This window comes from Saccharothrix longispora (assembly GCF_030852425.1).
Taxonomy (GTDB): Bacteria; Actinomycetota; Actinomycetes; order Mycobacteriales; family Pseudonocardiaceae; genus Actinosynnema; species Actinosynnema longispora.
This window is the reverse complement of the sequence record NZ_NSDM01000009.1, coordinates 230685-288355: the sequence shown is the minus strand read 5'-3', so window position 1 is coordinate 288355 and position 57671 is coordinate 230685. Positions and strand designations below refer to the sequence as shown.

General features: G+C 73.4%; 43 protein-coding genes and 3 pseudogenes (2 of these 46 cut by a window edge). 17 read left to right on the top strand and 29 right to left on the bottom strand.

The annotated features are described in order from the left end of the window. The 3 genes from CKY47_RS21990 to CKY47_RS21980 all read right to left on the bottom strand — a co-directional run. A protein-coding gene (locus CKY47_RS21990) for a hypothetical protein (RefSeq protein WP_306747826.1) crosses the window boundary here: on the bottom strand, positions 1-1071 show its 5' portion. The gene continues 6 nt to the left of window position 1, outside the view; only the first 1071 of its 1077 coding nucleotides appear in the window; its start codon is at positions 1069-1071; its stop codon lies beyond the left edge, outside the window. A gap of 305 nt (positions 1072-1376) precedes the next feature. After that, the gene (locus tag CKY47_RS21985; protein WP_306747896.1) at positions 1377-2699 is read right to left on the bottom strand and encodes a M20/M25/M40 family metallo-hydrolase; all 1323 of its coding nucleotides are present in this window, start codon (positions 2697-2699) and stop codon (positions 1377-1379) included. Between the two features lie 105 nt (positions 2700-2804). Then, complete coding sequence (locus CKY47_RS21980) at positions 2805-4325, bottom strand: glycoside hydrolase family 76 protein (RefSeq protein WP_306747825.1); 1521 nt, start codon at positions 4323-4325, stop codon at positions 2805-2807. A 348-nt stretch (positions 4326-4673) separates the two neighbouring features. Between CKY47_RS21980 and CKY47_RS21975 the strand changes: the two genes are divergently transcribed. The 8 genes from CKY47_RS21975 (at position 4674) to CKY47_RS21940 (ending at position 16544) form a co-directional block, all read left to right on the top strand. Then, positions 4674-6029 carry a GntP family permease gene (locus CKY47_RS21975; RefSeq protein WP_306747824.1) on the top strand — a complete coding sequence of 452 codons (1356 nt, stop codon included), beginning with the start codon at positions 4674-4676 and terminating at the stop codon, positions 6027-6029. A gap of 300 nt (positions 6030-6329) precedes the next feature. Further along, a complete protein-coding gene (locus CKY47_RS21970; protein WP_371320721.1) occupies positions 6330-7805 on the top strand; it encodes an MFS transporter in 1476 nt (491 codons plus the stop codon). A gap of 4 nt (positions 7806-7809) precedes the next feature. Beyond that, on the top strand, positions 7810-8409 hold the full coding sequence (locus CKY47_RS21965; RefSeq protein WP_306747822.1) for a TetR/AcrR family transcriptional regulator: 600 nt from the start codon (positions 7810-7812) through the stop codon (positions 8407-8409). Positions 8410-8917: 508 nt separating this feature from the next. Beyond that, positions 8918-10549, top strand: coding sequence for a S1 family peptidase (locus CKY47_RS21960; RefSeq protein WP_306747821.1), 1632 nt, complete (start codon positions 8918-8920; stop codon positions 10547-10549). Beyond that, positions 10546-12723 carry a serine/threonine-protein kinase gene (locus CKY47_RS21955; protein WP_306747820.1) on the top strand — a complete coding sequence of 726 codons (2178 nt, stop codon included), beginning with the start codon at positions 10546-10548 and terminating at the stop codon, positions 12721-12723. The genes CKY47_RS21960 and CKY47_RS21955 overlap by 4 nt, the downstream gene beginning before the upstream one ends. Positions 12724-12763: 40 nt before the next feature. Continuing rightward, the gene (locus tag CKY47_RS21950) at positions 12764-14191 is read left to right on the top strand and encodes a vWA domain-containing protein (RefSeq protein ID WP_306747818.1); all 1428 of its coding nucleotides are present in this window, start codon (positions 12764-12766) and stop codon (positions 14189-14191) included. After that, entirely contained in the window at positions 14188-15297 is a 1110-nt protein-coding gene (locus CKY47_RS21945) for a GlnX family signal transduction membrane protein (RefSeq protein ID WP_306747817.1), read from the top strand. The genes CKY47_RS21950 and CKY47_RS21945 overlap by 4 nt, the downstream gene beginning before the upstream one ends. Further along, positions 15294-16544 carry an ABC transporter substrate-binding protein gene (locus CKY47_RS21940; RefSeq protein ID WP_306747815.1) on the top strand — a complete coding sequence of 417 codons (1251 nt, stop codon included), beginning with the start codon at positions 15294-15296 and terminating at the stop codon, positions 16542-16544. Before CKY47_RS21945 ends, CKY47_RS21940 begins: the two co-directional genes overlap by 4 nt. Positions 16545-16576: 32 nt before the next feature. Here the strand turns inward: CKY47_RS21940 and CKY47_RS21935 are convergent, their stop codons facing one another. The 4 genes from CKY47_RS21935 to CKY47_RS21920 all read right to left on the bottom strand — a co-directional run bounded on the left by CKY47_RS21935 (position 16577) and on the right by CKY47_RS21920 (position 18354). Further along, positions 16577-16753: a hypothetical protein gene (locus tag CKY47_RS21935; RefSeq protein ID WP_306747814.1), complete on the bottom strand. Its 177-nt coding sequence runs from the start codon at positions 16751-16753 to the stop codon at positions 16577-16579. Between the two features lie 10 nt (positions 16754-16763). Next, the gene (locus CKY47_RS21930) at positions 16764-17270 is read right to left on the bottom strand and encodes an MOSC domain-containing protein (RefSeq protein ID WP_306747813.1); all 507 of its coding nucleotides are present in this window, start codon (positions 17268-17270) and stop codon (positions 16764-16766) included. After that, positions 17267-17770 (bottom strand): peptide-methionine (S)-S-oxide reductase MsrA, encoded by a 504-nt coding sequence (gene msrA, locus CKY47_RS21925; protein ID WP_306747812.1) that lies wholly within the window; start codon positions 17768-17770, stop codon positions 17267-17269. The genes CKY47_RS21930 and msrA overlap by 4 nt, the downstream gene beginning before the upstream one ends. 215 nt (positions 17771-17985) lie before the next feature. After that, positions 17986-18354, bottom strand: a complete 369-nt coding sequence (locus CKY47_RS21920) for an STAS domain-containing protein (RefSeq protein WP_306747811.1) — start codon at positions 18352-18354, stop codon at positions 17986-17988. Positions 18355-18568: 214 nt separating this feature from the next. Between CKY47_RS21920 and CKY47_RS21915 the strand changes: the two genes are divergently transcribed. Beyond that, on the top strand, positions 18569-21232 hold the full coding sequence (locus tag CKY47_RS21915) for a WD40 repeat domain-containing protein (protein WP_306747810.1): 2664 nt from the start codon (positions 18569-18571) through the stop codon (positions 21230-21232). Positions 21233-21278: 46 nt separating this feature from the next. On the opposite strand, the gene lepB is transcribed toward CKY47_RS21915, so the two are convergent. The 3 genes from lepB to CKY47_RS21900 form a co-directional block, all read right to left on the bottom strand. Then, positions 21279-21836, bottom strand: coding sequence for a signal peptidase I (gene lepB, locus CKY47_RS21910; protein ID WP_306747809.1), 558 nt, complete (start codon positions 21834-21836; stop codon positions 21279-21281). Positions 21837-22165: 329 nt separating this feature from the next. Further along, complete coding sequence (locus CKY47_RS21905) at positions 22166-24247, bottom strand: glycosyl hydrolase (RefSeq protein WP_306747808.1); 2082 nt, start codon at positions 24245-24247, stop codon at positions 22166-22168. Positions 24248-24428: 181 nt separating this feature from the next. Beyond that, entirely contained in the window at positions 24429-24755 is a 327-nt protein-coding gene (locus CKY47_RS21900; RefSeq protein WP_306747807.1) for a hypothetical protein, read from the bottom strand. On the opposite strand from CKY47_RS21900, the gene CKY47_RS21895 reads away from it, so the two are divergent. Beyond that, positions 24754-27696 carry an ATP-binding protein gene (locus tag CKY47_RS21895; protein WP_306747805.1) on the top strand — a complete coding sequence of 981 codons (2943 nt, stop codon included), beginning with the start codon at positions 24754-24756 and terminating at the stop codon, positions 27694-27696. The two genes, CKY47_RS21900 and CKY47_RS21895, sit on opposite strands and share 2 nt — an antisense overlap. A gap of 15 nt (positions 27697-27711) precedes the next feature. Here CKY47_RS21895 and CKY47_RS21890 read toward each other — a convergent pair whose 3' ends face one another. From CKY47_RS21890 to CKY47_RS21855, 8 genes are all read right to left on the bottom strand, one after another. Next, positions 27712-28125, bottom strand: coding sequence for a PASTA domain-containing protein (locus tag CKY47_RS21890; RefSeq protein ID WP_306747803.1), 414 nt, complete (start codon positions 28123-28125; stop codon positions 27712-27714). Between the two features lie 147 nt (positions 28126-28272). Next, positions 28273-29115 (bottom strand): ABC transporter permease, encoded by an 843-nt coding sequence (locus CKY47_RS21885; RefSeq protein WP_371320719.1) that lies wholly within the window; start codon positions 29113-29115, stop codon positions 28273-28275. Further along, complete coding sequence (locus CKY47_RS21880) at positions 29112-30068, bottom strand: ATP-binding cassette domain-containing protein (RefSeq protein WP_306747802.1); 957 nt, start codon at positions 30066-30068, stop codon at positions 29112-29114. Before CKY47_RS21880 ends, CKY47_RS21885 begins: the two co-directional genes overlap by 4 nt. Before the next feature lie 13 nt (positions 30069-30081). After that, complete coding sequence (locus tag CKY47_RS21875) at positions 30082-30630, bottom strand: NADPH-dependent FMN reductase (RefSeq protein WP_306747801.1); 549 nt, start codon at positions 30628-30630, stop codon at positions 30082-30084. An 83-nt stretch (positions 30631-30713) separates the two neighbouring features. Beyond that, the gene (gene hisG, locus CKY47_RS21870; RefSeq protein WP_306747800.1) at positions 30714-31577 is read right to left on the bottom strand and encodes an ATP phosphoribosyltransferase; all 864 of its coding nucleotides are present in this window, start codon (positions 31575-31577) and stop codon (positions 30714-30716) included. A gap of 370 nt (positions 31578-31947) precedes the next feature. Then, the gene (locus CKY47_RS21865) at positions 31948-32646 is read right to left on the bottom strand and encodes a GNAT family N-acetyltransferase (protein ID WP_306747799.1); all 699 of its coding nucleotides are present in this window, start codon (positions 32644-32646) and stop codon (positions 31948-31950) included. Positions 32647-32737: 91 nt separating this feature from the next. Continuing rightward, the gene (locus CKY47_RS21860; protein WP_306747798.1) at positions 32738-33319 is read right to left on the bottom strand and encodes an FMN reductase; all 582 of its coding nucleotides are present in this window, start codon (positions 33317-33319) and stop codon (positions 32738-32740) included. After that, positions 33316-34395, bottom strand: a complete 1080-nt coding sequence (locus CKY47_RS21855; protein WP_306747797.1) for an LLM class flavin-dependent oxidoreductase — start codon at positions 34393-34395, stop codon at positions 33316-33318. The genes CKY47_RS21860 and CKY47_RS21855 overlap by 4 nt, the downstream gene beginning before the upstream one ends. A gap of 146 nt (positions 34396-34541) precedes the next feature. On the opposite strand from CKY47_RS21855, the gene CKY47_RS21850 reads away from it, so the two are divergent. Continuing rightward, entirely contained in the window at positions 34542-35570 is a 1029-nt protein-coding gene (locus CKY47_RS21850) for an acyl-CoA dehydrogenase family protein (RefSeq protein ID WP_306747796.1), read from the top strand. Between the two features lie 49 nt (positions 35571-35619). On the opposite strand, the gene CKY47_RS21845 is transcribed toward CKY47_RS21850, so the two are convergent. From CKY47_RS21845 to CKY47_RS36940, 6 genes and pseudogenes are all read right to left on the bottom strand, one after another. Then, positions 35620-35856: a hypothetical protein gene (locus CKY47_RS21845; RefSeq protein ID WP_306747794.1), complete on the bottom strand. Its 237-nt coding sequence runs from the start codon at positions 35854-35856 to the stop codon at positions 35620-35622. Positions 35857-35964: 108 nt separating this feature from the next. Then, a complete protein-coding gene (locus CKY47_RS21840; RefSeq protein ID WP_306747792.1) occupies positions 35965-36633 on the bottom strand; it encodes a hypothetical protein in 669 nt (222 codons plus the stop codon). Positions 36634-36733: 100 nt separating this feature from the next. Next, complete coding sequence (locus CKY47_RS21835) at positions 36734-40501, bottom strand: DNA gyrase subunit A (protein WP_371320718.1); 3768 nt, start codon at positions 40499-40501, stop codon at positions 36734-36736. 20 nt (positions 40502-40521) lie between these two features. Beyond that, positions 40522-41163, bottom strand: a pseudogene (locus CKY47_RS21830) (toprim domain-containing protein); the annotation flags it as partial. Positions 41164-41166: 3 nt separating this feature from the next. Further along, positions 41167-42636 (bottom strand): annotated as a pseudogene (locus CKY47_RS36945) (Hint domain-containing protein); the annotation flags it as partial. Then, positions 42613-44016, bottom strand: a pseudogene (locus tag CKY47_RS36940) (ATP-binding protein); the annotation flags it as partial. The pseudogenes CKY47_RS36945 and CKY47_RS36940, both read right to left, overlap by 24 nt. A 296-nt stretch (positions 44017-44312) precedes the next feature. On the opposite strand from CKY47_RS36940, the gene CKY47_RS21820 reads away from it, so the two are divergent. Further along, positions 44313-46379 (top strand): hypothetical protein, encoded by a 2067-nt coding sequence (locus tag CKY47_RS21820; RefSeq protein ID WP_306747791.1) that lies wholly within the window; start codon positions 44313-44315, stop codon positions 46377-46379. Between the two features lie 71 nt (positions 46380-46450). On the opposite strand, the gene CKY47_RS21815 is transcribed toward CKY47_RS21820, so the two are convergent. Then, positions 46451-47482, bottom strand: coding sequence for a polysaccharide deacetylase family protein (locus tag CKY47_RS21815; protein WP_306747790.1), 1032 nt, complete (start codon positions 47480-47482; stop codon positions 46451-46453). Positions 47483-47611: 129 nt separating this feature from the next. Between CKY47_RS21815 and CKY47_RS21810 the strand changes: the two genes are divergently transcribed. Together CKY47_RS21810 and CKY47_RS21805 are read left to right on the top strand one after the other, a co-directional pair. Continuing rightward, entirely contained in the window at positions 47612-49189 is a 1578-nt protein-coding gene (locus CKY47_RS21810; RefSeq protein WP_306747789.1) for a putative glycoside hydrolase, read from the top strand. Continuing rightward, positions 49186-49977 carry a DUF3152 domain-containing protein gene (locus tag CKY47_RS21805; RefSeq protein WP_306747788.1) on the top strand — a complete coding sequence of 264 codons (792 nt, stop codon included), beginning with the start codon at positions 49186-49188 and terminating at the stop codon, positions 49975-49977. Before CKY47_RS21810 ends, CKY47_RS21805 begins: the two co-directional genes overlap by 4 nt. Positions 49978-50046: 69 nt before the next feature. On the opposite strand, the gene CKY47_RS21800 is transcribed toward CKY47_RS21805, so the two are convergent. From CKY47_RS21800 to CKY47_RS21785, 4 genes are read right to left on the bottom strand one after another with little or no spacing between them, the layout of a single operon-like run. Beyond that, positions 50047-51420 carry a GH1 family beta-glucosidase gene (locus tag CKY47_RS21800; RefSeq protein WP_306747787.1) on the bottom strand — a complete coding sequence of 458 codons (1374 nt, stop codon included), beginning with the start codon at positions 51418-51420 and terminating at the stop codon, positions 50047-50049. Continuing rightward, positions 51420-52298, bottom strand: coding sequence for a carbohydrate ABC transporter permease (locus CKY47_RS21795; RefSeq protein ID WP_306747786.1), 879 nt, complete (start codon positions 52296-52298; stop codon positions 51420-51422). The genes CKY47_RS21800 and CKY47_RS21795 overlap by 1 nt, the downstream gene beginning before the upstream one ends. A 10-nt stretch (positions 52299-52308) precedes the next feature. Then, positions 52309-53232, bottom strand: coding sequence for a carbohydrate ABC transporter permease (locus tag CKY47_RS21790; protein WP_306747785.1), 924 nt, complete (start codon positions 53230-53232; stop codon positions 52309-52311). Next, entirely contained in the window at positions 53232-54476 is a 1245-nt protein-coding gene (locus CKY47_RS21785; protein WP_306747784.1) for an ABC transporter substrate-binding protein, read from the bottom strand. Before CKY47_RS21785 ends, CKY47_RS21790 begins: the two co-directional genes overlap by 1 nt. Positions 54477-54731: 255 nt before the next feature. Between CKY47_RS21785 and CKY47_RS21780 the strand changes: the two genes are divergently transcribed. From CKY47_RS21780 to CKY47_RS21770, 3 genes are all read left to right on the top strand, one after another. Continuing rightward, the gene (locus CKY47_RS21780) at positions 54732-55766 is read left to right on the top strand and encodes a LacI family DNA-binding transcriptional regulator (RefSeq protein ID WP_306747782.1); all 1035 of its coding nucleotides are present in this window, start codon (positions 54732-54734) and stop codon (positions 55764-55766) included. Positions 55767-55959: 193 nt separating this feature from the next. Continuing rightward, the gene (locus tag CKY47_RS21775) at positions 55960-56985 is read left to right on the top strand and encodes a pectate lyase family protein (RefSeq protein WP_306747781.1); all 1026 of its coding nucleotides are present in this window, start codon (positions 55960-55962) and stop codon (positions 56983-56985) included. After that, a protein-coding gene (locus CKY47_RS21770; protein ID WP_306747780.1) for a pectate lyase family protein crosses the window boundary here: on the top strand, positions 56982-57671 show its 5' portion. The gene runs 291 nt beyond the window's last position; 690 of the gene's 981 nt are visible here — the first part of the coding sequence; the start codon lies at positions 56982-56984; its stop codon lies beyond the right edge, outside the window. Before CKY47_RS21775 ends, CKY47_RS21770 begins: the two co-directional genes overlap by 4 nt.

Genomic DNA, 57671 nt, shown 5'->3' with positions numbered 1-57671 from the left:
CCGCTCGGGGACGGGGCTCCACTCGCGCGCCAGTTCGACGGCCAGCTCCACGTTGGCCGCCGCCGCGTCCACGGTGCGCCGGCCGTACCCGCAGGCGGCGGCGACACCGGCGATCGGCCCGCCCAGGGCGTCCGCGGCCAGTTCGAGCGCCTGGCGGGTCGCCCCGGGGTGCGCCTCGGCGACCACGCCGACGATGACGTCCACCCCCCGGCGCAGGTGCCTGAGCGGCGCGAAGAACACCGGGTCGACCGACGGCGGGCCGTCACCGGAGGTGACCGGCAGGTGCACGGTCGGCATCGGCAGCCGCCGCTCGGCCAGCACGTCGGCGAGCCCGTTGAGGAACTCCACCGGCGCCTCCAGGTCCTCCGGCTCGAACACCGGGACGTGCTCCAGGTCGCCATAGCACAGGTGCAGCACCCAGCGGGCGTCCGGCGCGGCGCCGAGCACCCCGGCGACCTGCCGGGTGAGCTCGGCGGTCAGCTCCGGCCAGTGCGACCGCGGCGTGCGGTGGTAGGACACCAGCACGGCAGGGCTCTCCAGCTGGAACTGCACGCGGTCGCCCCAGCGCGCGGCGACCCGGGCGACCTCGCCCACGACGGCCGCCTGCACGACCGGCATCCACTCGCGGGCGGCCTCCGGGCCGAACGCGAACATCGCCAGGTCCAGGGCGTTCGGGATGCCGATCTGCAACCGCAGCGGCCGGTCGGCCTCGACCGCCTCCAGCGCGGCGAACGCGGCGTCGGCCTGCTCCAGCCTGCCGAAGGCCACGTCGTCGGGGTCGAGTCGGCACCCCGGGCGGACCCGGTAGTACGGCATGTCGTGGTAGCCCTTGCTCTCACCGCCGCGCACCTGGTCGAGGGCGGGCACGGCGGCGAGGTCGTGGGTGAGCCAGTCGATGATCCAGCGCGGGTCGCGGTCGCAGGGCAGGGCGGTCAGCGGCACGCCGTCGACGTGCCTCAGGACCCAGCCCAGCGCGGTGGCGGGATCGTCGCACAGCGGGTGCGGCAGCGAGCCGACGAGGTGCACGGGCAGCGGTCGGGCCGTCCAGCGGGCGTGCGCGAGGGGTTGCATGACGGTTCTCTCCAGGCGTGTCGGGCAGCCGCCGGTGGCGGCGAAGTCGGGGCCACCGACCGGTGCGCGGCGCGTCACCGGCGGGCGGCGCGCGGGATCGCCGCGTCCGGCCGCCCCGTGGCCTCCACGGATTCTGACGGCACACGCACCTGCTCGTCCACTTTGGATGATCAAAACGGCGAACCGCCACGCGAACGTGTGAACGGAGTGACCAGTCCGAACAGGACAGTCCACAGCGGACGTGGTCGGCCACCCCCGTCCCCCGCGCGCCGGGCCCGGAGCCGGCGCGCGGGGGACGGCGCGGGTCAGGAGTTGCGCAGGAAGCGGTCCAGGACGCGGACGCCGAACTGGAGCGCGTCGACCGGGACGCGCTCGTCCACACCGTGGAACAGGGCCGAGAAGTCCAGGTCGGCGGGCAGGCGCAGCGGCGCGAAACCGAAGTTGCGGATGCCCAGCTTCTGGAACGACTTGGCGTCCGTGCCGCCGGACAGCATGTAGGGCAGCACCCTGGCGCCGGGGTCCTCGGCGGTGATCGACGCGGTCATCGCGTCCACCAGCGCTCCGTCGAAGGTCGTCTCCACGGCCGGCAGGCCCAGCCACTCCCGCTCGACGTCCGGACCGAGCAGCTCCGCCAGCTCGCGGTCGAACGCCTCCTCCCGGCCGGGCAGGATGCGGCAGTCCACGGTGGCCTCGGCGCTCGACGGGATGACGTTCGTCTTGTACCCGGCCGACAGCATGGTCGGGTTGGCGGTGTCGCGCAGCGTCGCCCCGATCATCCGCGACAGCGCGCCGAGCTTGCCGACCGCGCCCTCGATGTCGTCGTCCGGGAAGTCGAGGCCGGTGATCTCGGACACCCCGTCGAGGAACTCGCGCACCGACGGCCGGATGACGATCGGGAACCGGTGCCGCCCCAGCTTCGTCACGGCCTCGGCGAGCTTCGTCACGGCGTTGTCGCGGTGGAGCATCGAGCCGTGGCCCGCGGTGCCCTTCACCCGCAGCTTGAGCCAGTGGACGCCCTTCTCGGCGGTCTCCACCAGGTAGGCGCGGACGTCGTCCTTCAGCGTGATGGAGAAGCCGCCGACCTCGCTGATGGCCTCGGTCACGCCCTCGAACAGCTCGGGCCGGTTCTCGACGAGCCACTTGGCGCCGAACAGGCCGCCGGCCTCCTCGTCGGCCAGGAAGGCGAACACGATGTCGCGCGGCGGCACGATGCCGTCCCGCTTGAGCCGGCGGGCGACCGCGAGGGTCATGCCCACCATGTCCTTCATGTCGACCGCGCCGCGGCCCCACACGTACCCGTCCTGCACGGCGCCCGAGAACGGGTGCACCGACCACTCGGAGGCGTCGGCGGGCACCACGTCCAGGTGACCGTGCACCAGCAGCGCGCCCCGCGAGCGGTCGGCGCCCTCCAGCCGGGCGAAGACGTTGCCCCGCCCCTTGGCCCCGGACTCCACGTAGGTCGTCTCGTAGCCGACCTCGGCCAGCTTCCCGGCGACCCACTCGGCGGCGGCCCGCTCCCCCACCAGGGTCGAGGCGTCGCCGGTGTTGGTCGTGTCGATCCTGATCAGCTCACTGGTGAGGGACACGACCTCGTCCTGCGCCAGCCGCAACCCCGCCACGTCATCCACATTGCTCACGCGCCCTTCCTACCACCTGGTAGGCCGGTGGGCGGGAATCGCTCGGGCTGTTCACCGATGTGGGCTCCGGGCCGCTCGGCGGCCCGGAGCGGTCGGTCACCCGGCGGCGTTCATCAGGTCCACCGCGCTGTGCTGGCGGGCGGCGTCGCTGCGCTGGAACGGTCCGGCCCACGGCTGGTCGTACGAGTCGCTGCTGGACCGGTCCCGCGCGTGGGCGGTGTCGGCCTGGCGCTTCAGGTAGGCGAGGTAGGGCCGGCCGGGCAGGGCGCGGTCCAGGGCGGCGAGCCCGCGCACGTAGGCGCCCTTGAAGGACGGCACGTCACCGCCGCCGCCGTCGTCGAACAGGATGCCGCCGGGGTTGAGCGCGCCGCTGGTGGTCGAGGCGTCGGCCAGGGCGCGGGCCCGGGCGAGGTACGCCTGGTCGCCGGTGGCGCGGTGCAGCTCGGTCAGCGCGGCCAGCGGCACGCCCTGGTTGTAGCTCCACGGCGTCTGTCCGTTGTTCCGGCACGTGGCCGTGACGAGCCCGTCGTTGACCAGGTTCGAGCCGTTGACCATCCCGCTGCCCTCGAACCACCGCCAGCCGTCCCGGGCGCGCCGCAGGTACGTGGAGTCGCCGGGCAGGCGGTTGTGCAGGGCGGCGTTGACCTGCACGTACAACGAGTTGGCGATGGCGTTCTTGTAGGTCCGGCTCGACGTCCACCAGATGCCGCCGCCACAGGTCGCGTCCCAGTACCGGTGGATGTGGTCGGCGCCCGCGCGGGCGGTGTCGAGGTAGCGGCGCTCGCCGGTCAGGTCGTAGGCGGCGATCCACGCCAGGCCCCACCACGCGACGTCGTCGTTGTACTCGTTGACGAAGTTCCCCTGCCACGCGGTGCGGTTGAGGTCGTAGGTGCGGGCGATGGCGTAGCGGTAGCTGCCCATGCCGCTCACCCGGGCGTTGTCGATGATCGCGGTGAGGGCGTTGGCGGAGTTCCACCAGCCGGTGGTGGCGAACAGCCCCGTGTTCCGGTCGTAGCGCTGCATGAGGGCCGTGGCGGCGGCGGTGCGGCGGTCGCCGGCGTTCCAGGTGGTCCGGTACCAGGAGGTGCAGGCGATGGTCGACGCCCCGGACGGTCGGCCGCAGGCGCGCAGCAGGCCCACGCCCAGGTTGCTCCAGTCGTCCACGTTGTGCATGAGCGTGCGCCAGCCGCCGTTGCCGGCCGGGACGGTCGTCGCGCCGAGCTTGGGCTCCCAGGTCACCCCGGCGTCGAAGGAGCGGTCCAGCCAGACCTCGTCGCCCTGGCCGCCGGCGGCGATCACCGCCCACCCCATCGTCTCGCCACCGTCGAAGTGCAGCTCGACGCGGCGGGTGCCCGCGGGCACGGTCTGGGCGATCCGCCCGCCGGTCGAGAGGGCGGGGTCGCGCGCGTCGCAGTGCAGGTTGCAGACGACAGCCGAGGCGGACGGCCCCGTGACATGGGGCCGGGTTGCGGACCGCTGCGCGCTCAGCGGCAGGGCGGGGTCGCGGGTGTCGCAGTAGGCGTCGCAGACCTCGGCCGGCGGCGGAACCGGTCCGGGGGGCGCGGGGACGGGGACGAGGGACAGGAGGAGGGATGCGAGAACGACGGTGTTCAGCACGGGCACCTCACCGCAGGGAGTGTGAGAGCGTTCTCACACCGACGGTAGGAGCGGTCCCGACGGGCCGTCAACACCGGTCGCCCTGACAAGCAGGACAGAACGCGTGCTCGTGGACGGCCTGCGCCACGTCCGCGCGCGAGCGGACCGCCGCCGGGCAGGGGCGGGCGCCCCCGGGGTGGTGCGCCCGCGTCGCCGCACGGTCCGATCACCCCGTACCTGTCACCCTGGTGGCACCGCAGTCCGCCGCCCTGGAACCGCCCGGACCCGACGCCCCCGTCATCGTGCTCGACCTCAACCGCCCCGTCGACGCCATCGACGCGTGCCCCACCGGCGAGGAAGAAACCTGACATGACGATCGCCACGGAAACCCTGTCCGCCGGCCGACTCCTGCCCGCCGCCGTCCTCGGCATCGCCCTGCTCGTGCTGCTGATCAGCCGGTTCAAGCTGAACCCGTTCCTGGGCCTCACCCTGTCGTCCCTCGTCGTGGCCGCCATCGCGGGCCTGCCCATGGACGCGGCCGTCGCGAGCTTCGCGAAGGGGTTCGGCGACACCGCGGCCGGCGTCGGCACGCTGATCGCGCTGGGCGCGATGATCGGCAAGCTGCTCGCCGACTCGGGCGGCGCCGACGCCCTGGTCGACACCATCATCGGCCGCTCCAGCACCCGCTCGCTGCCGTGGGCGATGGCCGTGGTGGGCGCGCTCATCGGTTTGCCGATGTTCTTCGAGATCGGCCTCGTGCTGATCATGCCGGTGATCCTGCTGGTGTCCCGGCGGTCCGGCACCTCGTTGATCCGCCTGGGCATCCCCGCGCTGGCCGGCCTGTCCGCGATGCACGGCCTCGTGCCGCCGCACCCCGGCCCGCTGGTCGCGGTGAACGCCCTGGACGCCGACCTGGGCATCACGCTCGGCTTCGGCGTCCTGATCGCCGTCCCGACCATCGCCATCGCCGGCCCGCTGTTCGCCCGCTACGCCGCGCGCTGGGTGGACGTGCCCGCGCCCGACCTGTTCGAGGGCTCGGACCGCGACCCCGCGAAGCCCCGGCCGTCGTTCGGCGTCACCCTGGCCACCGTGCTGCTGCCCGTGGTGCTGATGATGGGCAAGGCGCTGGCGGACATCGTGGCGGACGAGGGCAACCCGGTCCGGGCCGTGCTGGGCTTCCTCGGCACGCCGGTCATCGCGCTGCTGATCGCGGTGATCGTCTCCATGGTCACGCTGGGCGGCGGTGCGCGCATGTCGGGCCGCGAGGTCGCCCGGACCGTCGAGGCGGGCCTGCCCCCGATCGCCGGCATCCTGCTGATCGTGTCCGCCGGCGGCGGGTTCAAGCAGACCCTCATCGACACCGGCATCGGCGAGCTGATCGCCGACTGGGTCGCGGGCAGCGGCCTGTCGGTCCTGCTGCTGGCGTGGCTCGTGGCCGTCCTGATCCGCCTGGCGACCGGCTCGGCGACCGTCGCGACGGTGACCGCGTCCGGCATCCTCGCGCCGCTCGTGACGACGTTGAGCACCGGCGAGACGTCCCTGCTGGTGCTCGCCATCGGCGCCGGGTCGCTGTTCTTCTCCCACGTCAACGACGCGGGCTTCTGGCTGGTGAAGGGCTACTTCGGCCTGACCGTCGGGCAGAACCTGAAGACGTGGTCGATCATGGAGACGCTGATCTCGGTGGTGGGCCTGGTGCTCGTGCTGCTGCTCGACCTGGTGGTCTAGCCGCAATGCCGGTGATTTAAGCGGTTTCCACAGCTCAGGACGATTCCGACCCCAGTCGCGCGCTGTCCATTGGCGTCGTGATCGCGTCCCTCCGGCGTTGCCTTCAGTACCGGGTTCATCGCGCAAGTGAGGTTGCTCATGTGACCGACCTCGCCGGTACCGGGATGCAGCCACTCACAGGTAACTGAACCGGCTGGACGGTACAATAACTGGGTGGCTCATGATGACGCCCACGTGGCGGTGAAGGTGACAATCCCGTATCCACGCAGGTGGGCGGCGTTGACGGTGCTGGTCGGCTCGATGCTGCTGCTGGCCATCGACGGCACGGTGCTGTATCTGGCGGTGCCGTCGTTGACCGCGGACCTGGCGCCGGGTTCGACGCAGATCCTGTGGATCGGGGACATCTACGCGCTGGCGCTGGCCGGGCTGCTGGTCACGACGGGGACGTTGGCCGACCGGGTCGGGCGCAAGCGGGTGCTGCTGGCGGGCACGGCCGCGTTCGGCGTGGCGTCCGCGTTGGCGGCGTTCGCACCGAGTGCGGAGATGTTGATCGTGGCCCGGTTGCTGCTGGGGGTGGCGGGCGCGACGATCATGCCCTCCACGCTGTCGATCATCCGGAACATGTTCCCCGATCAGGCGGAGCGAACTCGGGCGATCGCGATCTGGTCGGCGGCGTCGGCGGGCGGGATGGCGCTGGGACCGCTGGTCGGTGGGGCGCTGCTGGAGAACTTCTGGTGGGGTTCGGTGTTCCTGATCAACGTGCCCGTGGTGCTGGTGTTCCTGGTGGCGGGCGCGTTCCTGCTGCCGGAGTCGCGCAACCCGCGGCCGGGCCGGTTCGATCTGCTGTCCGCGGCGTTGTCGATGCTCGCGATCGTTCCGCTGGTCTACGCGGTCAAGCACGCCATCGGCACAGGCGTGGATCTTCGGACGACGCTGGCTGTGCTGGTCGGTGTGGTCGCGGGTGTGCTGTTCGTGCGCCGTCAGCGCCGGCTGAAGACGCCGTTGATCGATGTGGAGTTGTTCGCCAACAAGGCGTTCAGCGGTGCGGTGCTGGCCAACGTCGTCGCGATCTTCGCGTTGATGGGTGTGCTGTTCTTCTTCTCCCAGTACCTGCAACTCGTGCGTGGCCTGGGTCCGCTGGCCGCCGGGCTGGTCGAGCTGCCCACCACGATCGCGTCCATCCTGGCCGTCGCCGTGGTCGGTGTGCTCGTCACGCGCCTGGGCGTCGGGCGTGCCGTGGCCGCGGGACTGCTGGTCGCCGCGCTGGGCCTGATGTTCATCGCCGTCGCCGAAGGGGCCGATCACTACCTCTGGCTGGCCTTGGCCCTGCTTCCGCTCGGCCTGGGCGTCGGGGTGGCGATGACCCTGACCACCGACGCGGTGATCTCTGCGGTGCCGCCCCAGCGCGCGGGCGCCGCGTCCGCCATCGCCGAGACCGCCTACGAACTCGGCGCAGCCCTCGGCATCGCCCTGCTCGGCTCCGGCGTCACCCTCGTCTACCGGGCGTCGCTGGACCTGCCCGCCGACGTGCCCGGCCCCGTCCGTGCCACCGTCGAGGACTCGCTGGCCTCCGCGGTCAACAGCGTCGGCACCGACTCCGGCCTGGCCGAGGCGGCCCGCGCGGCGTTCACGACCGCCATGCAGACCACCTCCCTGGTGGCTGCCGCGATCACCGTGGTTGCCGCCCTGATTGCCTGGCGCGCCATTCCCTCCGGTAGGAAGGTCGAGACCGCCCAGAGGACCGAGACCGCCCAGACCGTCGAGACCGAGGAGTGATTCCATGCCGCGTGTAGCCGGGCGCACCCGCGAGGACACCCGCCGCGCGCTGCTGGACGCCGCGGGCGCGTGCATTCGCGCCCGCGGCACCTCCGCCACCCTGGACCACATCGCCAAGCAGGCAGGCGTGTCCAAAGGCGGCCTCCTGCACCACTTCGCCACCAAGGACGACCTGGTCCGCGCGCTCGCCCAGGACCTGTTCGACCGGTTCCGCGCCGACGTCCTCGCCGCCGTGGATCCCGACGACACCGCACCAGGTCGCCTCACCCGCGCCTACATCCGTGTCAGCGCCGCCTTCTCCCACGACCAGCGCACCTTCCACGACCTGGTCCCCCTCATCGGCCACCTCGCCGCCACCCCCGAGATCACCGACCTCGCCGCCGCCGACACCCGCCGCTGGCACGACGACCTCGCCGACGACGGCCTCCCACCGCACATCACCGATCTCGTCATCGCCGCCGCCGACGGCATCAGCACCATCCCCTTCTGGAACAACCACTCCAACCCCGAGGCCCTGCGCAACCTCGAAGCCCTGCTGCTCGCCCTCACCACCAACGTCGCCGCGTGGGACCACCTCGCCCCACCGCCGAGCGAACAGCCTTGACACCGGCAAGACAGCGCTTCCTGCCAGCCCCGCAGGACCGCGCCGCTCGCGCAGGACGTCCATGGCCGAATCGCGGCAAGGGCTCGGGTACGCGGGGTACGCGGGGTACGCGTGCCTGCCGGAAGCGTCCGAGCGCCGGGCCGCTACGCCTTGGGCAGGGCTTCCCGGCTGGGGGATGTCCAGCGCCTCGACCAGGTCGCGGTACAGCGGGTCGGTGGCGAGCAGCTCCTGGTGGGTGCCCGCCGCACGGACCCGGCCTGCCTCGATGAGGTAGATCCGGTCGGCGTCGACCACGGTCGAGAGCCGGTCAGTCCGGATCGCACCGCAGTACCGCACCGTCTCCGCCAACAAGCAGCGCAAACCCCTCTAAGTCACCGGTATTGGGTCTAGCCGCGACACCCGCCCGGCGCCGTTCTCCGCACAAGTGCAGTCGGGGCCTGGGCCGTTCGAGTCACGTGCCGCCGATCCCCGCCGACCCGGGACGAGCACCGCATATCGTCCACTCGTGGTGACGGGGCGAACACGGCCGCTGGAGTCGTGGCGTGCGCGCGTCCGGAGCCCGGGGGGCGAGGTGCTCGGCGCGGGGGTCCTGCTGGGCGATCGGCACGTGCTCACCTGCGCCCACGTCCTGGCGGGCGCGGACGGGCGACCGGAGGTCGACCTCGTCGGCCGGCGCGGGTGGCTGGTGCGCCGGGCGCGGCCCGTGCCGGGGTGCGTCGTGCCGCCGCTGGCCGACCAGCGCGGCGACGTCGCCCTCCTCGAACTCGACGAACCGGCACCGCCCGGTTCGGGCACCGCGCTGCGCCGGGCCGCCGTGAGCTGGAACCGGCCGGTGCGCGCCTTCGGGTTCCCCGGCGCGCTCGCGGACGGCGTGTGGACGCAGCTCACCCTGGCCGGCGAGGCCGGACCGGGCCGGGAGTGGATCCAGCTCAACCTCGAACCGGGCTGGCCACCGGTGCGCACGGGGTTCAGCGGCGCGGGGGTGGCCGCCGTCGACACCGGCGACGTGCTGGGCGTGGTGGTGAGCACCCTGGGGCCGACCACCGGCGTGTCGTGGATGCTGCCGGTGGAGACGATCCTCGCCCACGTGCGGCGCATCGAGGAGTGGACGGTCGGCGACGTCGGGGTGGACTCGCGCTTCGGCGAGTCCACGGCCGAGCACGTGGACGTGCCGACCACCCGGCGGGTCGTCGCGTGGCTGGCCGACACCCGGCGCGCCATCCCGCTGCTCCTCGCCGGCGCGGAGGTCACCGCGCTGAACCGGGTGGTCCTGCTGGCCAGCCGCGAACTGGGACCGTCCGCGGCGGGGGCGACCACCGCCCCGCACGACACCGTGCCGCCGCTGGGCAGCGTGGACCTGGCCGTGGACGCGTCCGGGCGCACGGCCGACGAGGTGACCAGGCGGGTGGTCGAACGCGCCGCCGTGCGCGCCGACGCCGGCTCGCGGGTGCCGCCGATGACCGTGGTCATCGGCGCCGTGGACGACGCGGCCGAACCCGAGGCGGTGATCAAGGAGGTCGCCGAGCCGCTGGTGCGCGACGGCACGCGCGTGGTCCTGGCCTTCACCCGCGACGACTCGCCCGCGCTGGACGCGGCCCGGCGGTGGCGGTCCGGGCTGCACCGGGAACGGCTGGGCGCGCTCGCCGAGCGCATCGCCGCGCTGGACGCCGCCGAGCGGGACAACGCCGCGCTGTGCGCCCGGGTCGCGCCGCCCGGCCCCGCGGTCACCCGCCGGGCGTCCCGACTGCGGTTCGCGCTGTCCGCGCTGCGCCGCGGGCCGGTGGACGAGGTCGCGCTGATGCAGTTGGAGCGGCGGGCGGAGCGGGCCGCCCGGGTGGCGGGCGAGACCAGGGCGCGGCTCGACACCGGCCTGACCGCGCTGCGCGAACTGGGCGGCGGCAACGGGCGGGGCGGGTGGCTGTCGGCGCACAAGGCCCGCGCGGTGCGCTCCGGGTTCGCCGAGGACCTGGCGCTGAGCCGGTTGTACCAGGAGGCCTTCGCGCTGCTCACCACCCCGCCGGTCGACCCGGTGGCCGCGGCCGGGGTGGTCGGGGCCTACGGGCGCGCGGTGCAGGACAAGCTCGACGGGCGTGCCCCGGCCGGCGAACCCGCGGGACGGGCCGAGGAGGGGGACCGGTGACGGCGTGCCGCCGCGCGGGGTGCGCGGGCGAGGTGGAGGACAGCGGGTTCTGCGACACCTGCGGCCGCAAGGCCCTGCCGTCGTCCCCGCGGACGCGGCCGAGCGGACCGGGGAGCTACCTGTCGCTGCCGGTCTTCCCGCGCACCGAGCCGTCGAGCCGGTTGCAGCGCGACCCGGACGTCCCCACCAGCGGCCGCACCTGCGGCAAGAACGGCTGCACGGCCGAGATCGGCGTCGGCTACGCCGGCCAGCCCGCACAGGCCGAGGGGTACTGCCCGATGTGCGGCGAGCCCTACTCGTTCCGGCCCAGCCTGCACGAGGGCGACCTGGTCGGCGACCAGTACCTGGTGCTCGGTCCGCTGGCGCACGGCGGCCTCGGCTGGGTGTACCTGGCGCAGGACACCCGCCTGGACGACAACCTGGTGGTCCTCAAGGGCGTGATCAACGAGGGCGACAGCGCGCTGGCCGAGGCGGAGCGCCGGGCGTTGACCGCGATGGACCACCCGAACGTCGTGCGCATCTTCAACTTCGTCACCCACCCGGACCGGTCCACCGGGCGACCGCGCGAGTACATCGTGATGGAGTTCGTCGACGGCCGGGTGCTCGACGAGGTCAAGCGGGGCGCCCACGCCGGTGAGCAGCCCCTGGGCGAGCAGCTGCGGGTCGAGCACGTGATCACGATGGGGCGGCAGGTCCTGGAGGCGCTCGACCACCTGCACCGGCGCGGGCTCGTGTACTGCGACATGAAACCGAACAACGTGATCCTGTCGCCCGGCAGCACCGCCGACGGCAGCGAGAGCCGGATCAAGGTGATCGACCTGGGCGCGGTGCGCCGCACCGGCGACAAGGGCCCCGGGATCATCGGCACGTGGCCGTACCAGGTCACCCGCGAGGAGATCGCGCGGCGCGGCGTGACGGTGCAGTCGGACCTGCACGCGCTGGGCGTCACGCTGCGGCAGCTCCACCAGGCCACCGTCGACCACGTGGAGCTGCTCGGCGCGCCCGGGTCCCCGATCGCGGCGGGGGTCGAGTCGTTCCAGCGGGTGCTGGCCCGCGCCACGCGCGCCGACGCCGAGCGCCGGTTCGCCTCCGCCCGCGAGATGTCCGAGCAGCTGGGCGGCGTGCTGCTGGAGGTCGCCTCGCTGCGCGACGGCAAGGACCGCGCGGTCCTCTCGCCCCTGTTCGCGCCGACGGCCGCGCTGCTGGACGCCGACCTGGGGGCGGTGCCGCCGCTGGCGCGCTGGACCGGCGCGGTGACCGACCCGGACCTGCCCGACCCGGACCTGCCCACGCCGAAGGACGTCGCGGTCGGGCTGCCGCCGGTGCGCCCGGTGTCCGCCGATCCCGCCATGGAACTGGTCGCCGACACCCCGGACCCGGCCCGGGTGCTGGACCTGCTGCGCGACCACGACGCGCCGTCGCCCGACGTCCTGCTGCTGCGCTGCCGCGCGCACCTGGAGCTGGACCGCCACGGGGAGGCCGCGCGCTGCCTGGCCGCCCTCCGGTCGCCGGGCGACGAGGACGACTGGCGGGTGGTGTGGCACTGCGGGCTGCTGCACCTGGTCCGCGGGCACGTCCGGGCGGCGCGCCGGCACTTCGAGGCGGTGCGCGCCGACCTGCCCGGCGAGGTCGCGCCGAAGCTGGCGGTGGCGCTGTGCGCGGAGCGGGAGGGCGACGCGGCCGAGGCGCGCCGCTGGTACACGGCGGTGTGGCGGCGGGACCGGTCGCAGGCGCCGGCGGCGTTCGGCCTGGCGCGGCTGCTGCTGCGCGACGGCGACCGGGCGGGCGCGGTGGCCGTGCTCGACGGGATGCCCACCGTGTCGCGGCACCACGACGCCGCGCGGATCGCGGCGGTCAACGTCCTGTGCGGGCCGGGCGCCTCGGCGCGCGACCTGGAGCAGGCGGTCGAGCGGCTGGGGCGGCTGCGCCTGGACCGCGACGCGGGCGACCGGCTGACCGCCGTGGTCCTCGACGCGGCGCTGCGCTGGCGGCGCTCCACCGCCGACCCCGGGATCGACGGCGGCGCGGTGTTCGGCCGGTCCCCGTCGGAGCGGGCGCTGCGGGCGGCGCTGGCCGACGGCTACCGCCGCCTGGCCCGGCAGGCGCGGTCGGCCGACGAGCACGGCGTGCTCGTGGACCTCGCCAACGGCACCCGCCCTCGGACGAGGCTGTGACGGGAGGCACCTGGATGGGAGGCACGTGGAAAGGAGGCCCATGGACACCCCGGCCGGTTTCGGCGTCGTCGTGAACCAGAACGAGTACATGTCCCGCGGCGACACCGACATGCACGCGATCGTCACCGTCACCGCCTCCGGCCTGCGGCCGGCGGGCCTGCCCAGGCCCGCCGCGGAGGTGATCATGATCGACTGCTCGGGCTCGATGGACGCACCGCCCACCAAGATCGCCGCCGCCCGGCAGGCGACCTGCGCGGCGCTGGGCGTGCTGCGCGACGGCACGCTGTTCGCCGTGGTCAAGGGCACGCACCGCGCCGAGGTGGTCTACCCAGCGGACGGGCGGTTGGCGGTCGCCGACGAACGCACCCGCAGCGAGGCCGTGGCGGCGGTCAACCGGCTGATCAGCGACGGCGGCACCGCGATGAGCACCTGGCTGGCCCTGGCGGCGCGCCTGTTCGCACCGCACCCGGACCTGATCAGGCACGCGATCCTGCTCACCGACGGCTACAACGGCGAGCCGCGCCAGGTGCTCGACGCGGCGCTCCGGCACTGCGCGGACGCGTTCGTGTGCGACGTGCGCGGCATCGGCGCCGACTGGTCGCCGCAGGAGGTGCGGCGGATCGGGGAGGTGCTGCACGGCGACGTGGACGCCGTGCGCAGGCCCGCCGACCTGCCCGCCGACTTCACCGGGTTGGTGGAGTCGGCGATGGGCAAGGCCGTCGCCGACCTCCAGCTGCGGGTCAAGCCCATGCCCTTCGCGCGGCTGCGCCAGGTCAAGCAGGTGCTGCCCGCCGAGGTCGACCTGACCGACCGGGGCACGCGGCTCGACGACGGCACGGTGCGGTTCCCCACCGGCAACTGGGGCGACGAGGCGCGCGCGTTCGGCGTGTGGCTGGAGGTGGACACCGACGCGCTGTCCGTGGGCGAGCCGGCGCAGGCGGCCCGGGTGAGCCTCGCCGTGGACGACGCCGAGGTGCCCGCCGGTTCGGCGGCGATCCGGGCGACCCTCACCGAGGACTTCCGCCTGTCGATCCGGCTGGACCCGGTCGTCCGCCACTACGACGGCGAGACGGAGCTGGGCGAGCACATCGAGGCGGGGTGCGGCGCGTACGACGCGGACGACCTGCCGCGGGCGGCCGAGCGGTGGGGACGGGCCGTGGCGCTCGCGACGCGGTTGGGCAACGAGGACTCGCTGCGGCGGTTGCTGCGGCTGGTCGAGGTCGTCGGCGACCCGGCCGACGGGCGGGTGGTGGTGCGGCCGGGCCTCACCGCGGAGGACATCCGCTGGGCCGGGATGAGCTCCACCAGGTCCAGCATCGCGCCGGGCGTCGCGGACGGGGTGCGACGGGTCGAGGCGGAGGCCGCGGGACCCGACCGGCAGTGCCCGCGGTGCTCGTACGTGTCGCCGCCGACCGCGCGGTTCTGCGGCCGGTGCCGCCACGAGCTGGCGGGCGGGGCGGGGCCGTGACCCGGCGCAGCACCACCCGCCGGACCCTGCGCGGCCTGCTGGCGGGCACGGTGGTCGCCGCGCTGGTGGCGACCGGGGCCACGTGGGCGGTGTGCGCGGCGGTGCAGGCCACCGCCGACTCGGTGCGCACCCGCAACGCCCCCGCGGTGCTGGAGGCGGCCACCGCCAGGGCCGCGCTCGCCGAGGCGGACCGGCTGGCGGTGGAGAGCTTCACCAACCCCGAGCACGTGCTGACGGGGCCGGGCGACCGGTACCGCGGCCGGATCGCGCTGGCCGGCCAGTACCTCGCCCAGATCGCCGAGGACAACACCGCGGGCGAGGTCGTCAGCAGGCAGTTGCAGCTGGTGGAAGGACTGCTGGTCTCCTACAACGCCGCCGTCGGCCAGGCGGACGCGCAGCTGCGGCAGCCCGGTGGCGCGGCGCTGGGCACCGCCGACCTCTGGCACGCCTCGCAGCTGCTGCACGCGCCGGACCACGGCATCCTCGCCCAGCTCGACCGGCTGCTGGAGGCGCAGCGGGACGCGCTGGACGACCGGCTGGCCGAGTCCGGCACGACGCCGTGGCGGACCGCGTCGTGGCTGGTGCCCTCCCTCGTCCTGCTGGGGCTGCTGGTCGCCACCCAGGTGTTCCTGGTCCGGCGGTTCCGGCGCCTGGTCAACCCGCTGCTCGCGCTGGCCACCGCCGTCGCGCTCGGCGTCGTGGTCGTGCCCCTGGTCGCCCAGGAGACCCGGGCGCAGGTGGCGGAGTCGGCGCGGGCGCTGGACCTGCTCGTCGACCGGTGGCGGGCGCACACGACCGAGACCGGGGCGACCGCCCGGCGGGAGCTGCTGGTGCTGCTGGACCGGCACTGCGGCGGCGAGCGGGACGGGTGCGGCGACACCGTGGCCCGGGTCCGGCGGGACCTGGGCCCGGCCGCCGCCGGCGCTCCGCCGACCGACGAGCGCGAGCTGACCCGCGAGGCGGAGCGGATCAACGCCGACCTGGAGGACGCCGCCGACGAGCGCGGCCTGATCCCCCTCGTGCCGATCGGCGGGTCGGCGGTCGTCCTGCTGGTGCTGCTCGGCCTCCTGGGCCGGCTGGAGGAGTACAGGTACCGGGTCCGATGAGAATCCTGATGGCGATCCTGCTGCTGAGCGCGTCCCTGGCCGGGTGCGCGGTGTCCACCGCGCCCGCGCGGGTGATCGTCCTGGGCCCGTGGACCGGGCCGCAGGAGGAGAGGTTCGAGCAGGTGCTGGCGCTGTTCGAGGACACCCGCCGCATCGACGTCGAGTACATCGGCACCACCGCGCCGGACCAGGTGCTGCGGGCGGACGTGCAGAAGGGCACGCCGCCGCACGTGGCGGTGCTGCCCAGCCCCGGCGACCTCGCCGCCTACGTCGGGGACGGCTACGTGACGCCGCTGGGCGGCGTCGTCGCGGCCCGCTCGGACGAGTACCCGCGGCGGTGGGCGGACCTGGAGGAGCTGGCGTCGGGCGAGCGGTACGCGGTGGTGGTGAAGGCCGACCTCAAGAGCATGGTGTGGCACCCCGCCGACGTCCCGGTCACCCCGCCGACCACGAAGGCCGAGCTGCTCGCCCTCACGGCCGCCGAGGTGGCCGCCGGGCGGACCCCGTGGTGCCTGCGGGTGGCCGCGCAGACCAACGCCGGGTGGCCCGGCACCGACTGGGTCGAGGACGTCGTGCTGCACGAGGCGGGTCCCGACGTCTACCGCCGGTGGGCGGCGGCGGAGCAGCCGTGGAACGAGGGCCCCGTGCGGCAGGCGTGGCGGACGTGGGGCGAGCTGATCGGCGGCGGGGCGGTGCGCGGTGGCCTGCGCGCGACGCTGCTGACGAACTACGACGACCCGTCGCAGCCGATGTTCGACACCCCGCGCGGGTGCCTCCTCGACCACCAGGCGTCCTACGTGACCGGGGTGTACCCGGCGGGGGAAGCGGACTTCTTCCCGTTCCCGTCGCTGGGCGCGCCGGAACCGGCGGCGGAGGTCTCGGCGGACCTCGCGGCCCTGTTCCGCGACACCCCCGAGGCCCGTGCGCTGATGGACTTCCTGGCCTCGACGGAGGGGCAGCGCGCCTGGCCGGCGGCCGGCGGGGCCTACTCGGTGAACCGGTTGGTCGGCCCGGAGGTGTACGGCAGCGACGTGGAGCGGCGCGTCGCCGCCGAACTGGTCTCGGAGGGCCGGTTGTGCTTCGACGCCTCCGACCTGATGCCCGCGCCGCTGCGCACCGCGTTCCACCGGGCCGTGCTGCGCTACCTCGACGACCCGGACGACCTCCAGGCGGTGCTGGACACCCTGGAGGGCGTCCGGCGGCAGGTGTCCGCGGAGAAGGCGGGCCTGCTCGACCTGCCCTGCTAGCGGTCACCGGCACGGTGGTCGCCGGGGCCGGCTCAGCCCTGGAACGAGTCCTGCACCAGCTGCACGAGGGGTGCGATCAGGTCCGCGAAGAACTCCCGCACCGGTGGCACGAAGATGATCACCGCCACCAGCAGTGCCACGTACGGCGCCACGCCGCTCCCGCGCTTCTTCGCCATGCCCACCCCCGGTGCGTCGCCCTCCCCCAGCATCGCACGCCGCTCAGGTGAGCAGGACCGCCGGCCCTCGCCCGAGCACCCCGTCGTCGAGCGGCACGCACCGCACCCCGCCGCGCCGCCGGAGCGCGGCGAACGCGCCGGGCGCGATCACCGCGTCCATCCACGCGCACGGGTTCGCCGGGCGGCCGACCTCGAACCGCACGGGGCCGTCACCGGAGTCGAGGGCGAACACGTCGTGCCGGGCGAGGGCGTCCACGTCGAACCCGCGCAGCACGACGTTGCGCCGGACCAGCAGCGGGTCCGGCGCGGCGGCCAGGCCGAGGGCCTCCGCGACGTGGTCGAGCGACTCGGCGGCGAAGAACGTGACGGCGGCCCGGCGGTGCGCTGGCCGGTTGAAGTAGCGGTCGCCGACCAGGCCGAGGCCCGCCCGGACCACGACGCGATCACGGGAGACGGGCTCCGGATCGGGTCGCGGGCCGTCGGCGGGCCTGCCCTCGTAGGCGTGCACGGGCGACACGTGCAGCGCCACCACCTCGACGGTCGTGCTCAACGCTCGCCGAGCTGCCACTCCGGCCGCACGTAGTGGCACGTGTAGCCGTTCGGGTAGCGCTCCAGGTAGTCCTGGTGCTCCGGCTCGGCTTCCCAGAAGTCACCGGCCTGGGTCACCTCCGTCACGACCCGGCCGGGCCACTTGCCGGAGGCGTCCACGTCGGCGATGGTCGCCTCCGCGATCCGCTTCTGCTCGTCGCCGTCGTAGAAGATCGCCGAGCGGTAGCTCGCGCCGATGTCGTTGCCCTGGCGGTCACGCGTCGTCGGGTCGTGGATCTGGAAGAAGAACTCCAGGATCTGCCGGTAGCCCAGCCGCGCGGGGTCGAAGACGATCTCGACGGCCTCCGCGTGGGTGCCGTGGTTGCGGTAGGTGGCGTTGGGCACGTCACCACCCGTGTAGCCCACCCTGGTGGAGATGACGCCGGGGTGCCGGCGGAACAGGTCTTGCATGCCCCAGAAACACCCGCCCGCGAGGACGGCCTTCTCGGTAGCAGTGGCCATGTGGTCGCTCCGCTCCTCACTGTCGTCCGGTACCCGTCGTCGTTCGGTACCCATCGAGGTGAACGCTCGCGCGTCCCCGGGTCATCCCCGGCGCGGGTGTGATCCACAACCGGGCGGCGGTGACGCGTGCGCGGGCCGGCGGCGAGGTCCACCGGATCACGCCCGTGGCCCCGGGGAGAGCGGGGGCGCCGCGGTCCCGCCACCGGGCGGCCGGCTCAGGACGCGGCGAGCGCGTGGTCCAGCGTCGGGTGCACGACGAGCAGCTCGTCGAGGCCGGTGAGGCGCACCGAGCGCATCGACGGAGTCGTGTCGCCCGCCACCACCCGCAGCGCCGTGTCCGGCAGCGCCTGGTCGTGGGCGGCGATCAGGGCGGCCAACCCCGCCGAGGCGAGCAGGTCCACCCCGCGCAGGTCGACGACGACCACGCCCGGCCGGTCGCGCAGCGCCGCGTCGAGCGCCTCGCGCAGCCGCGGCGCGGTGGACTGGTCCAGCTCACCGGCCACGGTGACGAGGACGGCGTCGGCGAGGCGCTCCACGTCGAGCCTGAACGGCGGTGGGGCGGGGTCCTGCGTCGAGGCGTGCACGTCGTGGTCGCCTTTCGTCCGGGGTCGCGGTCCGCGGCCCGCCCAGCCGGTGGCCCACGAGCCGCGAGGTCCATGGTCACCCCGCGGGGCGGGTCCCGCCATTCAGCGGCACGAATGCCACTGCTGGTCACCGAGCGTGTTCGCACGGTAGGCCGGATGGGTCATGCCGATGCTCCGCAGGACGCAGTGGTGGTGCACCGGGCAGGATTGGACCGTGCATGATCGCGACCCGGGCGGCTACGACGCGTTCCTCTCCCCCGGCCACGCGGCCGGCGATCGGATCGCCCCGGCGCTCCAGCGCGCGCTCCGGCGCATAGCCAGGCCCTGGTACCGGCCGCGGGCGCTGCGCGTGTTCCTCGACCGCGCCGACCTCGCCGCGGACCCCGACCCGTGGTCGACGGCCACCGCGGTGCCGGCCCGGTCGCGCCACTTCGTGCTGCTGGCCTCACCGGAAGCGGCGGCCTCGCCGCGGGTGGGCCGCCAGGTCGGGTTCTGGCGGGCCCGGCGCGAGCGCGAGCGGTTCCTGATCGCGCTGACCGGCGGCGACCTCGTGTGGGGCGACGGCGACTTCGACTGGGAGCGCACGACGGCCCTGCCGGCACAGCTGAAGGGCTGGTTCACCGCCGAACCGCCGTGGGTGGACCTGCGCTGGGCGTCGGGGAGCGAGGACCCCGGCGCGGACCCGCGCTTCCGCGTCGCCGCGGGCGCCCTGGCGGCCGCGGTGCACGGCGTGCCGGAGGACGCGCTCGACCGCGAGGACGTGCGGCAGCGCCGGCTGACCGCCCGCCTGCGCCGGGGCGCGGTCGTCGGCCTGGCCCTGCTCTCGGTGGTGGCCGTGGTCCTGGGCGTCACCACCCACCGGCGGCACGAGGCGGCCGTGACCAGGGCCGCGGCGCTCGACCTGGCGGCCCGCGCGGCGACCGTCGGCAGCGCGGACCCGGCCCTGTCCCGGCTGCTCGCCGTGGCCGCGTGGCGGCTCGACCCGACCGGGCGGAGCCGCGCCGCGATGATCGACGCGCTCGTGCGGCCCGACCGGTGGACCGCCGGGGTCCCGCACGTGCGGGCGCTGTCCGCCGACGGCGGGACCTTCGCCGGGGTGCGGGACGGGGCCGTGCGGTTGGCTGCCACCCGCACGGGCGAGCCGGTCGGCGACCCGGTCGCCGACGCCGAGGACGTCGAGGCCCTCGCCCTGAGCGCGGACGGCCGGGTGCTCGCGATCGCCGCCGGCGACGTGGTGCGCCTGTGGGACGCGACCCGGCGGGAACCGGTCGGCGGGCCGATCGCGAGCGACCCCCGCGACGCGGACTCGCTCCTGCTCAGCCCCGACGGCGCCGTGCTCGCCGTGCGCGGAGCGGCCTCGGTCGCGCTGTGGGACGTCGCGACCGGCGCGCGGCTCGGCGAGGTGGCCGGCCCGTCCGGGGCCCCCGCGTCGTTCGCGCTGGCCCCCGACGGCGGCACGCTCGCGGTCGGCGACGACGACGGGTCGATCCGGCTGTGGGACGTGCGCGCGGGCGTCCCGGTGGGCGAACCGCTCACCGGGCACGCCGGCGGGGCGCGCGCGCTCGCGTTCGGCCCGGCCGGCACGCTCGCCACCGGCGGCCGGGACGGCGCGGTGCGGGTGTGGCGGACGGCCGACCGCACGCCGGTCGGGACGCCACTGGACGCCGGCGCGCCCGTGCACGAGGTGGCGTTCAGCCCGGACGGCCGCACCCTCGCCGCGGGCACGGGCGACGGCGCGGTGCGGCTGTGGGACGCGGTCGCGCGGCAGCCGCTCGGCGACCCGCTCACCGGTCACCCGGCGCGGGTCGAGTCGCTGTCGTTCACCGCGGACGGCCGGGAGCTCGTCAGCACCGACGGGCAGGGCTCGGCCCGCGGCTGGTCCGTGGCCGACCGGGTCGACGAGGGCGCGGAGTTCCCCGGCGACCCGGGGCCCATCGGTGTGGTCGAGTACCTCCCGGACGGCCGGACGGTCGCGGTGGGCACCCGGGGAGGTCCGATCCACCTGTGGGACACCGCCACCCGCGCTCCGGTCGACCCGCCGCTGACCGGCAACATCGGCCGGGTCTACTCGATCTCGCCCAGCCCGGACGGCCGGACGCTGCTCGTCGTGGACGAGGGCGGCGCGGTGCGGCTGTGGGACGTGGCCGGGCACCGGCAGACCGGCCAGCTGACGGAGGCGGGCACCGGCTACCCGGCCCACGCGGTGTTCAGCCCGGACGGCCGCACCATCGCCGTCGGCGAGGACCGGGCGGTGCGGCTGTGGGACGCGGAGACCCTCGACCAGCTCGGCGAGCCGCTCGACGCGGGCGGCACGTCCGTGCGCACGGTCGCCTACAGCCCCGACGGCCGCACGCTCGCCGCCGCCGGCCACGGCGGCCCGGTCCGGTTGTGGGACGCCGCCACCCGCGAACCGCGCGGCGACCTGCGCGCCGACGCCGACGACGCGCTCACCGCGATCGCGTTCGGCCCGGACGGCCGCACGCTGGCCGCCGGCGGCGTGGACGGCTCGATCTCGTTGTGGGACACCGCCGACCGCACCCGCCTGGGCGAACCGTTCGGGCGCGGTGAGGGAGAGGTCGTCTACGAGGTGGCCTTCAGCCCGGACGGCCGCACCCTCGCGACGGCGGGCACCGGCGTGCGCCTGTGGGACGTGCCGACCCGTCGGCCGCTGGGCGTGCTGCGCGCCTACGCCATCGCCGTGGCGTTCAGCCCGGACGGCCGCTCGCTGGCGACCGGCGAGTCCAGGCTGCGCGTGTTCGACGTGCCGCGGACCGACGACCCGGCCGCCGAGCTGTGTCGCCTGGCGGGCCGCTCGCTGACCGGGGCCGAGTGGGCGACCCACGTGCCGGACGTGCCGTTCCGCGAGGTGTGCCCGTGAACGGGCGGTGAGCCGGCCGGCGGCGAGGTCGTGCCGCGCCCGTCGCTCACGGGCCGGTGACCGGCACGGCCGACAGCGCGGGCACGCGGACCGCGTCGAACCGCGGCACCGGCCAGACCCGCCGCCACACCACGCCGGTGATGTCGGCCTCGGGCACGAACCCGTAGGTGCGGGAGTCGGTCGACACGGTCAGGTTGTCGCCGAGCACGAAGTACCGGCCGGGCGGCACCTCGACCGCGCCGTCCGTCCCGCCCCTGCCGTCGGGGGCGCAGCACACGCCGGGGTCGCCGGGCCCGCGGTCGACGGCGAGCCACTCGCCGCCACCGGGTCGCACGAGGATGTCGGAGTCGGTGATCCGCACCTGGTCGCCGGGCACGCCGATGACGCGCCGGACCACGGTGGCGGTGCCGCCCGGTGGACGGAGCGTGACGACGTCGAGGCGTTCCGGGGTGTCGTCGAGGGCCAGCACCCGGTCACCCGAACGCAGGCCCGGGTTCATGCTGTCGCCCGACACCGGCGAGGACAGCGCGAACACCACCAGAGCGGCCACCAGCAGCAGCGACACGCCTCCGCCGAGCACCGCGGAGACCACCCGCCCGCGCATCCGGCCTCTCCCTCCGCCGTAGGCCGAACGGCCTTGCCCGCGCGCCGCCGCCGGGCGGCGGAGCTGACGCACGGTAACTCAGGGCGGGTCGGGCGGACAGGCACGAAGAGGTATCGGTACCGAGCGGCACGGCGGTGGCGCTCTGCGTGACGTGCGGTCCGGGCGCGCACGACGCCGGGGCGGATCGGACGACGAGGTGGTGCGTGACGCCGGCACCGGCCTGACCGCCGCCGGTGTCACGACACCCGGACAAGCCCGGTGGTGGCGGGAGGTGGGTGCGGACACCGCGTCCGGTCCCCTGTTCTCCCCCGCCGGTCCACCGGACGTGATCACCCGATAGCGCAAGTCGGAGCAGGCGCTGTCGGGGAGCCCGTGCCCAGGAAGCCGAAGGTGGTGCTCTCCCCCGGCTTCACGGCCGCGTTCCACGCCAGGTTCTCGGCCGTGGCGGTGGTGCCGCTGGTGGTGATCCTCGCGCTCCACCGGGCCTCGACGCGCTGGCCCTCGTCGAGCTGCCAGGTGACCTTCCACCCGTTCGACGGCGCGTTCTCGGCGTGGCGCACGGTGATCTCGGCGTGGTACCCGCTGCCCCACCGGGCGACCACGCGCATGGTCGCGGTGCAGTCGCCCGGCGTGCTCTTGAAGTCGGGCAGCTCGTCGAGCGTGATCACGCCGGGGTCGTGGTAGACGCGGCGCACGAAGTCGAGCGGGTTGGTCACGCCGTCCTGGATGAACGAGCCGGACCAGGTGACGAACCAGCTCCACCGGGCCTCGTAGGCGCGCATCAGCTCGGGGTCCGGGATGGACCCCACCTCGCCCAGCGCGACGAGCTTGCGGTCGCCGCCCAGCTCGACCAGCCGCTCGTAGGGGCCGATGACCGGGCCGTGGTCGCCGACGGGCGGGTAGGAGTCCATGCTGACGACGTCCACCACGTCGTCGCCGGGGTACCACTCGGGCGCGATCGAGTTCCACACCCAGATCAGGTTGTGCAGGCCGTGGTGCCGCACCAGCCGGTCGTACACGATCCGGTAGAGCGCCTTGGCGGGCTCGGGGCCCTTGGCGCCCCACCAGAACCAGCCGCCCTCGGCCTCGTGCAGCGGTCGCCACAGCACCGGCACGTTCGCGTCGGCGAGCCTCTTGAGCTGCACGGCGATCGCGTCGATGTCGCGGATCAGCAGGCCGTGGTCGGTGGAGGCGGGGTCGGCGAGCGCGGCGGCCACGTCGAAGGTCGTCGCGTCGGTGTAGAAGCCGCGCCACCACTCCTTGCCGGGTTGGTCGATCAGGCCGGACGGCGCGTTCCAGTGCCAGGCCAGGGTGACGATGCCGCCTCGGGCGTCGTGGGCGATGGCGCGCTCGACGTCCTGGGAGGTGGTGCCGCGCTCGACGCGGCTCGGCGAGTAGTCCATCAGGTCGAGGCCGGCAATGGCCGGGGCCTTCCCGGTGTTCTGCTCGACCCAGTCGATGCTCGGCTGGTCCTGCTGGCCGGACAGCGTCTTCTCGCCGTAGTTGTCGACGAGGTAGCGCATCAGGCCCTTGGCCGCGGGGGTGGCGGACCGGTCGGTCAGGGCGCTGGTCACCTGGTGGGGTCCGCGCGGCGCGCTGGGCGTCACCCGGATCGCGTCGATCAGGTACCAGCCCCAGTTGTTCGTGATGGTGATCGTGTTGTCGCCCTCGCGCAGCAGCACCTTGCCGGCGGGGACGCTGGTGAACGTCGGGTTCTCCGGGAACGCGACGTCGCCGAGGCCGCTGCCGTTGAGCGACAGCGACGCCGTCTTCGGCCCGTACGGCGTGGCGTAGGAGATCGACAGGTCGTGCAGGCCGCCGGGGCTGTCCGGCACGGTGATGGTCACGTGGTCGGTCGCGGTGTCGAAGCCCGCGACGTAGCCGCGGCCGGAGAAGCCCGCCACGGTGGACTCGACGACCACGCCGGACAGCTCGCCGTCCTCGGCCTCGTGCGTGCCCGGCGCGGGCGGCGCGCTCGGCGTGAGGCGGATGGCGTCGACCAGGTACCAGCCCCAGCCGGTGCCGAAGGTGACGGTGTTGTCGCCCTCGACCAGCTGGAGCTTGGCGCCGGTCGCTTCGGTGAACCCGGCGCTCTCGGCGAGCGGCACCTCGCCCACCGGGCTGCCGTTGAGCGACAGCGCGGCGTTCTTCGGGCCGTGGGGCGCGGCGTAGCGGACGGTGAGGTCGTGCAGGCCGCCGGGGCTGTCCGGGACGGTGATGGTGACCGTGTCGGCGGCCTCGTCGAAGCCGGCCACGTAGCCGGCGCCGGAGAAGCCCTCGACGGTCGACTCCACGACCGTGCCGGAGAGGGTCCCGGCCTCGGCTTCGAGCCACGGTCCGGGGGCGGCACCCGCGGTCCAGGGCACCGCGAGCGTCGACACCGTCAACGAGGCGATCAGCAGCAACCTCACGTCGTCTTGTCCCTTCACCGCCGTTGGCAGGGCACGAACTTCTGGGAGCGCTCCCAGAGCATAGGCCGCGCGAGGCGATCGAGGAAGGAGCAGCTTCCCCGCGTCCCCGCGCGACTTCGGCCCCGACCTCGCTCACGCGGGGCGGGCGGGCGTGCTAGGTCGGCCGCACCACGTTCTTCCGCTACCTCGGCGACAAGCGGGAGGTCGTGTTCTCCGCCGAGCGGCTCGTCGTCGACGAGCCGACCGCGCGGCGCGGCGGGCTGCCGCCGACGGCGAGCACTACCGCGCCGACGAGCGGCTGCTGCGGGACGACCCCGAGCCGCGCGACCGGTCGAACCGGAAGCCCGCCGGGTTCGCCGGGATCTTCCGCGCCGGCCTGGAACTGGCCGGCGGTCCCGAGTCGGGCGGGCACGGCGGGGCATTCGCACTGGTGAGCGAATCCGGGGTGCGCAAGATCGCCCGAACGCCGGTTTTCGTCGGTGCCGTGGGATAGGTTCTCCCGTGCCATGCGACTGATCGGACGTGACCACCCGGCGGGACTGCTGCGCGCCGAGGTCGATCGTGTCACCCGCAGCCACGGCGGGCTGGTGCTCGTCGCGGGCGAGGCCGGGATCGGCAAGACGACCCTGGTGACCGACGCCGCCGAGCGGGCGCGGCAGCAGGGCGCGCTGGTGCTCGGCGGGACGTGCTGGGACTCCGACAGCGCACCCGGCTACTGGCCGTGGGTGCAGGTCCTGCGGGCGCTGCGCCGGGCCGTGCCGCCGGAGCAGTGGGCGGCCCTCGACGGCGGTCCGCCGGCGGTCCTGCTGGGCGAGGCGCACGCCGGCGTCGAGCACGCCGCCGACGCCTTCCCGCTCTACGACGCGGTCACGACGGCACTCGTCGCCGCGTCGCACCGCTGCCCGGTGGTGGTCGTGCTGGAGGACCTGCACTGGGCGGACGCCGCGTCGTTGCGGCTGTTGGAGTTCGCCGCGCGGCACACCTGGTTCGAGCGGCTGCTGGTGATCGGCACCTACCGCGACGCCGAGGTCGACGCCGCCGACCACCCGGTGCGCCCGCTGCTGACGCCGCTGCTGGGCCGGGCCACCACGGTGGCGCTGTCCGGCCTCGGCCCGGCGGAGGTGGGCGAGCTGATCGCGCGCACCGCGGGGCGCGTGCCCGAGCCCGACCTGGTCGACGAGGTGCACCGGCGCACCGGCGGCAACCCGTTCTTCGTGGAGCAGACCGCCCGCCTGTGGCACGGCGGCGGTCCGGTCACCGCCATCGCGCCGGGGGTGCGCGACGCCGTGCAGCGGCGGTTGTCCCTGCTCCCGGCGGAGGTGGGCGACCTGCTGGCGTCGGCCTCCGTGCTGGGGCGCGAGTTCCACCGGCGGGTCCTGGCGATGACCGCCGCGCTGCCCGCGCCCGCCGTGGACAAGCTGCTCGACCAGGCCGCGCAGGCCCGGCTGGTGCGCGGGCTGGGCGGCGGCCGGTTCTCCTTCGCCCACGACCTGGTGCGCGAGGCGCTGTACGACGGTCTGTCCGATGTGGACGAGCGGCACGCCGCCGTGGTGCGGGCGCTGGGCGCGGACCCGGCCGGTGGGCCGCTCGCCGACGAGGTGCTGCCCGCCGACCTGGCACGGCACGCGCACCTGGGCGCGGCGAGGCTGCCCGCCGACCGGGTGGTCGACGTGATCGTGGCCGCCGCGCGGCACGCGAGCAGCCGCATGACGCCGGAGGAGGCCGTCGGGCACTACCGGCGGGCGCTGGAGCACGCCGACGGCGTCCGGCGGCGCATCGCCGTCACCGTGGAGCTGGGGCACGAGCTGTTCCACTGCACCGAGCCGGCCGAGGCCGAGCGGTTGTACGAGCAGGCGGCGGAGGCGGCGCGCGGGTTGGACGACCCGGAGCCGCTGGCGCGGGTGGCGCTGGCCCTCCACCGGTTCGCCGAACCGGAGGGGTCGGCGCACGAGGTGCTGCGCGAGGCGTACGAGCGGTTCGTCGGGCCCGCGCCGGACCTGCCGGCCGAGGAGCTGGCGCGGGAGATCGCGGTGCGCACCACGGAGGCGGCGCGCACGGGCGGCGACGACGGCGCGCTGACCTCCGGCCTGTGGGCCGCGTACGACATGACGACGGGCATGGACCGCGCCGAGGAGCGGCTCGCGCTCACCGACGAGCTGATCGCCGTGTCGCGGCGCAGCGGTGACCACAGCGCCGAGCACTTCGGGACCTCGCTGCGCTGGGTGGCGCTGGCCGAGCTGGGCGACCCGCGCTACCTCGACCAACTGCACGCGTTCGTGGCGCTGTCCGACCGGTTCGGCCTGGCCCGGTTCCACTTCTCGGCGGCCATCGACCAGTGCATCGTGGCCACGTTCCGGGGGAGGTACGCCGAGGCGACCGCGATGCTCGCCAGGGCGGCCGACCTCGGCGCGGGCGGCCGGGTCGAGATCCGGTTGATGTACCTGCACCTGAAGTGGGCGCTGCTGCTGGCCCAGGGCCGGTTCGACGAGCTGGCCGCGCTGGAGCCGGACGTCGCGGCGAGCGCGCACCCGTGCCCGGGGGTGCTGGCGGGCATCACGGCGCTGGAGCGCGGCGACGTCGCCGCCGCCCGCGGACTCGTCCGGCCGGACGAGCGCCCCCAGCCCGGCATGGAACCGCTGTGGTTGCGCTTCCACGCGCAGTACGCGGTGGCGGCGGGCGACCGGGACCTGGCCGTCCGGGTCCGCGACCGGCTGGCGCCGCACCGCGGCAAGTGGCTGGTGTCCCTGTACGGGTGCGACCTGTCCGGCCCGGTGGACCTGTGGCTGGGCCTGCTGGACCGGTTCCTGGGCAGGCACGACGACGCGGTGCGCGAGCTGACCGCGGCCCGGCGGTCGGCCGAGCGGATGCACGCGCCGCCGTGGGCGGAGCGCGCCGACCGCCACCTGGCCGGCACCGGCCCCGCCGCGGCCGGCCACGAGTTCCGCCGCGACGGCGACGTCTGGTCGTTGTCCTACCGGGGCACGGCGGTCCGGGTGCCGGACGCCAAGGGGCTGCGCGACCTGCACGCGCTGCTGAGCCGGGCGGGTGACCCGGTGCCCGCCACGTCGCTGCTGGCGCCGGAAGCCGTCCCCTCCGCGCGGCTCGGCGGGGACCCGGTCCTGGACGACGAGGCCAAGGCGCGCTACCGGCGGCGCCTGGCCCAGCTGGACGAGGAGATCGACCGGGCGGCGGACGACGACCGCGCCGCCGCCCTGGACCGGGAGCGCGCGGCCCTGCTGGAGGAACTGCGCGCCGCCGCGGGCCTGGCCGGCCGCACCCGCCGGCTCGGCGACGACGCGGAACGCGCCCGCAAGGCCGTCACCGCCCGCATCCGCGACACCCTGCGCAAGCTCGACGCGCGCCACCCGGAACTCGCGGCCCACCTGCGGGAGACCGTCTCGACCGGCGCGACGTGCGTCTACTCGGGACGCGAGCGCTTCCGCCTCTGACGCGACACCGCCGGGCTACTCGCCGATCTTCACGGCCGACAGCAGGACCTCCGTCAGGCAGTCCACCGAGGCCCCGGCGGGCACGCCCTGCGCGGTGGTCGTCCAGTTGCGGTCGAGCACGAGCACGCGACCCCGCCCCGTGGCGTCCTCCTCCCGGAGGTTGTACAGGCCCGCCGCCTGCATCGTGTCCTGGGCGGTCTGGTGCACCATGCCGACCACGTCGGGCACCGTGCACGTCGAGGACGGGGCCGGGGCGACCGCCGTGGGCGCCGGGGCGGCGGCGCGCGTCCCGGGAACGGGCGTCACGGCGCTCGTCGTGGCGGCGGCCTCGGCCGCGGTCGTGTCGGCGGCGGGCCGGGCGGTCTGCGACGGCGAGCAGGCGGCGAGCAGGGCCGCGCCGGCGACGAGCACGGATAAGCGGATCTTCACGGTTCCTCCCGGAGTGCGTTCGACCCCCATGTCGCCCGACCGGTGCAGCGCGTTACGCCACGCGGGGGCGCCGGACCACCCCTCTGGAGCGCGGAGGCCCGCCGCGCCCCGCCCACGCGCGTGGGCGGGGCGCGGCGGGCCGGCACGTCACTTGCGGTTGTACAGGCGCATCGTCCACGCGCCGAACACGACGGTGAACACCACGCCGTACCCGAGCGTCCACAGCATCGCGCCGCTGTCGAAACCGCCCGCCATCAGCGAGCGCACCGCGTCCACCAGCTTCGTCACGGGGTTGACGTTGACGAACGCCTGGAGCCAGCCCGGCATCGTGGTCGGCATGACGTAGACGTTCGACAGGAACGTCAGCGGGAACAGCACGAGCATGCTCACGCCCATCACGGACTTCTCGCTGCGCAACAACAGGCCGAACGTCGTCCAGATCCACGAGAACGCGAACGAGAACGCCACCAGCACGGCCACGCCGAGCAGCACGCCCACGGCGCCGCCGCCGGGCCGGAACCCGAGCAGCAGGCCGACGACCATGATCGTCGCCGACGCCAGCACGTAGCGCAGCAGGTCGCCGAGGATGTAGCCGACCATCGGCGCGGGCCGCCAGATCGGCAGCGTGCGGAACCGGTCGAACACGCCCTTCTCGATGTCGGTGTTCACCGCGACGCCGGTGTACATGGTGATCATCACGACGCTGGTGACGGTGATGCCGGGCAGCAGGTACTGGATGTACTCCCCCGGCGAGCCCGCGAGGGCGCCGCCGAACAGGTAGGTGAACATCAGCGTCATCATGATCGGGAACGCGGTCACGTCGAACAGCTGCTCGGGCACGTGCTTGATCTTCAGCACGGCCCGCCAGCCGAACGTGAGCGACGCGGACAGCGCGCTGGGGCGCGGCGGCCTCTCGGTCTCGAGCAGCACCGCCGCCAGGTCCTCCGCCTTGGGCGCGGTCAGGAGCTGGGCTTCCTCGGTGACGGTCACGCCGCGGCCTCCTTCTTCTTGTTCTTGTCGGTCAGGGCCAGGAAGACCTCGTCCAGGCTGGGCTGGCCGAGGGAGAAGTTGTCGACGGTGATGCCCTCGCGGGCCAGCTGCCCCAGTGCCTCGGCGGCCTGCTCGGTGGCGCGGCCGGTGAGGCGGGCGGTGAGGGCGACGGGGTCGCCGTCGAGCAGCACCTCGGCGTCCAGGGCGCGGGTCAGCACCTCCTGGGCGCGGAGCCGCTGGTCGGCGTCGCGCAGCCGCAGGTGCACCGAGCCCACGCCGACGGACGCCTTCAGCTCGCCCTTGGTGCCCTCGGCGATGACCTTGCCGTGGTCGATCACCGCGATGCGGGACGCCAGCTGGTCGGCCTCGTCCAGGTACTGCGTGGTCAGCAGCACGGTGGTGCCGTGCGCGACGACCGCGCGGACGATGTCCCACACCTGGTTGCGGCTGCGCGGGTCGAGGCCCGTGGTGGGTTCGTCCAGGAACAGCAGCTTCGGGGTGTTGAGGATGCTGGCGGCGATGTCGAGCCTGCGCCGCATGCCGCCGGAGTAGTGCTTGACCTGCTTGGCCGCGGCCTCGGTGAGGCCGAACGCGTCGAGCATCTGCGCGGCACGGCGCCGGGCGTGCGCGCGGGGGTGGCCGAGCAGCCTGCCCAGCAGCACCAGGTTCTCGGTGCCGGTCAGGTCCTCGTCGACGGAGGCGTACTGGCCGGTGAGGCTGACCAGCTGCCGCACGGCGTCCGGGTCGGCGCGCACGTCGTGGCCGAACACCCGCGCCTCCCCGTCGTCGGGTCGCAGCAGGGTGGCCAGCAGGCGGACCGTCGTGGTCTTGCCCGCCCCGTTCGGGCCCAGCAGCCCGTACACCGTCCCGGCGGGCACGGTCAGGTCCACGCCGTCCACGGCGCGGGTGTCGCCGAACACCTTGACCAGGCCCGACGTTTCGATGGCGTTCATGGTCTTCCTTTCCCTAGGAGACGTACGGGCGGCGGCGGCGCGCGTCGCGCAGCGCCTCCGCCCACCAGGTGAGCTGGTCGAGCATGGCGTCGGCGGCACGCACGCGGTCCTCGGAGTCCAGCGGACGGCCGTCGCGCAGGTCCACGGCGACGGTGTCGCGCACCGTCGTGACGTGCAGCTCGGTGAAGACCGACCGGAGCTGCTCGACGGCGTGGAAGCCCGCGGTGCGGTAGCCGTAGGAGACGAGGCCCGCGGGTTTCGCGTGCCACTCGTCGTAGGCGAGGTCGATCGCCTGCTTGAGGGAGGCGGGGAAGCTGCGGTTGTACTCGGGCGTGACCACGACGAAGCCGTCGGCCCGCGCGACCTCGCCGGCGAACCTCCGCACCGGCGGGGTGGGCAGGCGCGGGTAGCGGGCCGGGAGGTCGTAGTCGACGAGGTCGACCAGGACCGGTTCGACGCCGGTCCTGAGGCCGGCGACGCCGGCGACCCAGCGCGCGATGTCGTCGCCGACGCGCCCCTCGCGGGTGCTGCCGACGACCACGGCGATGCGCAACGGCTGCATCCGGCACCTCCTCTCGTGGTGGAGGCGCGAGACGGCCCGCCAGATCGGATCTGGCGGGCCGTCGGGTGAGCCGGGTGTCGCCGCTAGATGCGGCAGGTGTCCAGGGAGCTGACCAGGATGGCGCGGGCGCCGACGCGCCACAGCTCGTCCATGATGAACGGCGCGTCGTCGCGCGGCACGAGGGAGCGCACGGCGACCCAGCCCTCGCGGGCCAGCGGCGAGACGGTGGGCGACTCGATGCCCGGCACGAGCTTGAACGCCTCCTCCTGGGCCTCGGCGGGGCAGTCGAAGTCGAGGATCACGTAGCGGCGGGCGATGAGCACGCCCTGGAGGCGGCGTTGCAGGATCTCGACGGCGCGCACGGCGCCCGGTGTCGCCTCGACCGACTCGTTCCGGATCAGGACGGCCTCGGACTTGAGGATCGGCGAGCCGAAGGTCTCCAGGCCGGAGGTCTTGAGGGTGATGCCGGTCTCGACGACGTCGGCGATCGCGTCGGCGACGCCCAGTTCGACGGCGGTCTCGACCGCACCGTCCAGCCGCACGAGGTGGGCATCGAGGCCCAGCTCGTCGAGGTGCTGCTTGACGAGGTTCGGGTAGCTCGTGGCGATCCGCTTGCCCTCCAGGCCGGCCGCGTCCTCGATGCCCCCCGGCTTCGACGCGAAGTAGAACCTGGCCCGGCCGAAGCCCAGCGCCAGGATCTCCTTCGCGGACACCGTGGAATCGAGCAGCAGATCGCGACCGGTGATGCCGACGTCCAACGACCCCTCGCCCACGTACACCGCGATGTCGCGGGGACGCAGGAAAAAGAACTGCACGTCATTTGCCGGGTCCGCCACGATCAGCTCACGGCCGGACCTGTTCACCCGGTAGCCCGCTTCGGCCAGCATTTGGGCCGCGGGAGCACTCAACGAACCCTTGTTGGGCAGGGCGAAGCGAAGAGGAGCCATGGCGGCAGTCTTCCACACGGGGACCCCGTTCCCCGTTCCGGGGATGCCGTCCGCGAGGGAGTATGCGCAGGTGTCCCACCGTGTGGAAAGAGCGCGGCAGGCGTGCCCCGGGGCCGTTCCCGGGACGTCGCCGGGTGAATTGCGCAATCACGTCGTGACGCGATCCACATCGCCGATTCGCCGGGCGTCCACCCGCGCCGGCAATGCCGCTCCACCTGATCGGGGGAACACGTTTCGTGTCGGTTGGTCCGTTCCGGTCCACATCGCCGCCGCGGGCCGGTGGACCGGAGAGAATGGCCGGGGAGGCGTGGTGGAGGTGGGTGACCGGATCACCAGGCGGCCGGGTGGGCGGTGGCCGGGGCGCGGGTGATCAGTTCGACCACCAGGTCGCGCGGGTGACCACCTCGAAGCCGAGCGAGTCGTAGAGCGGCAGGCCCTCGTCGGTCGCGGTGAGGGTGGCCGGCACGGGGTCGGCGAGCACGGCGTGCAGGAGCGCGCGGCCGACGCCGCGGGAGCGGTGCGCGGGCAGGGTGGCCAGCCAGTACACGCCGATCGCGTGGTCGGCCGCGACGGTGAGGCACGCGCCGGCCGGTTCGCCGTCGCGCCGCGCCAGGTGCAGCGCCACGCCCTCGGCGTCGAGCAGGCCGGCGGGCAGCGCGCCGCCGGGCGGGAAGCCGGTCAGCGGGAAGCCGTCGACGACGACCCGTTCGACGAGCGCGACGTCGGCCGGGGTGCGGGCGGGCACGACCTCCAGGGCGGGCGGCGGCACGGGCCGGGCGTGGCGGAGCATCACCGGCATGTGCTTGGCGGTCAGCCCGAGGCCGCCGCCGTCGACGGTGGAGAACGAGTCCTCGACCACGACCCGCGCCCGGGCCCGCTCGACCAGCAGGGCCAGTTCGGCGAGGTCGTCGGGGGCGGGGTCGGGCCGGCGCACCAGCACGCGCAGCAGGGGTTCCCCGTTCATCGCGAGGAACCCCGGCCGGGACACCAGCTCGTGCCCGCGGGCCCGTGCCAGCGCGGTGGTCAGGGCGGTGGCGTTGCGCACCGCCAGGTGCAGCGAGGCGGACATGGGCGGCACCCTATGCGGTGCCCCGACCGGTGATCGCCCCGGTTCCGACGTTCCCCGCCGGTGGCCGGTACAGGTCGTCGGCGCCGGGTGGTCAGCGCTCGGCGAGCAGCCGGTCGAACGGCACGAAGTCCTCACCGGACCGCTTCGCCGGCGCGGGCCGCCCGGTGAGCAGGTCGGCCAGCTCGCCCGCGGCGCGGTCGATGCGACCGGGCAGCCCTTCGGCGCCCCAGTCCGACGACGCGGCGTACACGCCGGTCGGCAGCACGATCGCCTTCAGGTGGGCGAACAGGGGCCGCATCGCGTGGTCGAGCACCAGCGAGTGCCGCTCGGAGCCGCCGGTCGCGCCGATGAGCACCGGCTTGCCCTCCAGCGAGCCCGGCTCCAGCACGTCCACGAAGGACTTGAACAGCCCGCTGTAGGAGGCGTTGAACGTCGGTGTGACCGCGATCAGCGCGTCGGCGTCCACCACCTCGGCCAGCGCGTCGCGCAGCCGCGCGCCCGGGAAGCCGGTGACCAGGTTGTCGGCCACGTCCCGGGCCAGGTCGCGCAGGTGCACGGTGCGCACCCGCGCGTCGGGCAGGAGCCGCTGGGCGGACGCGGCGAGCCGGCCGGTCAGCAGTTCGGTGGACGACGGGGAGCCGAGCCCCGCGTGCACCGCGGTGAGGGTGGTCATCGCACGTCCGCCTTCGCGCCGAGCAGGGACTGGTGGGTGGGCGCCTCGGGGACGTCGGCGGGGCGGCCGACGGCGAACTCGCGGCGCAGGGTGGGCAGGATCTCGCCGAGCAGGTCGAGCTGCTCCAGCACGGTCTTGAGCGGCAGGCCCGCGTGGTCGATCAGGAACAGCTGGCGCTGGTAGTCGCCGAAGTGCTCGCGGAAGGTCAGCGTCTTCTCGACGACCTGCTGCGGGCTGCCGACGGTCAGCGGCGTCTGGGAGGTGAACTCCTCCAGCGACGGGCCGTGGCCGTAGACGGGGGCGTTGTCGAAGTACGGCCGGAACTCGTCGACCGCGTCCTGCGAGTTGCGGCGCATGAACACCTGGCCGCCCAGGCCGACGATCGCCTGGTGCGCGGCGCCGTGGCCGTGGTGCTCGAAGCGCTCGCGGTAGAACGTGATCAGCCGCTGGAAGTGCTCCTTGGGCCAGAAGATGTGGTTGGCGAAGAAGCCGTCGCCGTAGTAGGCGGCCTGCTCGGCGATCTGCGGGCTGCGGATCGACCCGTGCCAGACGAACGGCGGCACGCCGTCGAGCGGGCGGGGCGTCGCGGTGAAGGACTGGAGCGGGGTGCGGTGCTTGCCCTCCCAGTCCACGACGTCCTCGCGCCACAGCCTGCGCAGCAGGGCGTAGTTCTCGATGGCGAGGTCGATGCCGTCGCGGATGTCCTTGCCGAACCACGGGTAGACCGGGCCGGTGTTGCCGCGACCCATGATCAGGTCCACCCGGCCGTCGGCCAGGTGCTGGAGCATGGCGTAGTCCTCGGCGATCTTCACCGGGTCGTTGGTGGTGATCAGCGTGGTGGCGGTGGAGAGGATCAGCTTCTCGGTCCGGGCCGCGATCCAGCCGAGCATGGTCGTCGGCGAGGAGGGCACGAACGGCGGGTTGTGGTGCTCGCCGGTCGCGAAGACGTCCAGGCCGACCTCCTCGGCCTTCAGCGCGATCGCGACCATGGCCTTGATGCGCTCGGCCTCGGTCGGCGTCCGCCCCGTCGTCGGGTCGGGCGTCACGTCGCCGACGGTGAAGACACCGAACTGCATGACCACCACTCCTCAAGTAGTTGCGCTTTCAACTAACCGGGTCAACGATACATCGTCGTCCGCTATTCCGTTCTTGCCGGGTGGCGCGGACCACGCCAAGGTGGTGTTCACACCGCCGCGCGAACGTCGTCCAGGGGGAAGCCACGGTGCACGAGCTGGTCCGGCGCGCCGCCGGGATCGTCCCGGTCCTGCGCGCGCACGCCGACTGGGGCGACCGGCACCGCCGTCTGCACGAGGAGTCGCTGGAGGCGATGGCCGACGCCGGCGTGCTGCGGATGCGCGTCGCCGGCGAGCACGGCGGCGCGGAGGCCGACCTGGCCACCGTCGTGCGGGTGATCGCCGAGCTGGCCCGCGGCGACGGCTCGGCGGCCTGGACGGCGGCCGTCTGGACCGTGTCGGCGTGGGTCGCGGGCCGGTTCCCCGAAGCCGTGCGCCACGAGGTCTTCGCCAAACCGGACGTGCGGATCACCGGCATCCTCAGCACCACCGCGACCGCCACCCCCGTGCCCGGCGGCGTGCTCGTCAACGGCCGCTGGGCGTTCACCACCGGCGCCCGGCACAGCGACTGGACCGTCGTCGCGGCCGTGCGCACCACCGGGCGGCCGGTCGTGCTGGCCGTCCCGACGGCCGACCTCACCGTGCTCGACGACTGGCACACCCCCGGCCTGCGCGCCACCGGCAGCGCCACCACCGTCGCCGACGGCGTGTTCGTGCCCCCCGAACGAGTGCTCGACCTGGCCCCGCTGCTCGACGGCGACCACACCGCCCCCACCCCGATGTTCCGCGCCCCCTACGCCGTCACCGCGTGCGCCACCGTCGGCGCGCCCGCCGCCGGCCTCGCCCGCGGAGCCGTCCAGGCGCACCCCGACGCGCCCCGGGCGCGCGAGGCCGCCGTGCTGGCCGACGAGGCCGAGTTCCACGTCCACCGCGCCGCCGACGCCGTCGACCGCACGTCCTCCACCACGCGGCCGTGGACCCCCGAGGACCGCACCCGCGTGCGCCGCGACCTCGGCGAGGCGTGCCTGCGCGCGAAGGACGCCGCCGACGTGCTCGGCACGGGCGACGAGGTCCTGCACCGGGTCCGGCGCGACGTGCACGCGCTGAACCTGCACGCCGTGCTCCACCCCCACGCGAGCCTGGAGCGGTACGGCGAAGTCCTCCAGAACGGCGTGTGACCGCCACCGCCGCGCGGCAGCGGCCGGCGTTCCGGCGGTGCGGACGCGGTCAGGGGATCGGCCACGCCCTGAAGTAGTAGCCGTCGTCGGCGGTGTACGGCAGGTCCCGGAAGGAGCAGCCCCCCGCCACGCCGCCCGCGTCCCGGTACGCCTGCACGCTCTGCTCGCACTCGTCGTACGCGGTGTGGGGACCGACCCAGGACCAGTCGGTCACAGCGGTGGCGACGTGCGCACCACCGAACAGGAGGGCCGCGCACATGCCCAGGACGCTGGAGGTTCTCCGCATGGGTACGAGGTTCCGGCGCACCACCTCCCACCCACAATCCGCCATCGGGCTGAGGACCGGCCGACCGCACGTCCGGCGCGGGGGTCACACCCCGCAGCGGTCACCGCCTCACACCCCCAGCACCGCCCACTGCGCCGTCGCGACCGCCACCAGCGTCCCGTCCGAGGCGTAGATCGAGGTCAGCGTGTTCGCCACCGGCCCCACCCGCTGCACCTGCAACGCGACCACCACGTGCGGCTCACCCGCCCTCGGCGCGGCGAGCACCTCCGCCGCCATCCTCGTCAACGCCATCGGCTCGTCCGTGGCCCAGCCCGCAGGGCAGTCCAGCACCGCCCACACCACCTCGGGCGAGTTCTCCACCGGCACCCACGGGCACGCCACCGCGTTCGGCCCCACCGGCCCCGGCGCCAGCAGCAGACCGCCCACGCTCTCCGGCCCGCACACGAAGCACGTCGGGTACGGGTGCTCCACCCGCCCCTCGAACGCCTCCGCCGCCCGGTCCGCCTCCAGCGCGCTCACCGGGGGCACCGCCGGGATCGTCTCGGCCGTGGTCGTCATCGTCGCGACCACCTCCTCGCCGAACACCAGCACCGCCTCGTCCGGCCCCGCCTCCAGCCGCATCGGCAGCTCCAGCGGCGCGGGCGCCACCAACGACACCACCGGCGTGCCCACGACCTCCACCGCCGTCGCCAGCAGGCCGCACGTGTAGCCGCCGTGGGCCGTCTCCGGCGCACCGCCGAACCGCGCCGGGACCAGCACTTCGCTCTCGGTGATCACACCCTGAAGTGCCCTCAACGGCGGCCGCTCACACCTGCGGACGGCCACTCGCGCGCGACCACCCGCGGGCGACCGCCTCCCGGCGGCCGCCCGCCCCGGCTCAGTCCCGCTCCACCAGGTGACCGACCACGTCCGGACCGGGGTGCGCGTGCCCCGAACCGTCCCGCCGCTCGTCCACCTCCGGCAACTCCACCGGCGACCCGTTGCGCGCCGCACCCGCCGGCCGCGGACCCACCCACGCCAGCACCAGCCCCGCCTCGCCCTTCAGGAACCGCTGCGCCCGCACACCACCGGTCGCCCGCCCCTTCGCCGGGTACACCGCGAACGGCGTCACCTTCACGCTCTGCCCCGACGACGTCACCACCATCGGCTCACCGTGCTCGTCGTCGTCCGTCCGGACCGCCCCGAAGAACACCACGTGCGCGTCCGGACCCAGGTTGATGCCCGCCATGCCGCCACCCCTGAGCCCCTGCGGGCGCACCAGCGACGCCGAGTACCGCAGCAACGACGCCTCCGACGACACGAACACCAGCGTCTCGTCCGAGTCGCCCAACCAGGTCGCGCCGACCACCTCGTCACCCTCCTTGAGGGTGATCACCTCGAACTCGTCCGACCTGACCGGCCACTCCGGCGAGCACACCTTCACCGTGCCCATCCGCGTGCCCAGCGCCAACCCCGGCGAATCACCGCCCACCAGCGGCGCGATGCCGACGACCCGCTCGCCCTTCTCCAGGTCCACCAACTCGCTCGCCGCCATGCCACCGCTCAGCGACAACGTGCCGCTCTGCTCCGGCAGCACCGGCAGCGGCAGCACGTCCGTCTTGAACGCCCGCCCCCGGTTCGTCACCAGCAGCACCTGCCCGCGCGCCGTCGTGTGCACCGTCGCCGCCACCGCGTCGTGCTTCACCCGACCCCGCCGGCGACGCGCCTCCGACGACTCCTCCGACTCCGCCGCCGTCCGCGCCACCAACCCCGTCGCCGACAGCACCACCTGGCACGGGTCGTCCGCGACCTCCAGCGGCCCGGCCGGCTTCGACGCCGCCAGCACCTCCTTCAGGTCGCCGTCCAGCAACGTCGTCCGCCGCTCCTGCGCCAGGTCCTTCGCGACCTGGTTCAACTCCTTCGACACCACCCGCCGCAGCACCGCCGGGTCGTCCAGGATCTTCGACAGCTCCGCGATCTCCGCGAGCAGCCGCTCCTGCTCCGCCTCCAGCTCCAGCGCGTCGTACCGGGTCAACCGGCGCAGCGGCGTGTCCAGGATGTAGTTCGCCTGGATCTCGCTCAGCTTGAACTTCGACATCAAGCCCTCGCGGGCCGCCGCCGCGTTCTCGCTGGCCCGGATCAGCCTGATCACCTTGTCGATGTCCAGCAGCGCCTTCAACAGGCCCTCGACCAGGTGCAACCGGTCCTCGCGCTTGCGCTTGCGGAACCGCGTGCGCCGCGTCACCACCTCGTACCGGTGCTGGAGGAACACCTCCAACAGCGCCTTCAGCCCCAACGTGCGCGGCTGCCCCTCCACCAGCACCAGGTTGTTGATGCCGAACGACTGCTCCATCGGCGTGAGCCGGTACAGGTCGGCGAGCAGCGCCTGCGGGTTCACGCCGACCTTGCACTCGATCACGACCCGGGTGCCGTTCTCCCGGTCGGTCAGGTCCTTCACGTCCGAGATGCCGGTGAGCCGCTTCGACTTGGTCACCTCGTCGGTGATCTTCTCGATGATCTTCTCGGGCCCGACCCCGTAGGGCAGCTCGGTGACCGTGATCGCCTGCCGCCCCCGGCTGCCCTCCAGCAACCCGGTCTCCACCTTCGCCCGCATCCGCACCACACCGCGCCCGGTCTCGTACGCCTTGCGCACCTCGTCCAGGCCCAGCAGCACCCCGCCCGTGGGCAGGTCGGGACCGGGGATGAAGGTCATCAACTCGTCCAGCGACGCGTCCGGGTGCGTCACCAGGTGCCGCGCGGCGGCCACGACCTCGCCCAGGTTGTGCGGGATCATGTTCGTCGCCATGCCGACCGCGATGCCCGACGTGCCGTTGACCAGCAGGTTCGGGAAGGCCGCGGGCAGGACCGAGGGTTCCTCCAGCGACCCGTCGTAGTTGGGCCTGAAGTCGACGGTCTCCTCGCCCAACTCCCCGACCAACAACATCGCGGCGGGTGACATGCGCGCCTCGGTGTTGTGGTTGACGAAGCCGCCCGCGAGGAACGAGTGGTCCTCCGACCTCACGCGCACCGAGTACACCTCGGCCGGCTCACACGCCTCGACCCCGGTCACCGCCTCGAAGCGGTAACCCGAGTCCATGATCGGCAGGATCGTGGCCAGGACCTCGGTGTCCTTGATCCGGTCGATGATCCGGAGCCGCTCGGTCTCCCACCGCTCGACACGGTCGAAGTCGTGCTGCGTCAGCCACTTCCGACCACTGCCGCGCCGGTCGAAGTCCAGCGCGCCGCGCACGTAGTCGGCCACGAACGGCACGCTGTCCGCGCTCAGGCGATGAGGTGACAGCGGCGAGCGGCGCAGCAGGCTCCGCAGCTCCGCCTGCTTCGTCTTGAGGAAGCCGACCCGCTCGGCGAACGCGCGGACGTCGCGGAGGCCGGACACCACGAGGCGGTGCTCCACCGACCCGTTGGACCTCGTGTACCGACGGTGGACGGCGATGACGCCGAACTCGGCGAGGAGTTCCTGCAGCTCCCCCGCGAGCCGAGCGCTGCACGTCGAGTACTGGATCGTGAAGCTGCCGTCCGCCGCGCGACAACCGCCGTCACCCTCGAACGCCGCCATCAGGAAAGCGCGCTTGACGCCCCAGCCGCCGTTCCACACGAATTCCGGGACGAACTTGTCCCGCGCCTGGTGCCCGACGAACTCCACCAGCGGGCTGGCACGGAACGCCGCCATGCCGCCCTCACACTCCGGGACATCGAGCTCGTGGATGAGTTTCCCATCCCGCGGCGTCCGCCCCTCCGACACGTACCGCCGCCCGCCGACCACCTGGTCGTACGCGTGGAGGACCTCTGTGAAGAAGTGTTCATCGGTATTGTTGAAGCCGGCGCGGTTCTCGCTCGCGAAACCCCCCGAGACCCAAGCCCCGGCGAGCACACCGAGCACGTACTCACGCGCGGTCGGGGTCACCTGCGACCAGGCGTTGCGGGCCACGGCCACAACCGCACCCCGTTGCAATTCGTCCAAACGGCGCCACTGGAGCAGGGGCACGCCCATCGGTGCTTCCAGGCACAGGACCAGGTGGTTCTCGCTGCCGCGCAGCGAGAAACCCGATGTGGTCGTCATCCGGACGGTCGGGTGGACACCCGAGTTGAACACCTTGTCGACCTGGACCGCTTTGCCGTCCTTGTCGAGGACTTCGAAATCCGCGTCGGCCTCGGAATCGGCGGCCAGGTCCACCACATCGGCGATGCGCGGGCTCGACCCGTCGGCAAGGCGAATCCGCGTGTCGCCGACAACGCAATAACGACTCGCCGCCGGTCCGTCGTCCGGACTTCCGAAGTTGCCATGCCCATCGACCAGCGGCGCGTTCAAGGAAAAGTCCTGGGCGAGCCTCACCATCGCATCGTAAATGGCGGTGTCGCCGTGTGGATGGTATTTGCCCATCACATCACCCACGACCCGCGACGACTTCACGTAGGGGCTGTTGGGCCGGTAGCCCTGCTCGTTCATCGAGAAGAGGATGCGCCGGTGCACGGGCTTGAGGCCGTCGCGCGCGTCCGGGAGGGCGCGGGAGTGGATGACCGAGTAGGCGTACTCCAGGTACGAGTCCTCGATCTCGGTCGTCAGGGAGTTGTCGAAGACCTTCGCGCCCGCGTTGTCGAAGGCGGACGGGTCGACCCTCGTCACCGGGGTCCTGCGGCGTGCCATGGTCGGTCGTTCCCTCGTGTTCAGACGTCGATCGCGGACTGGTCGACCCGGGCGGCCGATTCGACGAGCCACGCCCGGCGCGGCTCGACCTTCTCCCCCATCAGCAGCTCCAGCGCGGCTTCCGCGGCCTCCGCGTCGTGCATGGTGATGCGGCGCACCGACCGGGTGGCCGGGTTCATCGTGGTCTCCCACAGCTCGTCGGCGTCCATCTCGCCGAGGCCCTTGAACCGGGGCACCGGTTTGACGACGGTCTTGCCGGCCTTCTCCAGGCGGGCGACCTTCTGCTCCATCTCGCGCTGCGTGAAGGTGAAGTGGGTCTCCGGGTTGCGCCCCTTGGTCACCACCTTGTGCAGGGGGGGCATGGCCGCGTAGAGCCGCCCGTCCTCGATGACGGGCCGCATGTACTTGGCGAACAGCGTGATGAGCAGGGTGCGGATGTGCGAGCCGTCGACGTCCGCGTCGGCCATGAGGATGACGCGGCCGTAGCGCATGGTCGACAGGTCGAAGGTGCGGCCGGTGCCGGCGCCGAGGACCTGGACGATGGAGGCGATCTCGGCGTTGCGCAGGGTGTCCGCGAGGCTGGCCTTCTGCACGTTGAGGATCTTGCCGCGCAGGGGCAGGAGTGCCTGGTACTCGGAGACGCGGGCCATGCGGGCGCTGTTGTGGACGAAGACGCCGGCTTCGAGCGCGAAGTTGTGGTAGCCGTCGACGGTGAGGTCGTACACGTCGGCCGTCTCGGCCAGTGGCTCGACGGCGGTGACGGTGTGGTTGATCCGGCTCGCCGCTTCACGAAGCCGGTGGAGGTCTCCGTCGAACCCTGCGAGCAGCCGGTCGAACCGCAAGCCGGTACGGGCGTTGACCCGGCGGTCGGACTCGTATGCGGCGGCGAGTTCGGTGTCGGTCATCGTCAGGAACGGGCGCAGGCGCTTGAGCGCGGCGAGGCGCCTGCCATCGCGCTGCCGGGCAACGCGGTCGGCCTTGGGCACGCTGTCGACGTAGTTGCGCCGACCTGCCTGGACGGCCGCGAGGTGACCCGTGCCGGGGTCGAGCAGGCGGGCGGTCATCCGGGCCGAGTGCTGCCTGCCGAATTCGGGGTTGTCCCGGTGCCATGCGGCGACCGCGGCGCGCTGCCGTTCCCGTTCGGCCGGATCGGCGAACTGCTCGGTCGTCGCCCGGGAACGCCAGGCGCGCAGGTCCTCGTCCTGCCACTGTGCCAGTGATCGCTCGCGCCACTCCTCACGCCGAGCGGGGTCGGCGAAGAACGCCCTGACCCGTTCGGCCGCACGGGCGCGGTGCTCGGGATCGGCCCAGTAGGCGGCCTGCCGCTCGCGCATGCGCTCGGCGTACTCGGCGCGCTCGTCATCGGTCAACGAGCCGTACCAGTCCTGGAAACCCTGCTCGATGCGCTGCCGGAATTCGGGGTCGGCGTTGAGCGCTGCGAGCCTGGCGAGGCAGGACTGGCGGAAGTCCGGGTCGCGCCACTGGGACGAGAGCATCGCCGACTTGAATTCGAGTCCGCCGTCGGCCAGCCACGCTCGGTAGCCGGCGTGGACGTGCTCGCCCATCATCGCCGCGTGCAGGGCGGAGTGGTCTTCCCAGGTCATGCGCCGCAGGTTGCGGGGGTCGTTGTTGCGCTTGTCCACGTCGACGTGGTGGCGGACCGTGCCGTTGTCCGCGCTGTCGAGGCCGTGGCGCAGGTTGTGGGCATCCGCGAGGTAGTGGGTGTAGACCCACTCCTGGCGGTCGTTCATCCAGACCCGCTCGTAGCCATCGAGCTTGTCGCCGGCCGACTTGGCCGAGACCGAGCGGTACAGGGGCATCAGGGAGTCGCCGGCGCCCAATTGATCGGCTCGTCGGTAGGAGCCGTCGCGGAGCCGGAACAGGTGGTCCGGAGTGCAGCGGACCGATTCGCCGCTGTCCAGGGTGACCTGGACGATCGGGGCATCGCGCTTGGTCATCCGTGGTTCGACCAGGGGCGCGATGACGACCCGACCTGCCTTGTTGGTGGTGTAGCCGAAGTGCGTGACGCCGCGTTCCCAATCGGCCGCGAGATCGGCGAAGCTCATGGCTCGCCCGGAGGCCAGCGCGACGAGGGTGTCGCCGGTGAAGCAGCCGAGGGCGCTGTCGCCTTCCACGAGGAACAGTTCGCTTCGCGAAACACCCGTGGAGCGGCAGTCGACCAGCTTGGGCGGCATCGCGGCGCCTTCGAGGGCGGTCTTGCGGCGGGCCGCGTCCTTCTGCTGCTTCTGCGTCAGGCGGACGCGGGAGGCGTCGACGACCTTCTGCAGGACGATCTTGGCCTCGCCCTTGGTGCGGCGGTCCTCGGTCCACGCCTTGAGGTGCTTCTCGACGATGCCGAGGGTGACGCGGGTGATGCCGGCGGTGGACAGCTCGTCCTTGGTCTGCGAGGTGAACTGCGGTTCGGGGATGCGGACGTGGACGACGGCGGTCATGCCCTCGAGGACGTCGTCGAGGGTGGGCGGGTCCTCCTTGGGCTTGAGGAGGCCCCTGGTGCGGCCGATGGCGTCCTGGACGGCCTTGAGGACGGCGCGCTCGAAGCCCCGGCGGTGGGTGCCGCCGTGGACGTTGCGGATGGTGTTGGTGAAGCACTCGACGGTGCGTTCGTAGCCTGTGCCCCAGCGCAGGGCGATCTCGACCTCGGCGTGGCGCTCGACCTTGGAGCGCATGACGCCGTTCTCGTCGGCGGCGTTCTCGTGGTAGACGCCGGTGCCGTTGACGAGCAGGGTGCCGGAGACGGGCTTGTCGTTCGCGGGGGCGAGGAAGTCGACCATGTCGGCGAGGCCGCCGGGGAAGTGGAAGGTCTCCTCGGTCCTGGTCTCGCCGGTGTGGTCGCGCAGGACGTAGGTGACGCCGGGGACGAGGAAGGCGGTGTTGCGGAGCTTGGCGCGGACGGCGTCGACGTCGAGCCTGGCGCCGTTCTCGAAGTAGCGGGCGTCGTACCAGTAGCGGGTGGACGTGCCGGTCTTCCTCGTCCGGCCGGTGACGCGGAGGCCGGATCCGCGGGTGAACGGCGCGTCGGGGCCGGGGCCGTCGAAGACGCCGGGCACGCCGTGGGCGAACGACATCTCGTGGGTCTTGCCCTCGCGGCGGACGACGACGTCGTAGCGGAGGGAGAGGGCGTTGACGGCGGAGGCGCCGACGCCGTGCAGGCCGCCGGAGGTCTTGTAGCCGGAGCCGCCGAACTTGCCGCCGGCGTGCAGGCGGGTGAGGACGAGTTCGACGCCGGAGAGGCCGGACTTGGCGTGGGTGCCGGTGGGGATGCCGCGGCCGTCGTCGTCGACCTGGACGCTGGTGTCCGGGTGGAGGGTGACGACGATCCTGGTGGCGTGGCCGGCGACGCCCTCGTCGGTGGAGTTGTCGACCACCTCGGTGAACAGGTGGTTGATGCCCCTGCTGTCGGTGGAGCCGATGTACATGCCGGGCCGCTTGCGAACCGCTTCCAGACCTTCGAGGTGGGTCAGGTCGTCGGCCCCGTACAGGATCTCAGCGGTCACCGGGTCGTTCTCCCCAGGTCGTGGCGTGCGTGGAGCGGTTCACGGTAGTGGAGGGTAACCGCCGGGTCCGACATTCTTCGGCCGACCGACGCGGAATGGTCCGGTTCGCCGTTCGAATGCCTGTTCGGACACGGTTCGTGGGCGTCCGGTCACGCAGTGCGAGTGGTCCGGCTCACTTCCGGGCCCGGTCGGCAGTCCACTGTGGACGAGTGCGCGGGGTGAGCTGCCAGGGCCGGCCTCACCCGTTCCGGGTAGGGTGCGGGGTCTCGGTCGAGTACTGCCTGGAGGGCGCCCGAATGTTCCGACGTGCCGCGCCGAAGGAGACGCCCCCGCCGGTGGAGCAGGGGGTCGAACCGGAGTTCGAGCCGGTGGCGGTGCCCGTGAGCACACCCCCTCCCCCGCCGCCGGCGCAGTTCTCGGCGGTGTTCGCGGGTGCGGCGCTGGTGGTGGGGCCGCCCGGTGGGGCGGGTCAGCAGGCGTTGGCGCTGGGGCGGGGCCTGCCGGTGGACCGGGGGCGCACGGTGGTCGTGGTCGACCCGCCGCACGGTGACGAGGCGGGGTTCTGGCCGGCGGTGGCGGCGGCGTTGCAGGGCCGGGGTCCGGTGCGGTTGATGACGTCGCACTCGGGGTCGATGCGGCCGACGGCTCCCGCGCAGTGGCTGGCGGAGCAGTTGCAGACCGAGGTGGTGGCGCCGGACGGCGCGGTGACGACGGTGCCGGGTGCGGCGTTCGTCGCGGGCGCGGGCGGGTACGGGTGCTGGCTGCGGTTCCTGCCGGGCGCGTCGCCGGTGCCGATGGGCAGGCGGTTCCCGGTCCCGCAGTGGGAGGCGGTGGACCCGAACGCACCGTGGCCGACGGGCGAGGTGGGGGTGTCGGAGCCGATTCCGGCGGGGTTGTGGCTGCGGGCCCAGCGGGTGCCGTTCGAACCGGGTTCGCCGGACTCGCGGGCCGTGGTGGGGTTGCCGTGCCGGGACAACGTGCTGACGGTCGTGGTGGGCGGGCCGGGTCAGCCGCCGATCCCGACCGAGGAGGTGTGCCGGCTGCTGGGCGGGTTGTCGTCGGCGGCGCGGTCGCGGGTGCGGCTGGTGTGGTACGGCGGCGACCACCAGGGCCAGGCGGTGGCGGACGAGCTGGGCGAGCCGGTGTCGCTGTACACGGGTCTGCCGGTGGGCGCGCTGCGGACCGGTGCGGCGGTGGTGGCGGTGAACCCGCGCGGCCAGCAGACGTGGCGGCCGTACGTGACGGAGGTGCGGTACGCGCCGGCCGGCCGGCCGGTGGTGGCGGGGTACCGGCCGCCGGTGCCGGGGATGGTGGAGCGTGGTCCGGGGGTGTTCGACCTGGGTGGCGGGGTGTACCTGGAGGTCGTGCCGTCGGGGTTGTGGGTGCGGGACGCGGAGGACATCAGCGCCGAGGTGCGGGCGTTGCCGGTGGACCCGGAGTGGGCGCGGTTGACGGTGGGCACGCCGGGGCGCACGACGGCGGGCGCGGTGGCGGTGGCGGGCGCGTCGCTGGTGGAGCGGTTGGAGCCGGAGGTGCGCAGGCTGTTGAGGGTGGTGTTCTGCGACCCGACGCCGCTGCCCCGGCCGCCGGTGGCCGAGGAGGAGCCGGCGCCGGTGGCGCCCGACGAGCCGGTGCCGCTGAGCGTGGACGGGCCGCTGGGCACGTCCCCCGCGCCGGTGTGGGGCGAGCGGCCGGGCGACGAGGTCGTGCCGGTGGAGCACCGCAGCACCGAGCAGGAGCGGGACGCGCTGCGGCGGATGCTGGGCGAGCGGTACGGGGAGCACGCGGCGGTGGCGTGCCGGCACATCGCGGAGCGGCCGGAGGACGCGGAGGCGTTCGAGGCGGTGGTGACGGACCTGGCGGCGGTGTCGGCGTGCCTCCAGCAGGACGAGGAGATCGTCACCGAGGCGTTGCGGCTGGGCCGGTTGGGTCGGTTGTGGCCGTACGCGGCGGGCGTGGTGTCGGGGTTGCGGCGGCTGCCGGTGCACCAGGGCGTGACGATCTGCTGGGGTGAGGCGCAGCGGTACCGGACGGGTGACGTGCTGGTGGAGCACGGGTTGTTGAGCACGGTGGCGGGGCCGGTGGTGCCGGTCGACGGGCGGGTGGAGTTCCTGCTGTGGTCCGTGACGGGGCGGCGGGTGTCGGTGGTGGACTCGTTCGGCAGCCTGGTGCAGGAACGCGTGGTGTTCGCGCCGGGCACGGCGTTCAAGGTGCTGGCGGTGGCGGAGGCGGAGGAGTCCGCGCCGATGCAGGTGATGCTCCAGGAGGTGGTGGGCAAGCACCACGAGCTGCCGTCGGGCGTGCTGGGCGCGCTGGAGCGGGCGGCGGTGGCGTTGCGCAACCAGGCGCGCGCGCACGCCTGAACGTGGAACTCGGAGGTCCTGGACGTACGACTCGCGGGGCCTGGACGTACGACTCGCGGGTGGGGGTTCGGTCAGTAGGGGTGGGAGCGGGCGGCGTGGTGGTCGGCCGGGGGACCGGCCGCTGCGGGGTGGGAGATGCGGCTCGGGTCGCCGTCCGAGGTGTAGCGGGCGGTCGGGGTGGCGGCCAGCTTGTCCAGCCAGGCGGTGGAGCCGTACTCGGCCTCCTGGCCCGTGGCGTCCTGGGAGCGGATGCGCGGGGTGGCCAGGGGGTTGAAGTCGGGGGCGAACGGGGACGGGGCCGGGTTCGAGCCCACCAGCAGCACGCAGGCGTGGTCGTAGGAGGCGCCGTCGAAGGCGCCGCGCGCGGCCAGGGCGGCGTTCGCGGGGGCGGCGCCGAAGGGCAGGGCGAGGCTGGTCACGACGAGGTCGGGGACGGCGCGCTGGATCTCGCGCTGGCCGAGGGCGATGGCCTCCTGCACGCCGGTGTCGTCGGCGCCGGCGAGGTTGGTGTGGGTTTGGGTGTGGTTGCCGATCTCGAATCCGTGGTCGCGCAGCCACGGCAGGACCCCACCGCCGTCGGGTGAGCCGAACGGCGCGGCGTTGACGTAGAGGCTCGCCACGGGGCGGAAGCCGGGGTTGCGGGCGGCGACGTCGAGGAGGGTGGCCACGGCGGTGCCGGGCACGGGCCGCCCGTCCGGGCCGAGGGCGAACTGGGTGGGGTCGCCGTCGTCGAACGTCAGCACGACGGGGTGCTTGCCGGCCGGGATGTCGATCCTGCCGGTGGCGTACTCGGTGGTGGTGACCGACACGTAGCCCTCGGCGGCCAGCCGTTCGAGCTCCGCGCGGAACGCCGCCGGCGTGCGGTCGTAGACCGAGGTGGGCTGGTCGGTGAGCCGGTGGTACATCAGCACGGGCACCTGGCCCAGCTCGTTGGCGCCCACCGAGGCCGGGTCGGGCGCCGACGGCGAGGGCGTCGGGGGCTGGGCCGCAGTGGCGGGCGCGGGCGGTGCGAGCTGCGCGGGCGCCTGGTCCGCGTCCTGGCCGCAGGCGGCGCACAGGACGGCGGTGAGGACGAGCGCGACCTTCTTCGACGACGTGTTCACGCCCTGATCGTCGCGCCGATCCGACCGGCGCGATCGGGTGTACACACCTTCGGATGACCTTCGGTTTGATCTTCGTCGGGCCGGTTAGTCGCTGGTGGTCCCAGTCGTGCCGAGATCGGAGCCGCACCGATGCCCGAGACGCCCCGCAAGCTGAAGCGAGTCCTGATACCGGCGGTGGGCGCGGTGGTCCTCCTGCTGGTCGCGGGGGTCGTCACCACGATCGTGCAAGGCCGCGGGGTGGGTCTCGCGGTCGCCGACCTGGCCGACGGGTCCGTTGTCACTCCTTCGGGTGTCGGGCGCGTGTCCATCACCACCGCGGACCCCGGCAAGCTCGATCGTGTCACCGTGCAGGTGGACGGGAAGCCGGTCGAGGTGCAGCGGGTCGACGGGCGCATGACGCTGGCCGGACTGGAGTTGGACGAGGGTGCGCACACCCTGTCGGTGCGCGCGGCGAACCCGCTGCCGTGGATGCCCGACGCCGAGGTGGAGCACGCCTTCACCGTGGACGGCACGCCGCCGGAGCTGACCGTGGACTCGGTGGAGGCGTCGTCGCCGCGCGGTCCGGTGGTCGTGAAGGGCGCCGCGGACGGCGCGGAGACGGTGCAGGTCGGCGACCAGCGGGTGCCGGTGCGCGACGGCCGGTTCGAGGCGTCGCTGGCGGCGGTGCCCGCCACCGTGCGGGTCGAGGCGGGCGACGCGGCGGGCAACACGCGGCACCAGGAGGTGCCGGTGACGGTGAAGCACCCGGGCATGCGCGCGGTGCACATGAGCGCGCTGGCCTGGGCGTCGGCCGACCTGCGCGAACCGGTGCTGGCGCTGGCCCGCGAAAAGCGCATCGACACCGTGCAGCTCGACATCAAGGACGAGAGCGGCGAGATCGGGTACGACTCGCAGGTCCCGCTGGCCCGGCAGGTGGGCGCGAACAAGAGCTACTACGACGCCCGCGCCGTGCTCGACGAGCTGCACGGCCTGGGCCTGCGCGTGGTCGGCCGGCTGGTGGCGTTCCGCGACCCGGTGCTCGGCAAGGCGTCGTGGGAGTCCGGGGCGCGGGACCGCGTCGCCCAGAACACCGCGGGCGCGCCCTGGTCGGCGCACTACGGCGAGTACGCGTTCACGAACTTCGCCGACCCCGAGGTGCGCGACTACAACACCGCGATCGCGAAGGAGGCCGCCGAGCTGGGCTTCGACGACGTGCTCTACGACTACGTGCGGCGGCCGGACGGCCCGCTGGGCCAGATGGTGTTCCCGGGCCTGACCACCACGCCCGAGCAGTCGATAGCGGACTTCCTGCGGGACAACCGCGAGGTGCTGCGCCCGCTGGGGGCCTACCTGGGGGCGTCGGTGTTCGGCATCGCCGCGCACAGCGGCACCGACATCGCGCAGGACATCCCGGTGCTCTCGAAGCACGTCGACTACGTGGCGCCGATGGTCTACCCGTCGCACTGGGGTCCCGGCGAGTACGGGGTGGGCAACCCGGACGCGCAGCCGTACGAGATCGTGAAGGCGTCCGTCGCGGACTTCGTGCGGCTCACCGAGGGCACGGGGGCGGCGGTGATCCCCTGGTTGCAGGCGTTCTCGATGGGCCACCACTACGGGCCGGGCGAGGTGCAGGCGCAGGTGGTGGCGTCGCGGGACGCGGGCGTGCCGTCGTTCCTGCTGTGGAACGCGGCGTGCCGGTACGACGCGGCGGGGTTGACGCCCGCATGAGGCCGTGGCCGCTGCTCCCCTACCTGACCGGGCTGTGCCTGGCCGCCGCGACGGTGGTGGTCCTGGACGCCGGTGCGGCGTCGCGGGCCACCACGGTCGAGTGGCCGCGCGGCGGCGTGGTGCCCAAGCCGACCCGGCCGGCGCCGAGCGCCCGGATCGACTCGCTGCGCACCACCGACGCCGACCTGCCGGGCGGACCGCCGTTCCCGCAGCAGGGCGCGGACACGTTCCGCGTCGTGCCGGGTTCGCCGGGTCCGCCGGGTCCGGCGAGCGGTGTCGCGTACTCGGTGGAGGTCGAGGACGGGGTGCGGCTGCCGCAGGGCGACGACTCGTTCGCCGCCGTGGTCGACCTGGCGCTGCTGCACCCCCGCGGGTGGCGGGCGCACGGCTACGCGTTCCGGCGGGTCGACCACGGCGAGCCGGCGCTGCGCATCCGGTTGGCGTCGCAGGGCACGGCACGTGCCCGGTGCGGGTTCGAGCTGCCCTACGACACGTCGTGCCGGACCGGGTCGGTGGTGTACGTGAGCGCGGCGCGCTGGTTCCGGGGCGCGCACGCGTTCGGACGCGACCTGCGCGGCTACCGCTTCTACGCGGTCAACCACGAGGTCGGGCACTTCCTGGGGCGCGGGCACGAGGTGTGCCCGGTGGACGGCGGCCCGGCGCCGCTGATGATGCAGCAGACGCTGAGCACGGCGAACGACGAGCTGGCGGAGATCGTGAACGGCACCGACCAGGGGGTGCACGTCGTCCCGGACGGGAAGGCGTGCACGGCGAACCCGTGGCCGTGAGCGGGTGGGCGGGAACGGGTCGGACGCCACCGCCGCACGGGTCGGCCCCGCACGGCGGTGGCTCGCGGATCACCCCGCAGCGCCCACCGCGGCGCGCTGCTCGGCGACCAGGTCCCGGTACCAGTGGAAGCTGGCGCGCGGGGTGCGGACCAGCGTCCCGTAGTCGACGTGGACCAGCCCGAAGCGGGGCCGGTAGCCGTGCGCCCACTCGAAGTTGTCCAGGAACGACCACACGAAGTAGCCGCGCAGGTCGACGCCCGCGTCGATCGCGTCCCTCGCCGCGGCGAGGTGGGTGCGCAGGAACTCGATGCGCTCCTGGTCGACGAACCCGGGGTTGTCCGGGTACACGCACCCGTTCTCGGTGATGTACACCGGCGGCAGGTCCGGGTAGCGCCGCGTGAGGCCCACCAGGGTGTCGGTGAGGCCGTGCGGCTCGACGGGCCAGTTCATCGCGGTGCGCGGCACGTCGGGCAGCCGCGTGGTGTCGATGCCGATGTCGATCGACGTGCGGGTGGCCGGGTCGGGGTCGCGGTGCGGCGCGTCGGCCACGTGCTGCCGGTAGTAGTAGTTGATGCCGACGTAGTCGAGCGGCTGCCCGATCAGCTCCAGGTCGCCGTCGAGGCGGAACGAGGCGTCGGTGACGCCGGCGAAGGTCTCCTCGTAGTCCTCCGGGTAGGCGCCGCCGAACAGCGGCTCGGTGAACTGGCGGCGCAGCAGCAGGTCGTGCCGGCGCGCGGCGGCGGCGTCGGCGTCCGAGCCGGTCACCGGCACCGAGGGCGACTGGTTGAGCACGATGCCGAACTCGTGGTCGGGCCGCGCCTCGCGCAGCGCGCGCACCGCCAGGCCGTGGGCGACCAGCAGGTGGTGGGCGGCGGCGAGCGAGCCGTGGCCCTCCCGTGCGCCGGGCGCGTGCCTGCCCTCGCCGTAGCCGACGATCGAGGACACGTAGGGCTCGTTGAACGTCGTCCACTTCGTCACGCGGTCGCCCAGCGCCTCCTGCACGACGAGCGCGTAGTCGGCGAACCTCAGCGCGGTGTCGCGGGAGCGCCAGCCGCCCTGCTCCTCCAGGGCCTGCGGCAGGTCCCAGTGGTACAGCGTGAGGAACGGCTCGATGCCGCGTCCCAGCAGCTCGTCGACGAGCCGGGAGTAGAAGTCCAGGCCGCGCGGCTCGACGGCGCCCGCGCCGGTCGGCAGCACCCGCGACCAGGACACCGAGAAGCGGTAGGCGTCCACGCCCAGCTCGCCGAGCAGCGCCACGTCCTCGGGCATGCGGTGGTAGTGGTCGCACGCGACGGCGCCGGTGTCGCCGTTCGCGACCGCGCCGGGCACCGCGGCGAACGCGTCCCAGATGGACGGTCCTCTGCCGTCCGCGTCCGCCGCTCCCTCGATCTGGTACGAGGAGGTGGCGACGCCCCAGCGGAAGCCTCGGGGGAAGTCGGTCATCAGCCTTTCAGCGCTCCTTGCATGATCCCGCCGACGATCTGCCGGCCGAACAGGAGGAACACCGCGAGCACCGGCAGGGTGCCGATCGTCGCCGCGGTGAGCACGAGTGTGTAGTCGGTGGTGTAGCCGCTGGCCAGGGTGGACAGCGCGGTCTGCACGGTGGGGTTCTCCGGGGTGAGCACCACCAGCGGCCAGAAGAAGTCGTTCCACGCCTGCATGAACGTGAACAGGCCGAGGACGGCGGCGGCCGGGCGGGCGGCGGGCAGCACGACGTGCCAGTACAGGCGGATCGAGCTGCACCCGTCCATCCGGCCGGCTTCGAGCAGCTCGTCGGGCACGGCCCGTTCGAAGTACTGGCGCATGAAGAACACGCCGAACGCGGTGACCAGGCCGGGCACGATGACCGCGTGGATCTCCCCCGCCCAGCCGAAGTCGCTCATCATCATGTAGAGCGGGATGACGCCGAGTTCGGTCGGGACCGCCTGGGTGGCGACCACCAGCAGCATCAGCGCCGAGCGGCCGCGGAAGCGGAGCTTGGCGAAGGCGAAGCCGGCGAGCGTGGAGAAGAACACCACGGACAGCGTGATGGTCCCGGACACCACGATGGAGTTCCACAGCGCCAGGGCGAAGTCGGACTGGTCGAACACTCGGGCGATGTTCGCGGCCAGGTTGCCGCCGGGCACCAGCACCGGCGGCACGCTGTCCACCTTGTCGGGTGTCTGCGAGGACACCACGAGCGACCAGTACACCGGGAACGCGGACCCGGCGAGCACCGCGATCAGTGCCGCGTAGGTCCACGGCCCGGGCAGCCGCACCGCGCGCTTGCGCCTGGCCGGCGGCGGTGCGACCGGGGCCGGCCGGTCGAGCAGGCTGGTCATGGGTCGCCTTTCAGTCGGTGCGGATGCGGCGCGCGGCCAGGTAGCTCAGGCCCGTGATGGCGATCGTGGCGATCAGCAGCAGCCAGGCGATCGCCGAGGCGTAGCCGAAGTCGAACTTCGCGAAGCCCTGCTCGTAGAGGTAGAGCGCGGCGGTCTGGAACTGCCGGTCCGACCCGCCGGTCGCCGCGGCGGCGCCCGGGTTGAACAGCAGGGGTTCGGCCAGCAGCCGCATGTTGCCCGCGGTGGCGATCACCGTGGAGAAGATGATCTGCGGGCGGAGCATGGGCACGGTGATGCGCCAGAACTGCTGCCACGCGTTCGCGCCGTCCAGCCGGGCCGCCTCGTACACCGTCGACGGGATGGCCTGCATGGACGCCAGGAAGATCAGCGCGTGGTAGCCGGTCCAGCGCCACACCACCATCGCCGCGATGGCGGTGTGCGAGGAGCCGGTGCCCGCCTGCCAGTCGACCCGGCCCGCGCCGAACAGCTCCAGGCCCCAGTTGACCAGCCCGAAGTCGCGGCCGAACAGCTGGGCGAAGATGATCGTCACCGCCGCCACCGAGGTGATGTTCGGCAGCAGCACGCCCATCCGGAAGAACGTCCGGCCGCGCAGCCGCCGGTTGAGCAGCTGCGCGATGCCGAGCGCGAACAGGATCTGCGGAACGGTGGTGAGCAGCCACAGGCTGAGCGTGTTGCCCATCGCGTTCCAGAAGTACGGGTCCGCGGTCAGCAGCTGGACGTAGTTGTCCAGGCCGATGAACGTCGCCGCGTCGCCGTCGAGCAGGTTGCGGTCCTGCATCGACACCCACGCGGTGTAGAGCAGCGGGAACAGGCCGAACACCGAGAACAGCAGGAAGTACGGCGCGATGTAGGCGTACGGCGCGTACCGGGTGTCCCAGCGGTGGCGGCGTTCGCGCCAGTTCAGGCCGGTCATCAGCCTTCGAGCTTCTTCGCGTCGCCGACGAACTGCTCCCACGACTCCGCGGCGCTCTGCTTGCCCTGCTCGACGCGCTGCATGGCGTTGCCGAGCTCGGTCTGCACGTCACCGGCCTTGGGGCCCTGGTACTGGGGCTTGAGGGCGCGCGCGGCGGCGGTGAAGACGGCGCCGACGGGGGCGTTGTTGAAGAACGGGTCGGTGTACTGGCCGACGGACTGCTCGCTGAGCGCCTTGTTCGTCGAGGGCAGCAGGTTGTTGCTGGCGAACACCTTGGCCTGCTGCTCGGGCGCGGTGAGCCACTCGGCCAGGGCGAGGGCCTTGTCGGTGTTCTTGCCCTGCTTGGGGACGGTCAGGTAGGAGCCGCCCCAGTTGCCGCCGCCGCCGGGCACGGCGGCCAGGTCCCACTTGCCGGCGGTGTCCGGCGCCTGGTCCTTGATCTTGGCCATCTGCCAGGCGGGGCAGATCACGGTGGCGAACTGGCTCTGCTTGAAGCCGGTGTTCCACTGCGGCGTGCTGTAGAGCAGGCCCGCGGACAGGCCGTCGGCGACGCCCTGCGCGACGAGGTCCCAGCCCTTGCGGATGTCGGCGTTCTCGCCGACGACGATCTTGTCGTCCTTGTCGTAGTAGCCGGTCGGCGCCTGGCCGACGATGGCGTTGAGCAGCGACGGGCCGCCGTCGAACCACTTGGTGCCCTGAGGCGCCCGGGCCTGGAACTCGCGCCCCTTGGCCATGAACGACTCCCAGTCCGGCCACATCGCCGAGACGGCTTCGCGCTCGGCGGGCAGGCCGGCGGCCTCCAGCAGGTCGCGGCGGTAGCAGATGGCCAGGCCGCCGATGTCGGTGCCGTAGCCGATCTGCTTGCCGTCCTTGGACAGCGACGCCTCCCACTTCCAGTCCAGCCAGCGGTCCTTGAGGTCGTCGGGGAGCTGGACGAACCGGTCCGGGGTGGCCTTGAACTGGTTGATGTAGCCGGAGTCGATGGCCTCGATGTCGGCCGCGCCGTTGTTGGTGGCGAGGTGGGCGGCGAGGTTCTTGTGGTGGTCGGAGTAGGAGGCGGTGCGGTCGGTGATGTCGACGTCCGGGTGCGCCTTCTCGTACTCCTCGAACAGCTGCTGGTAACCGAAGTTGCCGAACATGCCGACGGTGATCCGGGTCTTGCCGTCGCTCGCATCACCGCCGCAGGCCGTCACCAGCGTCGCGGCCAGCAGGCCGACGCCCACCAGGGTCCCGGCTCGTCTCATTTCGAGGCTCCTCTTTCCATTTCGGGCACGCCGGACACGCGTAGGGTCGATCCGGGGGTTTCCGGCGAATTCGACCGGGAACGCCACCCGGTCGGTGTGCAGTACATGACAGTCCCGGGACACCACACCGTCAAGTAACGAAGCGGTAACCTGACCGTTTCAGTCGATCGGCGTTTTCGCAGGTGGTACCGTGTCCAAGCTGGTCAGGTGCCGCCCCGGGCGGTCCTGTAAGCGGTTACAAAGAAAGGCCGGGAGATGACGACGATCCGGGAGATCGCGCAGCTGTGCGGGGTGTCCGTGGCAACCGTTTCACGCGTTTTCAACCAGCCCCTCACGGTCAGCAAGGAAAAGCGCGAAGTGGTCGAGCGGGTGGCCCGCGAGCTGGACTACCGCCCCAACGAGTCGGCCCGCGCGCTGGCCACCAAGAAGTCCGGGCTGATCGGCCTGGTGTGGGACACCGACCACCGGCGGCCCGGCTGGCGGCACCCGTACCTCCAGGAGTTGCTGATCGGCCTGAAGTCCGCGCTGAGCGCGCACGGCTACCACCTGCTGATGCTCGCCACCAGCGGGTCGGCGGCGCTGCGCGCGGTCGGGGCGTCGCTGGCCGACCCCGTCGCCTACGTGAACATGACCCGGCGGCACAGCCTGGGCGGGCTGGTGCTCATCGACAGCGGGTCCGACGCGCCCGCGTTCGCCGCGTTCGCCCAGTCCGGCCTGCCGTGCGTCGCGGTCGACGTGGCCGTCGAGGGGCCGCGCGCCACCTTCGTCACCTCCGACAACGTCGGGGGCGCGCACCTGGCCGTGCGGCACCTGGTCGCCGCCGGGCACCGCCGGATCGCCACCATCACCGGGCCGCGCGCCAACCGGCCGGCCGCCGACCGGTTGGCGGGGTTCCGCGCCGCGATGGCCGAGGCGGGTCTGGAGGTGCCGGACGCCCACGTGGCGGAGGGCGACTTCTACCGGCCCAGCGGCCAGGCGGCGATGCGGTCGCTGATCGCCCTGCCCGAGCCGCCGACGGCGGTGTTCTGCGCGAGCGACGAGATGGCCGTGGGCGCCCTGCTGGCCGCCCGCCACGCCGGGCTGCGCGTGCCCGACGACGTGGCGGTGGTCGGGTTCGACGACATCGAGCTGGCCGCGCTGGTCGACCCGCCGCTGACCACCCTCGCCCAGGACAAGGCGGGCATCGGGGTGGCCGCCGCGCACGCGGTGCTGACCATGGTCCACGACGGCGCGACGCCGCCGCCCGCGTTCCTGCCGACGAGGCTCGTGGTGCGCTCCTCCAGCCGCTGAGGTCGCCGCCGAAGGCCGCCCCGACGACCCGCCGGCATGAATCGAATTCGTCGAACAAGCTCACGTATGTGAATTCGCCAGCTCACATACGTGAACTCCGGCGAACCGTTGACACGTCGAAAAAGAGCGCTTACGGTGCGATGGGGAAAGGCCTTTTACCGGCCCCCTGAATTCCTTTCGACAAAGGACCACCATGCGCACGACACCGACGTTGAAGCGCGCCCTGCCCGTCCTCGCCGTCCTCGGCGCGACCGTCGTCGCCCCCGCGCCCGCGCTCGCCGCGGGCCCCGCGGACGGGTTCGCCTCCGTCAACGCCCTGGGCCAGAACGGCACCACCGGCGGCGCGGGCGGCGCGACCGTCACGGCGACCACCACGGCGCAGTTCCTCGACTACATCGCCCGCCCCGAGCCACTGACGGTGCAGGTCAGAGGCACGATCACATTACCGACCGGCACTACCGACGGCATGCACCCGGTCGCCTCGGACAAGACGATCATCGGTCTGGGCAGCGACGCCCGGCTCTCCGGCGGCGGCCTGAACATCGGCCTGCCGGTCGACGACGACGTGACCGCCCCGCCCGCGAACGCGGTGCACAACATCATCATCCGCAACCTGTCGATCACCGGCGCGACCGACGACCTGATCAACGTGCAGATGTTCAGCCACCACATCTGGATCGACCACAACGACTTCTCGAACGGCGACGACGGCGCGGTCGACATCAAGCGCGGTTCCGATTTCGTGACGGTCTCCTGGAACAGGTTCCACGATCACGACAAAACGCTCCTGCTCGGTCACGACGACGACAACGCGGCGCAGGACGTCGGCCGGTTGCGGGTGACGTACCACCACAACTACTTCGACGGGTCCGACCAGCGCAACCCGCGCGTCCGGTTCGGCGAGTCGGTGCACGTCTACAACAACTACTACCGCGACAACAGCTACGGCGTGGCCTCGGCGATGAACGCGGGCGTGGTGCTGGAGGGCAACTACTTCCACAGCGTCAACAACCCGGGCCGGGTGGACTTCAGCGGCGACCTGGGCCGCATGGTGCAGCGCGACAACATCCTCGTGGACTGCAACCACGCGATCGAGACCCGCGGCACCGTCGTGGAGCCCCGCACGTACTACCCCTACACCCCGCACCGCGCCGCCGAGGTGCCCACCGTCGTGCCCGCCGGCGCGGGTGTCGGCACGATCCGAGAGGGACGGGCATGAGCCCCATCAGCAGGCGCGGCCTCCTCGCGGGAGCCGCCGCCACCGCCCTGACCGCCGCCGCCGCGCGCACCGCTCCGGCGACCACGAACCCCGTCTGGGCCGCGCCGTTCGCCACCGCCGACGGCTTCGCGGGCACGAACCTGCTCGGCCAGGACGGGACCACCGGCGGCGCCGGCGGTCCCGTCGTGACGGTGCGCGACACCGAGGCGTTCCTGGACTACTGCGACCGCAACGAGCCCTACGTGATCCAGGTCGACGGGATCATGCGGTTCGGCAGCAAGCAGGCCCTGCGGTCGAACAAGACCGTCATCGGCCTGCCCGGCGCGGAGATCCGGGGCGGCGGCCTCGACATGTACCGCCGGCAGAACGTGATCATCCGCAACCTGCGGTTCACCGGCGCGGACGACGACGCGATCAGCATCCAGCAGTCCTCGCACCACATCTGGATCGACCACTGCGACCTCAGCGGCGGAGCGGACGGCCTGATCGACATCGTGCGCGGGGCGGACCTGATCACCGTGTCGTGGTGCCACTTCCACGACCACAGCAAGACCGCGCTGCTCGGCCACTCCGACTCCAACGCGGGCCCGGACACCGGCAGGCTGCGCACCACGTTCCACCACAACTACTTCGACCGCACCGCGCAGCGCCACCCACGCGTGCGCTTCGGCGAGCCGATCCACGTC

What these genes read in the sequence shown, in the direction of transcription:
- CKY47_RS21865 (WP_306747799.1), bottom strand. Translation starts at nt 32,646, where the DNA reads ATGTCCGCCTCGCTGCACCTGGCGGTGCGCAACGCCACCGCCCTGACC.
- CKY47_RS21975 (WP_306747824.1), top strand. Translation starts at nt 4,674, where the DNA reads ATGACGATCGCCACGGAAACCCTGTCCGCCGGCCGACTCCTGCCCGCC.
- CKY47_RS21835 (WP_371320718.1), bottom strand. Translation starts at nt 40,501, where the DNA reads ATGGCACGCCGCAGGACCCCGGTGACGAGGGTCGACCCGTCCGCCTTC.
- CKY47_RS21790 (WP_306747785.1), bottom strand. Translation starts at nt 53,232, where the DNA reads ATGACCGGCCTGAACTGGCGCGAACGCCGCCACCGCTGGGACACCCGG.
- CKY47_RS21875 (WP_306747801.1), bottom strand. Translation starts at nt 30,630, where the DNA reads ATGCAGCCGTTGCGCATCGCCGTGGTCGTCGGCAGCACCCGCGAGGGG.
- CKY47_RS21810 (WP_306747789.1), top strand. Translation starts at nt 47,612, where the DNA reads ATGCCCGAGACGCCCCGCAAGCTGAAGCGAGTCCTGATACCGGCGGTG.
- CKY47_RS21775 (WP_306747781.1), top strand. Translation starts at nt 55,960, where the DNA reads ATGCGCACGACACCGACGTTGAAGCGCGCCCTGCCCGTCCTCGCCGTC.
- CKY47_RS21800 (WP_306747787.1), bottom strand. Translation starts at nt 51,420, where the DNA reads ATGACCGACTTCCCCCGAGGCTTCCGCTGGGGCGTCGCCACCTCCTCG.
- CKY47_RS21845 (WP_306747794.1), bottom strand. Translation starts at nt 35,856, where the DNA reads ATGCGGAGAACCTCCAGCGTCCTGGGCATGTGCGCGGCCCTCCTGTTC.
- CKY47_RS21900 (WP_306747807.1), bottom strand. Translation starts at nt 24,755, where the DNA reads ATGGCACGGGAGAACCTATCCCACGGCACCGACGAAAACCGGCGTTCG.
- hisG (WP_306747800.1), bottom strand. Translation starts at nt 31,577, where the DNA reads ATGGCTCCTCTTCGCTTCGCCCTGCCCAACAAGGGTTCGTTGAGTGCT.
- CKY47_RS21785 (WP_306747784.1), bottom strand. Translation starts at nt 54,476, where the DNA reads ATGAGACGAGCCGGGACCCTGGTGGGCGTCGGCCTGCTGGCCGCGACG.
- CKY47_RS21965 (WP_306747822.1), top strand. Translation starts at nt 7,810, where the DNA reads ATGCCGCGTGTAGCCGGGCGCACCCGCGAGGACACCCGCCGCGCGCTG.
- CKY47_RS21805 (WP_306747788.1), top strand. Translation starts at nt 49,186, where the DNA reads ATGAGGCCGTGGCCGCTGCTCCCCTACCTGACCGGGCTGTGCCTGGCC.
- CKY47_RS21795 (WP_306747786.1), bottom strand. Translation starts at nt 52,298, where the DNA reads ATGACCAGCCTGCTCGACCGGCCGGCCCCGGTCGCACCGCCGCCGGCC.
- CKY47_RS21970 (WP_371320721.1), top strand. Translation starts at nt 6,330, where the DNA reads ATGCTGCTGCTGGCCATCGACGGCACGGTGCTGTATCTGGCGGTGCCG.
- lepB (WP_306747809.1), bottom strand. Translation starts at nt 21,836, where the DNA reads ATGCGCGGGCGGGTGGTCTCCGCGGTGCTCGGCGGAGGCGTGTCGCTG.
- CKY47_RS21940 (WP_306747815.1), top strand. Translation starts at nt 15,294, where the DNA reads ATGAGAATCCTGATGGCGATCCTGCTGCTGAGCGCGTCCCTGGCCGGG.
- CKY47_RS21950 (WP_306747818.1), top strand. Translation starts at nt 12,764, where the DNA reads ATGGACACCCCGGCCGGTTTCGGCGTCGTCGTGAACCAGAACGAGTAC.
- msrA (WP_306747812.1), bottom strand. Translation starts at nt 17,770, where the DNA reads ATGGCCACTGCTACCGAGAAGGCCGTCCTCGCGGGCGGGTGTTTCTGG.
- CKY47_RS21880 (WP_306747802.1), bottom strand. Translation starts at nt 30,068, where the DNA reads ATGAACGCCATCGAAACGTCGGGCCTGGTCAAGGTGTTCGGCGACACC.
- CKY47_RS21780 (WP_306747782.1), top strand. Translation starts at nt 54,732, where the DNA reads ATGACGACGATCCGGGAGATCGCGCAGCTGTGCGGGGTGTCCGTGGCA.
- CKY47_RS21860 (WP_306747798.1), bottom strand. Translation starts at nt 33,319, where the DNA reads ATGACCACCCTCACCGCGGTGCACGCGGGGCTCGGCTCCCCGTCGTCC.
- CKY47_RS21855 (WP_306747797.1), bottom strand. Translation starts at nt 34,395, where the DNA reads ATGCAGTTCGGTGTCTTCACCGTCGGCGACGTGACGCCCGACCCGACG.
- CKY47_RS21935 (WP_306747814.1), bottom strand. Translation starts at nt 16,753, where the DNA reads ATGCTGGGGGAGGGCGACGCACCGGGGGTGGGCATGGCGAAGAAGCGC.
- CKY47_RS21820 (WP_306747791.1), top strand. Translation starts at nt 44,313, where the DNA reads ATGTTCCGACGTGCCGCGCCGAAGGAGACGCCCCCGCCGGTGGAGCAG.
- CKY47_RS21895 (WP_306747805.1), top strand. Translation starts at nt 24,754, where the DNA reads ATGCGACTGATCGGACGTGACCACCCGGCGGGACTGCTGCGCGCCGAG.